Here is a 57,671-nt window from a genome sequence, read left to right as displayed (position 1 = left end):
CTATTAGGAAAAGAAGTAACTTTCGTTCCTGAAACTCGTGGTGCAGAATTAGAAGCAGCAATCAATGACATGAAAGATGGCGACGTGGTTGTTTTTGAAAACACTCGTTTTGAAGACATTGATGGCAAAAAAGAAAGCAAAAATGATGCAGACCTAGGTAAATATTGGGCTTCATTAGGTGATGTATTTGTCAATGATGCTTTCGGTACAGCTCACCGTGCGCATGCTTCAAACGTCGGAATTGCTTCAACTGGTATCCCAACAGTTGCTGGATTCTTGATGGAAAAAGAAATCAAATTTATCGGTGAAGCCGTTGAAGAACCAAAACGCCCTATGATCGCAATCTTAGGTGGCGCAAAAGTTTCTGATAAAATCGGTGTAATCGAAAACTTGATTCCTAAAGCAGACAAAATCTTGATCGGTGGCGGAATGACTTACACATTCTACGAAGCTAAAGGAATCAAAATCGGTAACTCTTTAGTAGAAGCTGATAAAGTTGAATTAGCAAAAGAATTGATCGAAAAAGCTGGCGACAAATTAGTCTTGCCAATCGATAACGTTTGTGCTCCAGAGTTCTCAAACGATGTTGAAACACAAGTAATCGAAGGCGATATCCCTGAAGGATTGATGGCTTTAGACATCGGCCCTGCATCAGTGAAATTATTTGCTGATACATTACAAGGTGCAAAAACAGTTGTTTGGAACGGACCAATGGGTGTGTTCGAAATGAGTAACTTTGCTAAAGGTACAATCGGTGTTTGTGAAGCAATCGCTAACCTTGAAGATGCAACAACAATCATCGGTGGTGGTGACTCAGCAGCTGCTGCAGAACAATTAGGTTTTGCTGACAAATTCACACATATCTCAACAGGTGGCGGCGCAAGCTTAGAATTACTAGAAGGTAAAGAACTACCTGGTTTAGCTGCAATCAACGATAAATAAGCATCGTTCGTTGTATCTGATTTAGATGAAGACAGCTGCTTTTTGCAACGGTGAATTGATTCAAACTCAAATAAACTTAACCAAAAAGCAGCTTTTTCTTTTTATACGTGGAGGAGAGTTCCACGACTCATAATTTTAAAGGAGTGCATACTGTCATGCGTAAACCAATTATCGCTGGTAACTGGAAAATGAACAAAACTGCATCTGAAGCAAAAGAATTTGCTGAAGCAGTAAAAAACAACATCCCTTCAAATGAAAAAGTTGATTCTGTTATCGGATCACCTGCTTTGTTCTTACAAGAACTAATGGCTTCAGCTGAAGGAACAGAATTAAAAATCTCAGCACAAAACTGCTACTGGGAAAACTCAGGTGCATTCACAGGTGAAACTTCACCAGCTGCTTTAGCAGACTTAGGTGTGGACTATGTGATCATCGGACATTCAGAACGTCGTGAATACTTCCATGAAACAGATGAAGACATCAACAAAAAAGCGAAAGCTATCTTTGCAAACGGCATGATCCCAATTCTTTGCTGTGGTGAATCTTTAGAAACTTACGAAGCTGGAAAAACAGCTGAATGGATCGAAGGACAAATCACTGCTGGTCTTGAAGGATTAACAGATGGTCAAGTAAGCAACATGGTTATTGCTTATGAACCAATCTGGGCAATCGGTACTGGTAAATCAGCTGATGCACAAATTGCTGACGAAATCTGTGGCGTTGTACGTCAAACAGTTGAAAAATTATACGGCAAAGAAGTATCTGATGCAGTACGTATCCAATACGGTGGTTCTGTAAAACCAGAAAACATTGCTGAATATATGGCGAAAGAAAATGTTGACGGAGCATTAGTTGGTGGCGCAAGCTTACAAGCTGATTCATTCTTGGCATTATTAGACGCTGTAAAATAATTAGTGAAAATTTGCGAAAAATGCAAGAAATGTTTGCACTAACGCCTAAAATTAACTAAAATCGTATATGAGGGAAATCCCTTAGGAAAAAACAAACTCAAAGGAGAGACAAAACATGTCAATTATTACTGATGTTTACGCTCGCGAGATCTTAGACTCACGCGGTAACCCAACAATCGAAGTAGAAGTATACACAGAAAGCGGAGCTTTTGGCCGTGGAATGGTTCCTTCAGGTGCTTCAACTGGTGAATACGAAGCCGTTGAATTACGTGATGGAGACAAAGCTCGTTATGGCGGTAAAGGTGTAACTAAAGCTGTTGACAACGTAAACAACATCATTGCTGAAGCAATCATTGGCTACGATGTACGTGACCAAATGGCAATCGATAAAGCTATGATCGCTTTAGACGGAACTCCTAACAAAGGTAAATTAGGTGCGAACGCAATTTTAGGTGTATCTATCGCTGTTGCTCGTGCAGCTGCTGACTACCTAGAAGTACCTTTATACCACTACCTAGGCGGATTCAATACAAAAGTTTTACCAACTCCAATGATGAACATCATCAACGGTGGATCACATGCGGATAACTCAATCGACTTCCAAGAATTCATGATCATGCCTGTTGGCGCTCCAACATTCAAAGAAGCTCTACGTATGGGTGCTGAAGTATTCCACGCATTAGCAGCAATCTTGAAATCTCGTGGATTAGCTACTTCTGTTGGTGACGAAGGTGGATTCGCTCCTAACCTTGGTTCAAACGAAGAAGGTTTTGAAGTAATCATCGAAGCAATCGAAAAAGCTGGCTATGTACCTGGTAAAGACGTTGTTCTTGCTATGGATGCTGCTTCTTCAGAATTCTACGACAAAGAAAAAGGTGTTTACGTATTAGCTGATTCAGGCGAAGGCGAAAAAACGACTGACGAAATGATCAAATTCTACGAAGAATTAGTTTCTAAATATCCAATCATCTCAATCGAAGACGGATTAGACGAAAACGACTGGGACGGATTCAAGAAATTAACTGACGTATTAGGCGACAAAGTTCAATTAGTTGGTGACGACTTGTTCGTAACAAACACTCAAAAATTATCTGAAGGTATTGAAAAAGGAATCGCTAACTCAATCCTAATCAAAGTTAACCAAATCGGTACTTTGACAGAAACTTTTGAAGCAATCGAAATGGCTAAAGAAGCTGGCTACACAGCAGTTGTTTCTCACCGTTCAGGTGAAACAGAAGATTCAACAATCTCTGATATTGCTGTTGCAACAAACGCTGGTCAAATCAAAACTGGTTCTCTATCACGTACTGACCGTATTGCTAAATACAACCAATTACTACGTATCGAAGACCAATTAGGCGAAGTTGCTGAATACAAAGGTTTGAAATCTTTCTACAACTTAAAAAACAAATAATTTTAGGACGATCAAATAAGTACGACGATAGCAGAGCGTCGATTATATAGCTGTGCTGGTCTACTTCATTCTAAAGTTATTAAAAAGTACCTTTCTCTTATCTTGAAGATAGGAGAAAGGTCTTTTTTTGCAGAAAAAATTTAGAGATTATCCTAACAAAAACTGAATTACATAATCGTTTTTTGTCACGTTTACAAACGATTTAATTATTGCTAAGATATTATGATAAAAGGAAAAAAAGAATAATGGGGAAAGTGTATGAAAGCAAAAATTTTAAAGGGGTTCAAATGGTTCGGTATTTTGCTTCTCAGTACCATTTTATTGGTCGTGATTGCTTTTCAAGTTTCACCGAGACCAAGTGCTTATGTGATCCGACATCTGTTTAGCGATGCTGTAACGATCACAGATAAAGAGACGTATGAACAAGCAAAAGATTCCACCAGTTCGCTCACTGATCGTTCTTATCAATCACAATTCAAAAAAAACAACTACGATATCTATTATCCTAAAGGCAGTGAGGGACCTTTACCCACGTTGATCTGGGTTCACGGTGGAGGCTATGTGAGCGGGGATAAAGCAGGTGTAAAAGAATTTGCAACAAGATTAGCTTCAGATACGCACATCGCAGTTGTTGCTATGAACTATGAACCGGCACCTAGCTCTCAGTATCCCAATCAAGTAGTCCAAGTCAATGAATTAGTCCAACAATTAAAAAAAGAGAACAATCAGAAGTTGGATCTTTCAAAGCTGATTTTTGGTGGCGATAGTGCAGGCGCTCAGATTGCCTTACAGTATGTCACTATCCAAACAAATCAACAGTATGCAAAAGAAATGAAGATGAAACAAATGATTGATCCAACAGCGATCAAAGGAGCCATTTCTTACTGTGGGCCAGTTGACTTGCAACAAACAGCAAAACAGCAATCGAGTGATCGATTGATGCATTTCTTCGTTAAAACGGTAGCTTGGTCTTTGATTGGAACGAAAGATTGGCAAACAGACGAACGCTTATATCAAGCTAGTTTAGTTGATCAAGTGTCAAAAGACTTCCCGCCTACGTATATCACAGATGGAAATGCGTATTCTTTCCAAGATCAAGGGATTGCTTTCGCAAATAAATTAAAAGAGTTAGACGTTCCTGTAGACGAACTATTTTATAAAGACCAGAAAAAAGAAATCAGTCATGAATATCAATTTAATTATACATTGCCAGAATCAAAAACTTGTTATGAGCAGACGGAGCGGTTCATTGAAAACTGTTTTCGATCTACAACAGCTCAATAACGAATTGCCGAAGCATCCCGAAATAGCTCCTTCTATTTTGGGGTGCTTCGGTGTCTTTAGACATAGGAGTGTCAATGGCTGCTGCTAACTAATCGACTGAGAATGGATGAATGATTGAAAATGATACACTGTTTCAGTAAAATAGAAAGAAACAGCAGGAGTGTGGGACAGGATGGGAAATGAAGAAAAAATAGCTATTTTACAAGAAATGATCCGAATCAAGTCAGTGAATGGGAACGAAGGGGAAGTAGCCGCCTACTTAAATCAATTATTGAATCAACATGGAATCCAAGGAGAAATCATTTCTCACACTGAGGGGCGTGATAACTTGGTAGCGACGTATCACAATGGTCAAGGAAGAGTATTAGGTTTGTCTGGTCACATGGATGTTGTGTCTGCAGGAGACGAATCGAATTGGACCTACCCGCCTTTTGCAGCAGAAATAAAAGGTAATCGCTTGTATGGACGTGGTACTACCGATATGAAAAGTGGGCTAGCCGCTATGGTGATTGCGATGATTGAATTGAAAGAGTCTGGGAAACCGTTTAACGGGACAATCAAATTATTAGCGACAGTAGGGGAAGAAGTCGGAGAATTAGGTAGTGAACAACTGACAAAAGCAGGTTATGTCGACGATTTAGACGGATTGATCATTGGTGAACCAACCAATTACAATTTGATGTATACTCACATGGGTTCAATAAACTACACCGTTGTTTCTCATGGTAAAGAAGCCCACAGCTCAATGCCTCAAGAAGGCTACAATGCGATCAACCATTTAAATGAATTTATTACGCGTGCAAATGAGCAAATGGATGCTTTAGCGAATGATTTCCAAAATTCAGCATTAGGAAAAACGATCCATAACGTTACAGTGATCAACGGAGGAAATCAAGTCAACAGTATTCCAAGTCAGGCGCAATTACAAGGAAATATCCGCTCAATCCCTGAATTTCCAAACGATCAAATCATTGATTTATTACAAAAGATCGTGGATGAATTGAATGAAGGAACAAACTATCACTTAGAATTGACGATCGACTACAATAAGATTCCTGTGAAAGCAAATCCTGATTCTTCGTTGATCTACCATATTCAAAAACAGTTCGAGCAACCATTGCCCCTAGTAGGTGCAGCAGCAACGACAGATGCAGCTGAATTTACTAAATCCGCTCACTCCTTCGATTTTGTGGTATTCGGTCCCGGAGTCGTAAACTTGCCTCATCAAATAGACGAATATGTAGAAATCGATAATTACTTGGATATGATTGACACATATCAAGCAATCATCTTGTCTTATTTAGCATAACAGCCTATTTTGGTTCAAAGTACAAAAAAGTACAAAGTAGATCCTTCAATTAAATCAAAAAAAAGCAAAACAAATTTTCATGTTTTGCGTTTTTTTGATTTACTAATTGAAGTAACCGACTTCTATTCGCACGTATATTTACTCCAGCTCATCACAACTACGTAGCTCAAATCGCTCTGTTCACAATCCTTTTCGGCAATGCCAAGACGACAAGGGTGACGACGACTACTGAGAGCAGGCGGTCGAGGTAATCGGTTCCCGCTTGAACGAGAATCACGCTCATTGTTTGATTGAACCCAATTCCATGGAGGAACTGAACAATCATGCTTGAACCAGAAGAAGTGACTCCCCCAAAGAGTTTTACAGTGATTAGGGAAGAAAGGATGGTTCCAGGCAGTGATAAGACAAGTGCCCAGAAAACTAAGGTCCAGCGGTTCTTACTGCGAGTGAATCGTTGATGGAAAATCACTCCAGCAAGTAAACCTGTTACCATTTGAACAGGTGAATAATACAACGAGAAGATATCGGTGGTAACACCACTTAATACCCCGCTGGCCAAGCCAGTGAGTAACCCAAATACCGGACCTAACAAAGTCCCAGCGAATATGGTACCGATCGAATCAAGATAGATCGGTAATCGTAGCCATAATGCAATGGTTCCGCCGATATAATTGATTCCGATACATAAAGCGACGATCGTAATCGTCTGTGTGGTGATTCTTTTTTTGCGCATGTTTTTCATCCCATCTTTAATCTTTCCAGATCTTTTTTAATCGTTTCTTCTTGTGCATTTAAAAGAACGGTCAAAAACTTCCGAAAAAATAGATGAGTATCAACTTCTGTCATAATGGTGCTGTTTGGTGCTTTTTGCCAAAAATCAAAGCGATCGACTAGTGTTTGCCCACGGCTGATTCCTTGCGTTTCAACAGCGGTATAACTAGTAAATCCCTGACAAATGCTTTCGTCGATAAAGTAGGCAACGGCCAGAGGATCATTGATGACGCACCCTAGGATTCTTTCTTGTTGCCAGTGAAAATCAAAATAAAAACGAGTGATCACTTTTAGAAATTCTCCTTCCTCAGGATTGAGCTGACAACAATATTCTAATAAGGTAGGTGTCAAAACGATTTCTCTCGTAACATCTAACCCGACCATTTCAATCGTGTTCCCTAAATTTTCAAACACAAAGGCAGCTGCATCAGGATCGCACCAATAATTGTACTCAGCAACTGGTGAACAGTTTCCGTGGCTTTTGTAGGTGCCACCCATTGAAATAAATCGCTCGAAATGTTTCCCTAAATGTGGATTTTTCATCAAAGCACGAGCAATATTGGTCAAAGGGCCAAGTGCAATGATCGAGGTGTTTGTTTCTTTAGAAAAGTATTCCGCCAAAAAATCGACTGCTGATTTTTCTTCTATTTGTTTTTCTTGTACTTGAGCAAAGTTTGTCTCGCCTAATCCGTCCATCCCATGAGTGTCTTGTGCGCTAATAAACGGCTGTTTCAACGGTTGTGTTTGCCCTTGATAGACGGGGATGTCTAAGCGTCCGCAACGTTTCAAACATTTGAAAACATTTTGGCTACCGATCGTCACAGGTACATTACCGCAGACCGTCGTGATCGCAACCACCTCGATTTCGGGGGACTTGATGGCTAACATCAATGCTAAAGTGTCATCGATTCCAGGATCGCAGTCAATAATTACTTTTCGCATTATTTCCAATCTCCTTTCTGTAGAGATACTTAGTTTTTTATTCTGGGAAGTTTCCGAACCAGTCCAAGGATACTCCTTGATTAAAATGCACGGAATCAGTATACTGGCTTTTAAATAAAATGTAAATGTTATCTTATTTTTTATTCCTATTTTATTGGTTTTAAATTTCAATGAAGCCTAGGGTGAAAACTTGAGCAGTTTTTTTAGAAAATGGTACAATGGAATAGAAGGCTATACGGATTGATAATAGAAAAAATATTTATGGAAAGCGGGGAAGATAAGTGATTGTCATGTATCTTATTCTTATAGTTCTCATTTTAGGCGCAGTCATTTATCGTGGACTTTCTTCTTACTATGCGCAAAAATTAATTCAATCGGGTTTACAAAGAGGATATGATTGGTATGAAAAAACTGGTCATCAGTTGATGGACCCATCGGCTTTTACGATTGTAGAAAAGCAACGGCAACTTGCGGAAACAGAAGCTGAAGGCTTTTGGAGTAAAGGCAAAGAAATCGAAGTCAAAAGTCATGATGGGTTAAAACTGTTAGGACGAATCTTTCAAAGTTCCTCTCCCAACAAAAAATGGGTTGTTTGTGTCCATGACTATCGAAGTGATGGGAAAACAGATATGTCTTATATTGGAAAGAAATATGCAGAAGCAGGGTTTAACGTCTTGATTCCTGATTTGCGTGCTCACGGCAAGAGTGAAGGAGAAATCATCGGAATGGGTTGGTTGGATCGTTTAGACTTGATTATCTGGATCAACTATATTTTACAGATGCAGCCAGATGCTAACATTATTTTACATGGGAGTTCAATGGGTGCCTCTGCTATCATGATGGCTAGTGGGGAAAAACTACCTCCTGCAGTTCGAGGGTTTATCCTGGATAGCGGGTTTGTTTCCGTCTATGCGGAGTTTCGCTACATGTTGAGCAAACTAACCTTTCTTCCTAAAAAAATGATCATGCGCCATGCAAATCGCTATGCAAAGAAATATGCTGGTTATTCTTTGAAACAGGCGTCAGCAACCCGTCAGTTGGGCAGTAATCACCTGCCAGTATTGATCATTCATGGGGAAGAGGATCAGTTCGTTCCAGTCAGTGCCGCTTATACGATCCAAAATGCGACAGCTGGTGAAAATGATCTTTTTCTGATCCCAGAAGCTCAACATTTAGAAGCAGCCGTGAAAGATCCCACCAAATATTGGACGGTTGTTTTCTCATTTATCGAACAGCGAATCGATTGGAGAGAATCAGGTTATTCCGAGTATAAATAATTGTTTGCTGAGAACTAGACTGTTAGAATCAAGGAGAACAAATTATTTGGTCAATACGGGGAGTGGCGAAAATGGAAATCAAAGAAGAAAAAAATCGTTTCGTATTATTGAATGATGAAGCAAAAGAAATCGGGGAAATGACTTGGTCTGATGCAGGACCAGACATCATGATCATTGATCATACATTTGTAGAACCAGAGTATCGTGGACAAAAATTAGCAGAAAAATTAGTGCTTAATGGCGTAGAACTAGCTCGAAGAGAAGGTAAAAAAATTATTCCATTGTGTCCATATGCGAAGAAAGAATTTGAAAGAAAACCTGAATATCAAGATGTGCTTCGTAAATAATCGACTCGTTTTCGTACGATCGTCAATGAATGAAATGACAAAAAGTGGATCTATCCGCTAAATGAACTTTTTTTAAATTAGAGAAACCGAAATTGTAGCAACCGGCTATTAGCGGTGTTATTCTTTCGGTTTTTTCGTCTTTTCAGTCTTTGCCCATGAATAAGTACTAATACTAAATGTTATCTAAAATTGGAGCCCCATTCGCAAGAGAAGGTTGTCAGAGTTTTTTTTATATGATAAAGTAAAATAGATGATATTTTACGGAAAGGAGGCTGCTTAATGTATAATGTAATTTTAGGAATCGTGATCGTGTTATCGATTGTAATGGTCATTGCAATCATGATGCAACCAAGTAAACAAAACAGTGCAGCAAGTGCATTTACTGGCGGAGCGGATCAATTATTCGGTAAACAAAAAGCACGTGGTTTTGAAGCAGTCATGCAACGTTCGACAGCGGTAATGGGTGCCATTTGGATGATTTTATTATTTGTACTAGCCTTTTTATCTTCTAAATAAAAAGTTGATTTAACGATTAGTCGAAATAATTATGAATCGTTTTTTCGTTCAAAAAATTTCGGCTTATTTTTTTTAAGTAGTTGATTTGAATGAGCGAAAAAAGAATTCCTTTCATGCAGAGCAGTGATTGACGTCGCGGCTCTTTTTTATTTGCCAAAAGAGCGGTTTTGTCCTAAGGGATCGCCAATCTATGTTAAAATGAGAAGAACGAGGTGAACCTAATGAAAAGTCTACCAAAACCCCTTTATGCAAAACATAGCAAGAGAGCTGTGCTACTCTTACATGCCTATTCTGGAAGTCCGAATGATGTGCGCATGCTGGCTCGATATTTGGAAAAGTCAGAATATACTGTCTATGCTCCATTATTTACTGGACATGGAACGCTAGCTCCACAAGACATTTTAGCGCAAAAAACGGAAACATGGTGGGAAGATACGAAACAAGCCATCCACTTTTTAAAAGCAGAAGGTTTTTCCCAAGTTGCCGTTTTTGGATTATCAATGGGAGGAATCTTCGCTGTTCGAGCATTAGCAGAACAGTCAGAGATCATTGGTGGCGGATGTTTCTGCTCACCGATTTCACCAGTTGAAAATCATGTACCAGAAAATTTTGAGCGATATGAACGTTATGTGCTAAAACTTGCAGGGGAATCTGAACAGGAAATCGAAGAAACTGTCGCTGCGCTTCGACCAAATGTTTATCAGCAATTAGCAGAGATACAAAACCAAGCAGCAATTACAGAAGGAAAACTTAGTGACATCCAAGCACCTGTTTTTTTAGCCCAAGCCGGTCAAGATGAAATGATTGATCCAGCTGGAGTCTACGAAACAGCAAAAAAATTAGCCGATAAAAGAGTGACCCTTCAATGGTATCCCAACAGCAAACATGTGATCACCGTTGGAGAGTCTAGAAAATTACTGGAAAAAGATGTGTTGGAGTTTCTAGAGAATTTACCTTGGAATGAGGAATGAAAATGACAAAAGAAACATTGAAAGAAAAAATTATTTTTTTTATTGAGAGCGAGCGCAAAAAAAGCTTTTCAATGGAAGAAATTGCCCAAGGATTGGGCTTGCAAAAAAGTGAAGATTTCAAACTACTCGTTCAGACAATCGCTCAAATGGAACGAGAACAAAGTGTGGTCTTTACCAAAAAAGGAAAAGTGAAGCTGCCATTAAAACCAGTATTGATCGAAGGAACGTTTCGGGCCAATGAAAGAGGCTTCGGCTTTGTGACGATTGATCCAGAAGAAGATGATATCTATATTCCTAAAGAAGCAACTGGATATGCCATGGATGGCGATACGGTAGCGATCGATATCATAAAAACGGCCGATACTGCGATGGATCGTGGAGCAGAAGGTAAAGTAGTTGAGATCCGCAAACGAGCAACTACGCAGTTAGCTGGAGAATTCGTGGCTTACACAGACGACGAGATAAATGAAACGGATCTTTATGGGGTGGTTATCCCAAAAGACAAAAAATTGAATCAGTTTAAAGTTTATGCAGCAGCTGAAGGGATTCGACCAGTTGATGGGAGTATCGTAATGGTTGAGCTGACCCATTATCCTGAGAAAAACTATGCGACCAGTTTGGAAGGCATTGTCAAACAAGTCATCGGCCATAAAAATGATCCTGGAATGGATATCCTATCGATTGTTGTCTCAAACGGGATTCCGACAAAATTTCCAGATGATGTCTTGGCAGAAGCTGATCAAGTGCCAGATACGATTAATGAAAAAGACCTAGTTGGCCGGAGAGACTTACGGGAACAATTGATCGTGACGATTGACGGAGAAGATGCCAAAGATTTGGATGATGCCGTTACTGTGAAAAAATTAGCCAACGGTAATTATTTCTTAGGTGTACACATTGCAGATGTTTCCAATTATGTGACCGAAGGAAGCCAGTTAGATCGTGAAGCTTACGAACGAGGAACGAGTGTGTATTTAACCGACCGTGTCATTCCAATGATCCCACAAAGATTATCAAACGGGATTTGTTCATTGAATCCTCACGTACCAAGACTAACAATGAGTTGTGAGATGGAGATTGATCCAAATGGTCAGGTGGTATCTCATGATATTTTCCCAAGTGTCATCCAAACGACGGAACGAATGACCTATACAGCGGTCAATCAGATTTTAGAAGAACAAGATGAGCAGGTAATGGAACGTTATCAGCAATTAGTGCCGATGTTTCAAGAGATGCAAGAGCTACATCAAATTTTAGAAGAAATGCGGATTCGTCGAGGAGCGATTTCTTTTGAAGACCGTGAAGCAAAAATACTCGTAGAACCAGATGGACAACCAACTGATATCTTATTGCGAAGCCGTGGCGTAGGCGAACGGTTGATCGAATCTTTCATGTTGGCGGCAAATGAAACGGTGGCGGAACATTTTAATAAACGCAACTTTCCATTCATTTATCGGATTCACGAGCAACCTAAAGAAGAAAAGATGCAACGTTTCTTTGATTTTGCTTCTGCACTAGGAATTGTCGTTCGTGGAACAAAAGGAACGATCACACCTAAAGATCTTCAAAAAGTCATTGAAAACGTTGAAGACAAGCCGGAATCAGCTGTTATCAATACGATGCTGTTGAGAAGTATGCAACAAGCACGTTATTCAGAAGATAATTTTGGGCACTATGGATTAGCTGCGGAATACTATACGCATTTCACTTCACCTATCAGACGTTATCCAGATTTGATCGTTCATCGCTTAATTCGCTCGTATGGACAAGACCCAAGTGAAGCAAATCAAACTTATTGGGAAAATGAGCTACCCGAAATTGCGGAGCATAGTTCGAAGATGGAACGTCGTGCGGTCGAGGCAGAGCGTGAAGTAGATGCAATGAAGAAAGCTGAATACATGATGGATAAAGTAGGAGAGGAATTTGAAGGGATCATCAGTTCAGTTGTTAAATTTGGGTTGTTTATCGAATTACCCAATACGATTGAAGGGTTGATCCATATCAATGAGTTGAAACAAGACTATTTCCACTTTATTGAGAATCATTTAGCATTAGTAGGCGAACGAACAGGGTTAACTTTTAAAATCGGTCAAAAAGTGCGGGTAAAAGTCATCAAAGCAGACCCGGAAGAACGTGCAATCGACTTTGAATTGATTGATGCAGAAGAAATCGTTCCATTAGAACGTCCAAAAACGTCAAACAAAAATCGTCCTTCTAATCGTCATCAAAAACGTTCATCAAAATCTCATACTGAACGGAATGGAAAGAAAAATTCCTATTCAAATGAGCGGAAAAAAGGAAAAGGACCATCTAATAAAAAAGGGAAAAAACCTTTTTATAAGGGAATTAAGAAGAAAAAGAAAAAATAACCAATAACCACTATGAATACCAGTTTGGAGGAATGTCATATGCCAAAAGGCGACGGAAAGTTAATCGCCCAAAATAAAAAGGCTCGCCATGATTATTCGATTATCGATACGATGGAAGCAGGAATGGTGCTGCAAGGAACAGAAATCAAATCGATCCGAAACAGCCGAATCAATTTGAAAGATGGATTTGTCCGTATTCGAAACGGTGAAGCATTTTTGCATAATGTTCATATCAGTCCCTATGAACAAGGCAATATTTTTAACCATGATCCGTTACGAACAAGAAAGTTACTATTACACAAAAAACAGATTTCACGGCTAGAGAATGAAACAAAAAATACCGGGGTCACGATCGTACCCTTAAAAGTATATATTCGTGATGGGTATGCCAAAGTTTTGATTGGTCTTGCGAAAGGGAAGAAATCTTATGACAAGCGAGAAGATCTAAAACGAAAAGATGTGGATCGTCAAATTGATCGAACATTAAAAAATTTCTCTAGATAATTTCATTATCCTTTTTCGCATATTCGGTGCTTTTAGGTTTACTTAATGATAAAATTTGTTAGCATTTAATCTGATAAAGCATGGTATCACAGGTTTTTTCTTGTAAAACGCCACGATGATTTTTAGGAAAAAGCAAACTTTTTTGACTGAAATAAAAAATTGCCTGATTTTCATGAAAATGTTTTGAATTTTCTGTTTCATGGTGGTATGATACCGTTTGGTTAGAAAACGATTTAGAAAAACCAGATGTACACATGAATTTGATTTTATGTGAAATTCAGGGAAAAGAGGTGAAATGGATTGGATGAACGCTCGCTAACGTTCCATATTGGACCGGTTTGGTTTGATGGTACTGTTTGTATGATGGTGTTATTGACCTGTTTGATTGTCTTCTTCTTAGTTTACTTCTTTACAAGAAATCTTAAGATGAAACCAACGGGGAAACAAAATGCGCTGGAATGGGTCATTGACTTTACCCGAGGGATCGTAACAGATAATCTGCCTAGAAAAGAATTGAATAATTTTCATTTGTTGGCTTTTACATTGTTCTTGTTTGTCTTCGTGGCAAATAATATAGGTTTAATAACGAAAATCGTCTTACCTAGCGAAACAACACTTTGGAAAAGTCCGACAGCAGACCCGTTTGTTACTTTAACTTTGGCATTTATAATGATCACACTTACTCATTTATTCGGGGTGAAAAAGCTTGGATTTAAAGGGTATTTTGTAAATTCGTTCTTGAAACCATATAGTTTCATGTTTCCAATGAAGCTGATCGAAGAATTTACGAACCTATTAACACTTGCTTTGCGTCTTTACGGGAATATCTACGCGGGGGAAGTTTTACTTACCTTGATTGCCAATATGATGAATAATTTAGGTTGGTTCTCATTACCGTTAGCAATTCCTTTAGAGATGGTCTGGATCGCATTCTCATTGTTTATCGGAAGCATCCAAGCATTTGTCTTTGTCACTTTATCGATGGTATATATGAGCCATAAGATTGAAGTAGAAGAGTAACATCGTTTTTAACAAACTACTATTTATCTATATTTAGGAGGAAATAAATTATGAATTATATCGCAGCAGCAATCGCAATCATGGGAGCAGCTATCGGAGCTGGTTATGGTAATGGTCAAGTAATCTCTAAAACAATCGAATCAATGGCACGCCAACCTGAAATGTCTGGTCAATTACGTACAACAATGTTCATCGGGGTAGCCTTAGTTGAAGCTGTTCCTATTCTAGGTGTGGTTATTGCCTTGATTCTAGTCTTTGCTGTTTAATCAATTAACTGTTTGAGGATAGGACTACTGTCACTAATCCTCTTTTAATTGTCAAAAACTGAAAAAAAACAACCTGATTATTTTCAAAATAATTGAGTTGTTTCATCATAATACTAGAACAAAAGGCGTTGAGGAGGCTGTTTCAATCATTGAAGTCAGGATTCCTTCATCATCCATGAGATACACCTTAAAGAAAGGAAGGCTAGCCTATGCTGAATCAATTGGCAATTGCAGAAGTTGGTAATCCGATGTTAGGTAATATCATCGTTGTCAGCGGCTCATTTTTGATACTAATGTTTCTATTGAAACATTTTGCTTGGGGACCAATCAGCGATATTTTGAAAAAACGTGAAGATAAGATCGCCAATGATTTAGATTCTGCCGAAAAATCTCGCATCAATTCAGCAAAAATGGAACAAGAACGCGAACAACAATTGTTAGCGTCTCGCTCTGATGCAGCTGATATCATTAAAAATGCGAAAGAAAGTGGAGAATTAAGCCGTCAAAATATTTTGAAGGAAACGCAAGAAGAAGTTGCACGTCTAAAAAGCAAAGCGCAAACTGATATCATGTTAGAACGTGATACAGCTTTAAACTCTGTAAAAGATGATGTAGCAGATCTTTCTCTTCAAATCGCGGCTAAAATCTTGAACAAAGAATTGTCTCCAGAAATGCATGAATCTTTAATCAATCAATATATCGAAGGTCTAGGTTCTTCAAATGAAACTAGATAAATATACTGTCGGCAGACGCTACGGTAAAGCACTATTTGAACTGGCGATCGATTCAAATAGCGCAGAAGAAATTTACCAAGAATTACTAAGCTTACGCCAAATCTATAGTGAAGTACCTGGATTAGGCAACGTACTTAGTGACGTCCGCTTAGAACCTCACGAAAAACGAATCATTATGGATAAACTTGTCAGTGGGTTTGACGGTATCGTGAAAAACTTTTTAGAAGTGGTCTATAGTTATAATCGGATGTCTGAATTATCGTTTATGATCGATGAATACGAACACCGTTACAACGATTACAAAGGACTACTTTTAGGTAGTGTAAAAACAGCAGTACCACTTTCTGATGAACAATTACAAAAACTAGAAATGAATGTTGCAAAAACAATGGACTATCAAACAGTTGAATTGAAGCAAATCGTTGATTCTTCTATTATTGGTGGGGCAATTGTTGAAGCCAACCATCGAGTGATCGACGGAAGCATTCGCACGCAATTAGAAAAAATGCGTAATCAATTAAATAGATAGTACAAAGAGGTAGGTGAATCGAATGGCTATCAAAGCAGAAGAAATTAGTGCCTTGATCAAAGAACAAATTGAAAATTATCAAAACGTGCTTTCAGTCGAAGAAATCGGTACCGTGACTTATGTCGGTGACGGGATTGCTCGTGCACACGGTTTAGAAAATGCGATGAGTGGTGAGTTGCTTGAATTTTCAAACGGCTCATACGGAATGGCGCAAAACTTAGAATCAAATGATGTAGGTATCATTATCCTTGGTGATTTCGAATCCATTCGTGAAGGAGACAAAGTAAAACGAACAGGTAAAATCATGGAAGTTCCAGTTGGGGACGCCTTGATCGGACGTGTCGTTAATCCGCTAGGTCAACCAATCGATGGGTTAGGAGAAATCGTTACAGATAAAGCTCGACCAGTCGAAGCAATGGCACCAGGCGTTATGCAACGTAAATCTGTCAATGAACCAATGCAAACAGGTCTAAAAGCCATCGATGCTTTAGTTCCAATCGGACGTGGCCAACGTGAATTAGTTATTGGTGACCGTAAAACGGGTAAAACATCTATCGCAATCGATACGATCCTTAACCAAAAAGGTCAAGATATGATCTGTATCTATGTGGCGATCGGTCAAAAGGATTCTACTGTGCGTACACAAGTAGAAACTTTGAAAAAATATGGAGCAATGGATTACACGATCGTAGTCAATGCGGGTGCATCACAACCTGCGCCATTACTTTATATTGCGCCTTATGCAGGAACTGCAATGGGTGAAGAATTCATGTACAACGGCAAACATGTATTGATTATCTTTGATGACTTATCAAAACAAGCTGTTGCTTATCGTGAACTTTCATTGCTATTACGCCGTCCTCCAGGTCGTGAAGCTTATCCAGGGGATGTTTTCTACTTGCACTCACGTTTATTAGAACGTGCGGCAAAACTAAGTGATGATTTAGGTGGCGGTTCAATGACTGCTTTACCATTTGTTGAAACACAAGCTGGAGATATCTCTGCTTATATTCCAACAAACGTTATTTCAATCACTGACGGACAAATCTTCTTAGAAAGTGACTTGTTCTACGCTGGAACTCGTCCAGCCGTTGATGCTGGGTTATCCGTTTCCCGTGTAGGTGGTTCTGCTCAAATCAAAGCAATGAAAAAAGTGGCAGGAACATTACGTCTTGACTTAGCAAGTTACCGTGAATTAGAAGCATTTACCCAATTTGGTTCTGATTTAGATGCTGCGACTCAAGCGAAATTGAATCGTGGACGTCGTACAGTTGAGATCTTGAAACAAAAACTTCATGCACCACTAGCTGTTGAAAAACAAGTAGTTATCTTATATGCTTTGACACATGGATTCTTAGATAGTATTCCAGTTGACAGCATCTTAGATTTTGAACATGAATTATTTGAATATCTAGATACGAATCATGCAGATATCTTTGAAACGATCCGTACAACGAAAGATCTTCCAGAAGAAGAACGATTGAATCAAGCGATCCAAGAATACAAAGATATTTTCTTAGCGACAAAAGGAAACACTTCTTCAACAGAAGACAAATTGAAATCCATTCAAAATGCATAGTGAGGTGAGATGAATGGGCGCTTCATTAAATGAAATCAAGACTCGGATTGCTTCAACGAAGAAAACGAGTCAAATCACTCGAGCAATGCAAATGGTGTCCGCTTCTAAACTGACAAAATCTGAAGCTTCTTCTCAGAAGTTTCAGATTTATGCAAATAAAGTCAGAGAAATCGTCACTCATTTGACAGCTACTCAACTAAATGATATTGCTTCTGATAATCCTCGTGGAGATATCAATTACAATAGTATGTTAATCAGCCGTCCGGTAAAGAAAACGGGGTACATCGTGATTACCGCTGATGGTGGTTTAGTTGGTGGCTATAACAGTTCGATTTTAAAGCAAACAATGTCTATTTTAGAAGAAGACCATAAATCTCCTGACGATTATGTGATGATCGCAATCGGAGGTACAGGTGCAGATTTCTTCAAAGCTAGAGGAATTAATTTGGCTTACGAATTACGTAATTTATCGGATCAACCAAGTTTTGATGAAGTGCGTAAAATCGTAGGTATGGCAACAACGATGTATCAAAATGAAGTATTTGATGAATTGTACGTATGCTACAATCATCATATCAATTCACTAACTAGCCAATTTCGTGTAGAAAAAATGCTGCCAATTTCAGATTTAGATCCAGAAGAAGCAACTACTTTTGACCAAGAATACATTTTTGAACCTTCAAAAGAAGAAATCTTGGCGCAGTTATTGCCTCAATATGCGGAAAGCTTAATCTATGGTGCAATCGTTGATGCGAAGACAGCAGAACACGCTGCCGGCATGACTGCCATGAAGACAGCAACGGATAATGCTGCAACGATCATTGATGATTTGACGGTATCTTATAACCGTGCAAGACAAGGGGCTATTACCCAAGAAATTACCGAAATTGTTGCCGGAGCTTCGGCGCTAGAATAGTATTGAGATTGGAGGAAAAAAGATGAGTTCAGGCAAGATTGTTCAAGTAATCGGTCCCGTTGTCGACGTGGAATTTTCTTTAGACCAATCCTTACCAGATATCAACAACGCATTAGTTGTTTATAAAAATGATGAGAAAAAATCAAAAGTTGTTCTTGAAACAGCATTAGAATTAGGGGACGGAGTGATCCGTACCATTGCCATGGAATCAACAGATGGTTTACAACGTGGTATGGAAGTTATCGATACTGGTAAAGCCATTTCTGTTCCAGTAGGGAAAGATACACTAGGACGTGTATTCAACGTTTTAGGAGATACGATCGATTTAGGATCATCTTTCCCAGAAGATGCAGAACGTAGTGAGATTCATAAAAAAGCACCAAGCTTTGATGAATTAAGTACTAGTACGGAGATCCTTGAAACTGGGATCAAAGTTATCGATTTGTTAGCACCTTACTTAAAAGGTGGGAAAGTTGGATTATTCGGTGGTGCCGGTGTAGGTAAAACGGTATTAATCCAAGAATTGATCCATAATATTGCCCAAGAACATGGTGGTATTTCTGTATTTACCGGTGTTGGGGAACGTACTCGTGAAGGAAATGACCTTTACTATGAAATGAAAGATTCAGGCGTTATCGAAAAAACAGCGATGGTGTTCGGACAAATGAACGAACCACCAGGTGCTCGGATGCGGGTAGCTTTGACTGGTTTGACGATCGCTGAATACTTCCGTGATGTAGAAGGTCAAGACGTGCTATTGTTTATTGATAATATTTTCCGTTTCACTCAAGCTGGTTCAGAAGTATCTGCCCTTTTAGGTCGTATGCCTTCTGCCGTTGGTTACCAACCAACGTTAGCAACTGAAATGGGTCAATTACAAGAACGTATCACATCAACGAAAAAAGGTTCGATCACTTCGATCCAAGCAATCTATGTACCAGCCGATGACTATACTGACCCAGCGCCAGCAACAGCATTTGCCCACTTAGATGCTACAACAAACTTAGAGCGTAAATTGACAGAACAAGGGATCTATCCAGCCGTGGACCCATTGGCTTCATCTTCAAGTGCTTTGGCACCTGAAATCGTTGGTGAAGAACATTATAAAGTAGCGACTGAAGTCCAACATGTCTTACAACGTTACCGTGAATTACAAGATATCATTGCGATCTTAGGGATGGATGAATTATCTGATCAAGAAAAAGTTTTAGTTTCACGTGCACGTAGAGTTCAATTCTTCTTGTCACAAAACTTTAACGTAGCGGAACAATTTACAGGTCTTCCTGGTTCTTATGTACCAGTTGAAGAAACAGTCAAAGGTTTCCGTGAAATCTTAGAAGGTAAATACGATGATCTTCCTGAAGAAGCATTCCGAAGTGTTGGTAGAATAGAAGACGTCGTAGAAAAAGCGAAAAAACTAGGCTACTAGAAAGGGGTGCCCCATGGATCAATATTTAACTGTGAATGTGGTGACTCCTGACGGTTTGGTCTATGATCACCATGCAGCGATCGTAGTAGCACGTACTACAGCGGGGGAAATTGGTATTTTACCTAAACATGCGCCGATCATCGTTCCATTAACAATTGATGAAGTCCGTGTGAAGAGAACAGACTCTGATACCCACGTCGATTGGATTGCTGTCAATGGCGGAATCATGGAAGTTCGTGACAATGTTGTTTCAATCGTTGCCGATAGTGCAGAACGTGAAAGAGATATTGACGTTTCTCGGGCAGAAAGAGCCAAACAACGTGCTGAGCGACAAATCGCAGAAGCAAAAGAAAAAGAAGATACGAATGAATTGAAACGTGCGACAGTTGCTTTGCATCGTGCGATCAACCGAATCAAGGTTTCAAAACATTCTTAAAAGCAACGAATGAGGACCTAACAAGTAGGCCTTAAAAAATCCAAGATTCTTAAGGAGATTCCTTAGAATTTTGGATTTTTTTATTGGTAGTTATATTCTAAACATAAAAAGTAAAGAACAATTACTTCTTTATTACATAAAAATATGGAACTTTCATCATTATGATACTATGGTAAACTAATTGCAGTAAAAAAGGAGGTATCATAATGCCCAAAAAAATTCAACGTTTTTCCTCAGTAGACACAAAAGAAGAAACACATACGCAACAAAAATCGCTATCTTACTCAGAAATAGTAGGCAATCTTACGGATGATCAAACAGTTTCGTTACATAAACAATTACAAGAATTTAGGGACTATCTTTTAAAGAAGAGCCTTGAATCAGAAAAACAAGAAAAAGAGGAGTTTCCATCTAACAGACATCATTTTGGTCCACCTCTATCGGAAAATAATACAGGTAATCTTGCTGAGCAACAACACTCGCGATCGGAAACAATTCAAAGAAAGAGAACGTTGCAAAACATTATTAACGAAAATGAACTGAAAATGATTCAAAACCAAGATAGTCATGCAGTGTTAGAACAGAATAACAAAGTACAAGTTCTCCCGTATAAGAAACAAAAAGTTGCTCCAGAGAACGAACTGGAAAATCATTTGGAGTACTCATTAGATGTCGAACGGTTACTAGAAATAGAAGAAATGTTGGGGATCAGAAACACTTCCCAATCAACAACGCTGTCTACCAAAGCCCAAGAGTCTTTATATGAAACTAAGGAATTTGTACAAGATACAAACGTGCCAATAGAAAGTAATAGCGAGTTCAGCTGTTCAACACAACAACCATTGGAGAATGGGCAGACAAGCACTCAAAGTAAGAAGGAACAAGCGCTTGTTGAATCAGTGAAGTGTTTGTTGGAGCAAAGACATAAACTATTTTTTTTGCGATTAGCTAAAAAACATGAGATGAGTTGTCAAACTGTAAAAAACATTTTAATTGAGAATAATATAGATGTAACTGCTGAGAATAATAAAATAAAAGTAGAGTCTGAAGAAAAAGCACGGCAATTATTAACGGAAGTATTTCACGGAAGGAAAAATTTATCATTTGAAAATATTAAACAAATGGTACGATTGAACAACAATGATATTACAATTTTAGCTAAGAATCACTTAAAAGTTCTCCTAGAACAAGCACACGCATCTCATCTGAATGGTTCTCAGAAGGAAACTTCAATAGATAGGATTCTTTTGACATATTCTGGATGGACTATGCCAATGCAATATAAATTGTCAAGGCTGGATACTGAATTAAAAGAACAGATAGATAAATACGGCGTAATAAACATAAATGAAATATCAAAGAAAATACCATGTAGCCAAATTGATGTCATCAAGCGAATAGGGCAGTTAAATTATCAGCAATATCTCCCACCAATTTATATGTTTCACCCGCAACTAAATGAGAAAATCCAAAAGCCATTTTATGATGCAATAATACAAGATAAATCGATTCCTACTGATCAAACAAATCAATTTTTTAATCCTAGTACTGATCAAAACATGGCTTATTCGAAAGAACGAATAAAATTAAATCTCGCTAGAAAAGCTGAGTTTGAAACAGCAGAACAAAAAAACAAGACAATTATGGATCAGAGAACTCAGTTAAAAAAACAACCGATTAGAAACAATCAATCTCCCGCTATGGAAGAACGTTGAGTGTTTTAATTTTCGTAGTATGACTATTTTTTTGTTAAATCGGACTAGGACAAAAGAAAAAAGTTCAAAGGAGGACGATTATTGCTGCTATTATTTACCTTGAAAACTAAAAATAAATAAACTTATGGGAAGGAAAATGAACGATGAAACAGGAAATAATTCTATTTTATGGCTTATCACTAAAAGTGGAAAACTTACAGAAACAGATTGAAAAAATTAGAAAAAAAGGATTCTATTCAAGTGATACTGAAGGACAAGGCCACTGTGATATCAGAGAGTACAATAATCATTTTTCATCGATTACATATGATCACCCAAAAAATCCGATGAATCTTGAATACTTAAAAGATTTTTCAATAAATTGGAAAAAATATATTTCACCATTTAAAGATTGGTGGCCTTTATGGTCTTACTATTTTCAACGCACACAAGATACTGAAAAAAATAAAGTAATCAATTTTAATCCTGGGCTACATAAAGCTACGAAAAAAAATATAGAACACCTATGTGAGAAAAATCGCAAATATACAGGACAGCTGATTGTTAGAGGTTGTAAAATTGGATTAGACAGTGCAAGAGATAATGAAAATGTAACCATTTATTATTGTATTGATGATTTAGATATGAAACGTATTATAGAAAAAAAAAGATAAAAAAGCTTTCACTCCTAAAGAAATTCGCTATCTCTTTCGCAATTGGAAAGATTTTGAAGGAAAGGTACATTTTTTTGAAGATGGATATGAAGTGCCTGCACCTTGGAAAACATCTCCAAATGAATGGGAAAGTTATAAACCAAAAAGTTGGCAAGCGTTGAATGAACAACCACCCTTTCAAAAGAATCAAGTGAAACCAGAAACAATCAACCAACGAATATGTAGACAAAAGTATCTAAATGAAATAAAAAATAAATTATTTGAGCTAAAAGTAGCAGAACAACCATCCTTTAAAGAAAATCAAGTGAAACCAGAAACAATCAACCAACGAATATGTAGATAAAAGAATTTAAATGAAACAATAACAAATAACTTAGCTGACCTTAAAGTACAAGCAAAGAAGATGGCAAAAAAAAGAAATAGATTTGATTGTACGATCATCAAGAAATTAAACAAAGGATTTTTTGTTCCTACACTATAAGAGAGGGCATATATTTATATTAAATAATCGTTTAATTAACAATGGTAAATACTATCATAATGATATGAGTACATAAGCAAAAAAGGAACAACTTTCATCAAAAAAGCATGTGAAATAGTAGTTAAAATAGTTTATAAAAATAAGGTATTGAAACAGAGTCATCATTTGAATGTAAAGTTCTTGAAAATTCTCGTCTCGTTTAGCCAACAAATTCCATCTTTTTACAACCAATAATTTCTCTATTTTTCCAATTTATGGTATCATCATTTTGTTAGTTATTAAAAAAAGTATAATTTTGAAGGGACGTCACTATGCAAGTATACGGAATTGATGCAATTATTCGAATCGTGAGTCATTTAGCTTTTATTTATCTGGCTTTCTGGTCGTTGCGGTCACTGCGAATTGAGATGTTTTTTAAAAAAATGCATGATACGCAAATTCGAATGGCGATTGTATTCTTCTCTATTTTTTTAGGATATACTGCCAGTAATTTCTTCTTAGAAATTATTGCATTGTGTCGAAATCTTTTCGTTAGCCTGCAGTAAAAAAAGGTACTATAAAAAAAGGTACTATTTTAATAAAAGAAATGATATAATAGAAAAGATTTTGAGTCTTTATAGCTCATTGGAATTTTTTGGGGGGAACAACATGGAAGAGATCATCGTCAAAGGTGGCAAACAATTGAATGGAACAGTAAAAATCGAAGGAGCTAAAAATGCTGTTCTACCTATTTTAGCTGCTAGTTTGTTGGCTGAAGAAGGAACAACCGTTTTAGACAACGTTCCAATTCTTTCTGACGTCTTCACTATGAATCAAGTGATTCGTCATTTAAACGTAGATGTAGTGTTTGATGAAGACAATAATCAAGTAACGCTTGATGCGTCAAGACAATTAGAAATCGAAGCGCCATATGAATATGTGAGTCAAATGCGTGCTTCTATCGTTGTAATGGGACCATTACTTGCTAGAAATGGTCATGCAAAAGTTGCCATGCCAGGGGGATGTGCGATTGGGAAACGTCCAATTGATTTACATCTTAAAGGATTCCAAGCATTGGGTGCGAAAATCATTCAAAAAAATGGCTACATCGAAGCTATTGCGGATGAATTGATCGGTAACACGATCTATTTAGATTTTCCAAGTGTTGGAGCCACTCAAAATATCATGATGGCAGCAGTAAAAGCCAAAGGAACAACGATCATCGAAAACGTCGCTCGAGAACCTGAAATTGTAGATCTTGCAAATATTTTAAATAAAATGGGCGCAAATATCTATGGTGCTGGTACGGAAACGATGCGTATCGAAGGAGTCGATCATCTGCATGCAGTGAAACACGCAATTGTTCAAGACCGGATTGAAGCAGGTACCTTTATGGTAGCAGCAGCGATGACTGAAGGAAATGTCTTGATCGCAGATGCAATCTCAGAACATAATCGTCCGTTGATTTCTAAATTAATTGAAATGGGTGCAACGATCACTGAAGAAGAAGGCGGCATTCGAGTTGTTGGTCCAAAACATATTTTACCAACTGACGTCAAAACAATGCCTCATCCTGGTTTTCCGACAGACATGCAAGCCCAAATGACTGCTATTCAGTTAGTCGCTGAGGGAACGAGCATGGTGACTGAAACAGTTTTTGAGAATCGTTTCCAACATTTGGAAGAAATGCGCCGTATGAACGCCCATGTGAAGATTGATGGAAATGTAGCGATTATGGACGGGAATCATGAATTACAAGGTGCTGAAGTTTATGCAACAGATTTACGAGCTGCTGCAGCATTAGTACTTGCTGGTTTAAAAGCAAATGGCATAACACGCGTTCGCAATCTTAAATACTTAGATCGTGGTTATTATCAATTCCATATTAAATTGCAAAACTTAGGTGCAGATGTGGAACGTGTGGCAATCGATCAAACGCCCGCTGATAAAACAGCTCAAGTCACTGTTTAAGGACGTGATAAAATGAGTAGCCAACGGTATATTTTAATCACATTGGTGAAGATTTTAGTTGTCATACTATTACTGATTCTTTTATTTATAGCTGGAACAATGATTGGATACGGGGTTATCGGTGGTGGAAATCCGTTTAAGGTTTTTCAACCAAGTTTGTGGCTGCACATCCAAGATTTTTTCAGATAAAGAGTTGTGTGAAAATGATAGTGTAAGCAAACAAAGGATTTCTTAAAACGAATTTTCGCTTTTGAGAAGTCCTTTTTTATTGTGAGTCATTCCACTGTTTGGCAGATTATTGCTCCTTTGAACAGTCGTTTGTCATGAATAGGAGAATGAGGATCAAAGCTTTAATAATGAGGTGATGAGATGAAAAAAATCTTAGTGGCTATTGTCCGTTTTTATCAACGGTTTATTTCTCCTGCTTTCCCACCTAGCTGTCGGTACTATCCTACTTGTTCAAACTATATGATACGTGCGATTCAAGTACACGGTGCATTTAAAGGAACGCTGATGGGGACAGCACGCATTTTGCGTTGCCATCCATTCGTAAAGGGCGGAATCGATTACGTGCCTTTAAATTGTCAATTGACACGTAATAAGAAAGATAAAGAGATGCCTAATTATGATGAAAAGTAAACAGTCAGGTAAGACCGAGCATTCTGGAGAAAAAAGTATCGTCACACTAGATCAATCAACTTTACCTTGGTCATTATTGTTGGATGCAGATCCTGAAGAGGAAAACGTCCAACGATACATTGATCAAGGGGCTGGTTTTATATGGAAAGCAGAAAACGACATTCAGGGAGTGATCGTTTTTATCACAAATAAATTAGTGTTTGAAATAATGAATTTAGCTGTAGCTCCAAAAGTTCAAGGTCAAGGAATCGGCTACGCGTTGCTTACCCATACACTAAAAGAAATGAAAAAGTTAAAAACCACTCAACAACAAGTCATTATTCGGACGGGGAGTACGTCATCAGCAGCTTTACAACTGTATAAAAAAATAGGCTTCCTGGAAATTTCTAGAGAAAAAGATTATTTTGTCAAAAATTATAAACAGCCAATCTATGAAAATGGCCAACGTTTACGAGATCAAGTAACTCTAGCAAAGAAAATTTGAACTCACCCATAAAAAGGCTTTCAAAATACTGTGGCTTGACTTAAAATAAAAACAGTATGAGAAAAGGAGACAAATAAATGATGGGTATTTTAGTTTTTGATTTTGGTGGTTCCGCAGTAAAATATGGCTATTGGAATGGACAAGCGCTTGAAGACACCAGCCAATTTCCGACTCCTAAGACATGGGAAGAAATGAAAGCGCATTTAAAACGGGTATTCCAAACGTTTGTAAAACAGAAGGCGATTGAAGGCGTAGCAATCAGCGCACCTGGAGTAGTGAATCAGGAGAAACAGCTGATTGAAGGGATTAGTGCCATTCCTTATATCCACGGATTCAATATTTTTCATGAACTGGAAGAACTCTTCTATTTACCAGTGACGATCGAAAATGATGCTAATTGTGCTGGAATGGCTGAGTATTATGAAGGCGCAGCGAAAGAATATCAACATGTAGCATTTGTTGTACTTGGGACTGGAGTAGGTGGGGCAATCTTTACCCAAGGACAACTAAATAAAGGCGCTCATTTGTACGGGGGAGAATTTGGCTTGATGTTCTTAGAAGGCAATCAAACATTTAGTAAGCTTGGTACAGCAGTTCAAATGGCTTGGCGTTACTGTGACCGTTTGGGAGTTTCACGTACGACTTATAGCGGAAAAGAAGTCTTTGAACGAGCAGAACAAGGGGATGAACTAGCAAAAGAAGAGGTAGATAATTTTTATAATTATTTAACAAAAGGTTTGTTTAGTATCCAATTTTCGATTGATCCTGAAGTCATCGTGATTGGTGGGGGGATCTCTGCAAAAGCAGGGTTATTAACAGAAATCAATCAACGAATGAAACAATTAACTACTGATTTAGAACTAAATGACTTTGATCCTAAAATTTTATTATGTGATTATCGAAATGATGCAAACTTGATTGGAGCAGCTGCCAATTTCACCGCTCAACGTGAAGGTTTAGTTCAATGATGCATAGCGTTGAACAAAACTTTTAGACATATGGTAGGCATTCCATGATTGAATATGATAAACTATCATGGAGGTGGAAAAAGATGTCAAAAAAAAATAAAGATATTGAAGTACGTATCGAAGAAGTCAAAAAACAAATCAAAGGAACAACTTATGATGTGACTCAGTTATTTATTGGTAAAAAAATGATTGGGGAAATTTTGGCTTATGGACCAAAAGAATTTGAAATTTTTTTTGGTGAAGAAGATTTTGGGAAAGAAAAGAGTCTTGAAAACGCGATAGAAACAGTTATTCGTCACTGGAATCTACACGAATAAAAAAATATCAAAAAAATTTTCAATAAGGGGTTGCAAAAATCTGGAAAATTAGGTATTATAACTAAGTCAGGTTGATACAAACCTTTCGGAGGAGTAGCGAAGTGGCTAAACGCGACGGACTGTAAATCCGTTCCTTAGGGTTCAGTGGTTCGAATCCACTCTCCTCCATTTCATTGGGGTATAGCCAAGCGGTAAGGCAAGGGACTTTGACTCCCTCATGCGTTGGTTCGAATCCAGCTACCCCAGTAGTACGGAGTGATCTATTAAGATCACTCTTTTTTTGTGTGAAAACAGCTTGTTTCTTGAAGATTATCATGAAATAGGCTAGAGTGAATAGTAGATAGATCAAAAAAAGGGGGCAGTAAAATGAAGTGGAAAGAAAAAGTAGATGAGACCGCAGAGAAAATCTATGATTTGATTAAGTCGGAAAAGTATCAGGTAGAAGTCCGGTTACCGAAAAAATCAGAAAAAGCGATACAAGTGAAATCAAAGCGTCCAACCAATCACACAAAAAAATGGCTTTCAAAAAACCGTTAAGAATAACACAATCTCTAAAAAACAGTGATTTTGCTGTCTTTTGGAGGTTTTGTTATTTTACAAAATGATTTTCAATCCTTCCACTTGGATTAAAGAGGAAGGAAACACAATTACTTACATAAACTTTCGGATAAAATAAACGGGTTGGCAAATGATTGATCGACAATTAGTCGAGCAAAAGAAACTTTTTCCTTTTCAGTTGTGAACCAGGTATATACCAGTTATAATAAAGGAAATGAAAGGGCGGATATACGTTATGTCGAATCAACTACCAGTCTATATACAAATCTATGATCAGATCAAAAGTGAAATCGAACAAGGTATTTGGAAAATCGGTGATCGCCTTCCTTCTGAAAGAGAATTGGCAGTGAAATTCAATGTTAGTCGAATGACTTTACGTCAAGCCATTCAAAACCTGGCTGATGAAGGGATTTTGGAAAGAAAAATTGGCTCAGGTACATATGTAGCAAGAGAAAAAGTCCAAGAAAAGATGTCGGGTGCGACCAGTTTTACTGAAATTATGGAATCACAGAATCGAGTACCCTCTAGTCGGACAATCTCTTATTTTTTAACTTCCCCAAGTTCTAGTGAAATGGAGAAGCTGCAACTAGAAAAAGACGAAACGATTCTTCGTATGGAACGAATTCGTTATGCTGATGATATACCAATCTGTTTTGAAGTAGCCAGTATCCCGCAAAAGATTATTGCAGACTATAGTAAATCTGAAATTACCAATTCTCTTTATCGGGTACTCGAAGAGAAAAGTGGGCATAAGATCGGGGCAGCTAATCAAACAATCACAGCCATTCTTGCTTCAGAAAAAATTACAGAATATTTAGAAGTAAAAAAAGGAGATGCTGTGTTACGTTTACGCCAAACTTCTTATTTTGATGACGGTACCCCATTTGAATATGTTCGTACGCAATATGTAGGAAATCGTTTTGAATTTTATTTAGAGAAATAAAAGAGAGACACGAAACAGTCCAAATAAAGAAGAACCTGAGACAAGTTTTGTCCTAGGCTCTTCTTTTTTGATTTCGAGATCAGCGGATAGAGTGATTACTGGTCAGCTTCTACCAGTTGTTCATGATAGGAAATTGGACCATCTGTAAATTCCACCTGTCCATTCAATAATTCAACGACTGCTGTTTTAAATGCAGTAACTTCTGTTTCTACAATCAAACAGTGAACCGTGACTTTGTCTGTGTAGATCGTTTCTTTTATAGGAATATGTTTCAACTCAAGCATATTTTCTAATTTACCTAATTGCGGATAGGTGATATGGACAGCTATTTCTTGCTGTTGTGTTCCTTCAACGATCCCGATTTCAATTAGTGCGTGAGAAACAGCCTGTGTATAGGCACGAATCAAACCACCGGTACCCAATTTTGTCCCACCAAAATAGCGTGTGACGACAGCGACCACATTGATCAATTCATTTTTTTTTAGTACTTCCAGCATTGGGACACCTGCCGTACCACTAGGCTCACCGTCATCACTACTGCGTTGAATTTCATTTTTTTCACCGAGAACGAAAGCACTACAGTTATGGTTTGCTTTCCAATGCTCTTTTTTCATTGCCTGAATAAACGCTTTAGCTTCTGCTTCCGTTTCAATTCGTTTCATAGAGCAAATAAAACGAGATTTTTTGACTTCGATTTCTGCTTGACCGTCTGCTTGGATGGTTCTATAACTATTCAGCGTGATGCTTCCTCCTTACAAGTAGTTGATAATAGTCAAAGTATAATGAATTATTCCTTTAGTTTCAACACTTATAATACTTGAGTAATGAAGAGAGTCTATGGGATAATAGAAGAAAGAAAGGTGAGATGGGGATGAAAGAACGCATAAAAAAATATGACGCCATCACCCAATATTTAAAAAATAACGGGGGATCACAGGTTACTTTAACATTTACACAGATCGACGAACTTCTTTTTCCAAGTTATGGGCTCCCTAAATCAGCTAGACAAAGCACTGATTGGTGGGCAAATGATTATAAGCACCCAGAAAAAGGAGCATATGGCTGGATCAATGCTGGCTACGAGGTTGTGGTGATCAATTTAAAAAAAGAATATGTTGTGTTCAATCAATTAGTTAAATCGAGTTGGCTATTCGACTGATAAGAAAACGTTGACATTATCTTGCTTTTTTGTATAATAATCACACAAGCAAAAAAAGAAATCGTTTGCAAAAGTTAAAAGAATGGAGAGAGTAAAATGACTAAAAAAACAATCATGCTCGTATGTTCTGCTGGGATGAGTACCAGTTTACTTGTAACAAAAATGCAAAAAGCTGCTGAAGAACAAGGAATTGATACGGATATTTTTGCCGTATCAGCTTCTGATGCCGATAATCAGCTAGCTTCTAAAGAAGTTGATGTTTTGCTGTTGGGACCACAAGTCCGCTTCATGAAAGCTGATTTTGAAAAACGTCTAGAGCCAAAAGGAATCCCATTAGATATTATCAATATGGCAGATTATGGGTTGATGAATGGCGAAAAAGTATTACAACAAGCCATCCATTTAATTGAAAACAAATAAAGGACAGAGCATACTAAGATGTTCATATCGGAAATAAGCCGAAAAATCCAGCGAATAGGGCGCCTATTCAAGGATTTTTCGGCTTATTTTCAATACCAACAGTTTCAGCCAATATATTTTCCACATCTTTTGGAAGAATAGGCTGATGAAGCGTATCTTCTTTTAGGGGGTAACAACAGTTAACGAATATATAAATATATAGTCTATATTATCAATATTTAGCATACTCCTATTGAGGTGAAAACTATGACCATGTATTCAATAGGAGAATTTGGAAAACAGATAGGCGTAACACCACAAATCTTAAGAAATTGGGATAAAAAAGGTAAATTAAAACCTGCCCATGTTTCACAAGGTGGTACTCGTTATTATTTTGAAGAACAACGAAATCAATTCTTAGGAATCGTTGGAAGAAAGAAACCTAAGCGAATAACTCTTGGCTATCGTAGAGTAAGTTCAAACAAACAAAAAAATGATTTAGAACGTCAAATTGAGAATGTAAAAACCTACATGATTGCACGAGGATACCAATTTGATATGATTCGAGATATTGGAAGTGGCATCAACTACAATAAAAAAGGATTAAATCAGTTGATAGATAGAATTACCAACGGAGAAATCGAAAAGGTAGTCATTCTATATAAAGACCGATTCATTCGTTTTGGTTATGAGCTTATTGAAAACCTTTGTAATAAATATGGCACGGAAATCGAAATAATAGACAATACGGAAAAGACTGAAGAGCAAGAACTCGTAGAGGACCTAATCCAGATTGTCACCTTATTTAGTTGTCGATTACAAGGAAAACGAGCAAATAAAGCGAAGAAAATGATTAAGGAGTTGATGGAAGATGATACGAGCCAAGAAAGTAAGGCTATGCCCGACTAAAGAGCAAGAAAAACAATTGTGGCAATCAAGCGGAACAGCTCGATGGATTTTTAACTGGACGTTAAAAATGCAAGAAATGAACCATCGATTCGGAGGTAAATTTATCTCCAATAATGACTTACGCAAGCATATCACTAAAATGAAAAAACGACCTAAGTACGTTTGGTTGAACAATGTTTCCAATAATATTGCCAAGCAGGCAGTAAAAGACGCTTGTGATGCTTATAAAAAGTGGTTTAATAGCATGACAGGGAAAAGTTGTTTAAAGGCTGAAAAACCCCGCTTTAAATCAAGAAAGAAATCTAAACCTGCTTTTTATAATGACACTATAAAACTGAAAGTCAAACCAAAATCAGTTTTACTTGAAAAAATCGGTTGGGTAAAAACCAGTGAACAACTACCAATGAATAGGAAGTATTCTAATCCAAGAGTCTCGTTTGATGGCAAGTATTGGTATATTTCAGTTGGAATTGATGAAGAGCAACCAGTACAGCACTTAACAGGTGAGATCCTGGGGATTGACCTTGGTATAAAAGACTTAGCGATTGTTTCTAATGGAAGAGTCTACAAAAATATTAATAAAACAGGAAAAGTAAGAAAGATTGAGAAACGTTTACATCGGTTACAGCGTAAAGTCTCTCGAAAATACGAATGGAATAAGGAGGGAAACCGATTTGTCAAAACGTGTAACATCTATAAATTAGAAAAAGAAATTCGGCATACACATCGAAAATTAGCAAATATTCGTCAGAACCACATTCATCAGACAACAACGGAGATAGTGAAAACCAAACCATCGAAAATCGTGGTAGAAACGTTGAATGTAAAGGGAATGATGAAAAATAAACACTTAGCAAAATTAGTCGCACAACAAAAATTCTATGAGTTCAAACGCCAACTACAGTATAAATGTGAAGATTACGGCATTGAATTAGTAGAAGCAGATAAATTTTATCCAAGCTCCAAACTATGCCATGAATGTGGTCATAAGAAAGTAGACTTGAAATTGTCTGACCGCACCTATCATTGTGAAGAATGCGGATATACAGCAGATAGAGATTATAATGCAAGTTTAAATTTAGCTAGTTATATTGCTTAATCTACGAGCTTCTACTGATACAGAAACGTAGATATGTAGGATTCGTTGTATCCGAATTAACGCCTGCGGAGTGTTAGAGCAAACGAGAGTAGCGAGGAAGTGGCAAAATCGGACACGTAGAAACAGGAAATAAACATAAATCTGACAACTTTTATAGTTGGTTAGAAATATTTATAGATTTTTGGCAACGGATCAGATGGAAAAAAGTAGTTTATGCAGTTTATATGGTAGACGATTACTTACGAGAGACTTGAGAGAATGGACAGAGAGTTTTGAACAGATTCGCTATCAGAAACTAGCCGCCATTCATTTACAAGGGAATTGGCTAAAATGTAATCGGTGCAACAAGCGAACAAAAATAGGTAAAATAGAGAAAAATCAACCGATCTTCTTTTGTCCTGTTTGTCTTTTTTTAGGTCGTTGTGACAACACACAAGAATTATTTTTATTTGAACAACCTGAGTTGCCGAAAAGAAATGTCTGTTTTACTTGGACAGGAAAGTTAACGCCAACTCAACAAGCGATTTCTACGAACTTGGTCACTGATGTCTCGGGAAAACAGCACATGATTTGGGCTGTGACAGGAGCGGGAAAGACTGAGATGCTTTATGAAAAGGTCATAAAAACGTTAGAAAAAGGCGGACGAGTCGCATTAGTTTCACCTAGGGTTGATGTGTGCAACGAACTTTACCTACGTTTTTGTGGCGTTTTTCCAGAAGAAGACATTGTCCTGCTTCATGGAAAAAAGAAAGAAGCCTATCGCTTTAGTCCATTCGTGATTGCGACTACGCATCAGCTGTATCGTTTTTATCAGGCGTTTGATCTGTTAGTCGTCGATGAGGTGGATGCGTTCCCTTTTGCAGGAGATCCTGGGTTAGCTTATGCTGTTGAAACTGCAATTAAACCAAAAGGAACCTTTATCTATTTAAGTGCGACACCTAATGAGCAGCTACTGAAAAAAATCCGTTCAACCTTTTTGATCCATCAATTGCCCCTTCGCTTCCATCAACGGTTATTGCCTGAACCACATTTGTTTTTTTGGAATGACTGGCCGAATAAATGTTTGAAAGAAAAAAAACTTCGACCACTTTTGAAGTGTCTAAACATGCTGCTCCAACAAAATCATGTCTTATTATTTTGTCCGTCGATTGCCTTGATGAATCGATTAGCCTCACTGTTAAAGCGTTGTTTACCCATGTACCGTATTACCGATGCATCCGCAAAAGATCCAAACCGTTCAGAAAAAGTTCAGCAAATGAGAAAGCAACAATATGATGTGTTACTTACTACAATGATTTTGGAACGTGGGGTAACATTTGCAAATGTGTCAGTGATCGTCTTAGGCGCTGATCACCGTGTTTTTACTAAATCTTCCCTTGTACAAATCGCTGGTCGAGCCGATCGAAAGGGAGATTTTACCAATAGCCAAGTCTATTTTTTCTATGAAGAACTGACAAAAGCTATCAAATTAGCCTGTCGTGAGATCAAAGAAATGAATCGTCAGGGAAAAAAGCAGCTTGCTATGAAAAATAGTGAGCCTAGAGGAGAAAAAACACATGAATCGTTGTAGTTATTGTCAAAAACAAGTCATCCGAAATTTGAAAATCAGCGAGATTCTTGGGTTGGGAAAGATTCTTCCTCAAATTTGTGAGGACTGTTCAAATTTGTTTCGTCCGATAAATAAACAGCAAAGCTGTCGAACTTGCCAGAAAGAACTGCCTGGTGATATTACGTATTGTGAAGATTGTATTGCCTGGAAAAACGACTATCCCAATTATGATTTCAGTCATCATGCTTGTTTTTACTATGATTCAGCCTTCAAAGAATGGTTAAAGCGCTATAAATTTATGGGAGATGTCCGACTGGCAGGTACATTTGCTAAACAGTTGCAAATAATACAACAAGAATTTAGCGATTATCAAATCTGTCCAATCCCACTAGCAACTGCTCGTTTAAAAGAACGTGGGTTTAATCAGGTCATTGAAATGTTGAGAGTAGCTAAAATACCTTATAGTCAACTGCTGACTCGCTCTGATCATTCACTTCCACAATCCCAAAAAACACGTCAGGAACGTTTAAAAACTACCCAACCTTTCAAATTAGCTGTTGTTCCAACGATCATCAAAGGGAAAAAAGTATTGTTGGTAGACGATGTCTATACGACGGGGCAAACCCTTTTCCATGCTGCTTCTTGTTTATTGCCACATGCTCCTGAAAAAATCCGCACCTTTTCGCTAGCTCGATAAATAAATGAAAAACGAATGTCCTTGATAGCGATTTAGTTTGCAAATGGATTAGAGTTCGATATAATGGTAGTAAGAAGAGGGAAAGAGTGGTCCTTTTCCTTCTTGATTGTGGTAGACGAAAGGGGTAATTTTTATGTTTAGATACAATGTACGCGGTGAAAATATCGAAGTAACTGAAGCGATTCGTGACTACGTTGAGAAAAAAGTAGGAAAACTTGAACGCTATTTCAGTGATGCACCCGATGCTACAGCACATGTAAATTTAAAAGTTTATACTGAAAAAACAGCGAAAGTGGAAGTAACTATTCCATTACCTTATCTTGTATTGCGTGCCGAAGAAACATCACCTGATCTTTATGCAAGTATTGATTTGGTAGTTGACAAATTGGAACGACAAATCCGCAAATTCAAAACAAAAATTAACCGTAAATCTCGCGAAACCGGTATGAACACAGCTGATGCAGCGGTATTATTCAATAACGAAGCTGACGATGCCGATCATGAAAATGATTCTGAATTAGACATTGTCCGTACGAAACGTTTATCACTGAAACCAATGGACAGTGAAGAGGCTGTTCTACAAATGAACATGCTTGGTCATAATTTCTTTATTTTTGAAGATGCAGAAACCAATGGTACAAGTATCGTTTACCGTCGTAAAGATGGCAAATACGGTTTGATTGAAACCGACTGATAAATAACAATTAGAAAAAGCAGTAAAAAGCTTGTGGCAAACCCTTCACGGTTTGCCACAGCTTCTTTTTTGTCTACGTCAGAAATTGTGAATTAATTGTGAATATATTACATTAATTGTGTTAAGATATTTCAATTATCTAGAACTAATGATAAAATAGAAACTAGAATCTACATAATCTGGATAATATATGTAAAAAGGAGATTATACAACGCATGGCCAATTTTATTCGTTCGATTATCGAAAATGATAAAAAAGAACTAAAACGTTTAGATCGTATTGCTAAAAAAGTAGAAGATCATGCTGACGAAATGGCAGCATTAACAGATGAACAATTACAAGCAAAAACAGCTGAGTTTAAAGCTCGCTATCAAAAAGGGGAAACTTTAGATCAATTATTACCGGAAGCCTTTGCGGTAGTTCGTGAAGCTGCCAAACGAGTGTTGGGACTTTATCCTTACCATGTACAATTGATGGGGGGGATCGTTCTTCACGATGGAAATATCCCAGAGATGCGTACTGGTGAAGGGAAAACTTTAACAGCGACAATGCCGGTTTATTTGAATGCATTGACGGGAGAAGGCGTTCACGTCGTTACTGTCAATGAATACCTGGCTACTCGTGACTCCTCTGAAATGGGCGAATTATACAACTTTTTAGGTTTAACAGTTGGCTTGAATATCAATTCAAAATCAGCGGACGAAAAACGAGATGCTTACAATTGTGATATTACCTATAGTACCAATAATGAATTAGGTTTCGACTATCTAAGAGACAACATGGTCGTTTATCGTCATCAAATGGTTCAAAGACCATTGAATTATGCGATTGTCGATGAAGTCGATTCGATCTTGATCGATGAAGCAAGAACACCGTTGATTATTTCAGGTCAAGCTGAAAAATCAACAGCTTTATATACAAGAACAGATAATTTTGTGAAACGTTTGAAAGAAGAAGAAGATTATAAAATCGATGTGCAATCGAAAACAATCAGCTTGACTGAAGCGGGGATCGAGAAAGCCGAAGAAACATTTGGCTTAGAAAATCTATATGATATTGAAAATACTGCCTTAACCCACCATCTGGATCAAGCATTGCGTGCCAACTATATCATGATCTTGGATATTGATTATGTGGTCCAAGATGGAAAAGTCTTGATCGTTGACCAATTTACTGGTCGTATCATGGATGGACGCCGCTACTCTGATGGATTACATCAGGCGATTGAAGCAAAAGAAGGCGTAGAGATCGAAGACGAAACGAAAACGATGGCGACAATCACGTTCCAGAACTATTTCCGAATGTATAAGAAACTGTCAGGTATGACTGGTACAGCAAAAACAGAAGAAGAAGAGTTTCGGGAAATCTATAATATTCAAGTTTGTCAAATCCCAACAAATCGTCCAGTCATTCGTGACGACCGACCAGATTTGTTATATCCAACATTGACTAGCAAGTTCCAAGCGGTGGTGCAAGACATCAAAGAACGTTACCGCAAAGGACAACCTGTTCTTGTCGGAACGGTAGCAGTAGAAACTTCAGAATTATTGTCTGATATGTTGAATCGTGAACGTATCCCACATGAAGTATTGAATGCAAAAAACCACTTCAAAGAAGCGGAAATCATCATGAATGCTGGTCAAAAAGGTGCGGTGACGATTGCAACGAATATGGCTGGACGTGGTACAGATATCAAGTTGGGACTTGGTGTCAGAGAACTAGGCGGACTAGCTGTTATCGGGACAGAACGTCATGAATCACGTCGTATCGATAACCAATTACGTGGTAGGGCTGGACGTCAAGGAGACCCAGGGATGTCTCAATTCTATCTTTCATTGGAAGATGATCTAATGAAACGATTTGGTTCTGAACGGATCAAAGCATTCTTAGATCGCATGAAAATCGGTGAAGAGGATGCAGTGATCCAAAGTAAGATGCTGACAAAACAAGTGGAATCAGCACAAAAACGTGTCGAAGGAAATAACTACGATACTCGTAAAAATGTCTTACAATACGATGATGTAATGCGAGAACAACGCGAAGTTATCTACAAACAACGTCAAGAAGTCATCATGGAAGAAACAAGTTTGTCTAAACCAATGATGAATATGATCAAACGTACGATTAGTCGGGTAGTAGATGCACACACACAACTAGAAAAAGACAACTGGAACCTTGAAGGAATCGTTGATTTTGCAGGTAGTACATTAGTCCATGAAGATAGCATCTCAATCGATGATCTTAAAGGGAAAGAACCGCAACAGATCAAAGAATATTTAAATGAGTTAGCACAAGAAGTATTTAATACGAAAGCTAACCAGCTCAACGGACCTGAACAATTACTAGAATTTGAAAAAGTAGTCATTCTACGAGTAGTGGATTCGAAATGGACCGATCATATCGATGCTATGGATCAATTACGCCAATCAATCGGTCTTAGAGCATATGGACAAAACAATCCATTGGTTGAGTATCAAACAGAAGGATACAAGATGTTTGAAGAGATGGTTGGAGCGATCGAATATGAAGTGACTCGTCTCTTTATGAAAGCTGAGATTCGTCAAAATGTTCAACGGGAGCAAGTGTCAACCGGCGAAGCAGTTCAACCAACTACCGGTGATGCAAAAGAAAATAGCAACACAAGTGCCAAAAAACAACCGGTTCACGTGAACAAAGTAGGCAGAAATGATCCTTGTCCATGTGGTAGCGGGAAAAAATATAAAAACTGTCATGGAAAAGATGAGAACTAATTTTTGACAGCTGGCAGATAAGATTGGTGAGATCGGTTCTTTTTGATTAAGAATCGACTCACCTTCTTTCTGTTATGAAGCGTTTCTGTTAAACTAAAGTGGTTGAATAAAACATAAAATAATGTAGATAGAAAGAGGGAAGTTTATGGAGATTTCAGAAATCCGTAACTTATTAGCTGAGATGGAAGAAAAGGTCACAAGTTTCAGGAGGTCTCTTTGACTTAGATCGGTTGGAAGAAGACATCGCTGAAGCTGAAGCCAAAATGGCAGAGCCTGGTTTTTGGGATGATAGCGAAACAGCACAAAAAGTGATCAATGAAAACAACACAAATAAAGAAACGTATGATCAATTCAATGCGTTAGCTGAAGAATTAGAAGAGTTAGCCCTAATGGTAGAAATGTTGCAAGAAGAACCAGATGCTCAAATGCAACAAGAAGCAGAAGATAGAATCCAACTATTAGACGAAAAAATGAAGACGTATGAATTAGCCATGCTTTTAGATGGTCCATATGATCGCAACCATGCAATCGTCGAACTTCATCCTGGAGCAGGGGGTACAGAATCCCAAGACTGGGGAAGTATGTTGTTACGCATGTATACACGTTGGGCAGAACAACATGGCTACCAAGTGGAAACATTGGATTACCAAGCAGGGGATGAAGCAGGAATAAAAAGTGTGACTTTACTGATCAAAGGGCATAATGCATATGGCTATTTAAAATCGGAAAAAGGTGTCCACCGTCTTGTTCGGATCTCCCCATTTGATTCAGCCAAACGGCGCCACACTTCGTTTTGTTCGGTCGATGTGATGCCAGAACTAGATGAAACGATTGATGTTGCCATCAACCCAGATGACTTGAAGATCGATACGTACCGAGCAAGCGGTGCTGGAGGACAACATATCAATAAAACAGAGTCTGCCGTTCGGATCACTCATCTTCCAACAGGAACGGTCGTAGCTAGTCAAGCGCAGCGTTCACAATTAAAAAACCGAGAACAAGCAATGAGCATGTTGAAAGCGAAATTGTATCAACTTGAGGTTGAAAAGAAAGAACAAGAAGCTGCAGCATTGCGTGGGGAGCAAAAAGAAATTGGTTGGGGTTCACAAATTCGTTCCTATGTCTTCCATCCATATTCAATGGTAAAAGATCACCGGACAAACGTAGAAACTGGTAATGTTCAAGCTGTAATGGATGGCGATTTAGACTTATTTATTGACGGATATTTAAAAATGCACCTCTAAATAGTTGACTTTAATTGAAATAAAATTGTAAGCTTTTGAAAGCAAGATGAAACATTACCATGCTATAATGGTGAGAGACTGAGAAAAGATATGGAGAGAACGCCATGATTGAAATGAAGGATGTCATGAAAAAGTACTCAAATGGTACGACTGCAATCCGAAATTTATCGGTTGTTATCGATCAAGGAGAGTTCGTTTATGTAGTTGGTCCATCAGGGGCTGGGAAATCTACATTCATCAAATTGATGTATCGAGAAGAAAAAGCGTCAAAAGGAACCTTAAATGTTGCTGGTCATGATTTAATGGCAATCAAAAACAAAGATGTTCCTTACTTACGCAGAGAAATCGGGGTAGTTTTCCAAGACTACAAACTGTTGCCGAGAAAAACAGTTTACGAAAATGTCGCTTATGCGATGCAAGTAATCGGTAGAAAACCACGAGATATCAAAAAACGTGTGATGGAAGTGTTAGATCTTGTTGGATTGAAACATAAAGTGCGTGTTTTTCCAAGTGAGCTATCTGGTGGGGAACAGCAACGGGTATCGATTGCCCGTGCAATCGTAAATACGCCGAAAGTATTGATTGCTGACGAACCTACAGGAAATCTAGATCCGGAGAATTCTTGGGAGATCATGAAGTTATTGGACCGAATCAATGCTCAAGGGACAACGGTCGTTATGGCAACCCATAACAGTACGATCGTGAATACAATTCGTCATCGAGTGATCGCCATCGAAAATGGACGAATCATACGTGACCAAGCGGAAGGGGAATATGGATACGATGATTAGAACCTTTTTCCGACATTTATTAGAGAGTATCAAGAGTTTAAAGCGTAACGGCTGGATGACTGTCGCTTCAGTGAGTGCCGTGACGATCACATTAACATTAGTTGGGGTGTTCATGGCTGTGATCATGAATGCAACGAAACTAGCCGAAGATATCGAAGGTAACGTAGATGTTTCTGTTTTCGTTGATATTGGCACGAATGAAAAAGATATGAAGACTCTTGAAAAACAATTAAAAGAGATTGATCACGTCAAAAGTGTCAAATTCTCAAGTAAAGACCAAGAGTTGAAAAAGATCCAGGATGCTATGGGGAATTCATGGAGTTTATTTGAAGGAGATAATAACCCGTTATATGATGTTTATGTCGTTCAAACGTCAGAACCTTCTTATACGAAACAAGTATCTCAAGAAGCCGGAAAATTAGCGAATGTTTCTCGCGCGGATTACGGTGGAACGTCTTCAGATAAAATTCTTAAGCTTGCAGGAACCGTTCGAACATGGGGCTTAGCTGCAGCAGCATTATTATTGTTTATTGCAATGTTTTTGATTTCAAATACAATCAGAATCACGATCTTATCTCGCCAAAAAGAAATTCAAATCATGCGATTAGTTGGTGCCAAAAACGGCTACATTCGTTGGCCATTCTTTTTAGAAGGTGGCTGGATTGGTTTGATCGGTGCAATTATTCCGGTATTGCTGATTACATTTGGGTACCAAGAAGTATTCCGAATGCTTAACCCTTCATTATTGCGCTCCCACTATTCCTTGATCCAACCACAGGATATCGTGTGGAAAATCAACGCTTTGATGGCTGGGATCGGAATCATTATCGGTTCATTAGGATCAATTATTTCGATGAGAAGATTCTTGAAGTTTTAATTCATTTCCATCGTTTCACCATATGAAAGGATGGAACGAGTTGTTTCAAGAAGATCCAACAACTTTAAAGTTTAAATGGATGATTCAATGAATCAGCAGACAGAAATTCATTTTTCTGTCTGCTTTTTTAGTTGAGATTGGGACAAAACTCGTCTCAGTCTCTTCTAGTATCTCTAAAAACGAATAAACGGCGTTCAAGAAGCAACTCCTCAACAATAAGCGATGATTTTCTAAAATATGAGGAGCTATTTTAAAAAATCCTCTCTTATTCGCTCGGAGCTAAACGCTTCTTTCACGACCTCTTGCTAAACGGTGTTCAAATATCAGCTCCTTGAAATAAGCCTGAATTTTTCAAAACATGAGAAGCTGTTTCAAAAAATTCTTTCTTATTGTCATCAGAGCTACCCGATGTTTTCACGACCTCTGATTCACGGTGAGACAAAAGCAGCATCTTCGGAAAATTTGCCGAAATTTACCAAAAATTTGAGAAGCACCAAGCAGATAACAATCAACATCAAAAACTAGTTTTTGTGTTTCTTGTAAATTTTCGGAAATTCCTTCTTATTTCTTGATGCTAAACACTTTTGTCTCAATCTCTTTGTAAAGCGCTATCATTTTTTGTCTCATAATATAAAATAAAAAAATAATATCAAGTAATGATCAATAGGGGGTCATATTGGTTCAGCAGTAGGTATTTTAATTCATTGAGATCATTATCTGTCTGATACTTTCACTTTACTTTAAAAAACAACTCGGCTATTCTTAAGTAGGTGTAAAAGTGAAGAGGTGAGCCATGAGAGTAGTTGTTGATAATTTTTTTACGATCATCTTAATTGCGAATATCTTATTATCAATTGTCATTGTTTTTCGTGAACGAAAAGAAACCGCTCAGACATGGGCATGGTTGTTAGTATTAATGTTTATTCCGATTGTCGGTTTTCTTTTATATATCTTTTTTGGCAGAGGTATTTCACAAGACAAGATCTTTGATTTGAAGATCCAAGGGAAAATCGGGAAAAACTTGGAAATTGAAGAAGACAAACAAGCCTTGATGCGAGGACTTTATCCGCATCCACCAACAGGACAAGTTGATGTCAAGCAACTAATCTATATGCTGACAGTGTTTGAAAGTACATTGTACACAACTGGAAATGAAGTGACTTTATTTACGGATGGACGAGAAAAATTTGATGCATTGATTGAAGACATCAAGCAGGCAAAAGATCATATCCATCTACAATATTATATTTATCGGGGCGATGCTCTGGGTAAGGAAGTGCGTGACGCGCTGACTGAAGCAGCTCAAAGAGGGGTTAAAGTCCGTGTATTATTAGATGCTTGGGGGTCTACCCAAGTAAATGCAAAATTTTTCCACGAATTACAGGTAGCTGGTGGTGAAGTCGCTTTTTTCTTTCCACTATTTGTCCCTTATATCAATCCACGAATCAATTATCGAAACCATCGGAAAATCGTTGTCATTGATGGGAAAATTGGTTATACTGGTGGATTTAATGTAGGAAACGAATATTTAGGAGAAGTTTCAAAGTTTGGTTATTGGCGAGACAATCATTTGCGAATCTATGGGGAAGCAGTTTATACGCTACAAAATCGTTTTTTGATGGATTGGAACTCGCAGCACGTGAAAGAAGTCAGCTATGCACCAAAATTTTTCCCAAAAATTGATTCTGTAGGTACTTTAGCACTTCAAATCGTCACAAGTGGCCCAGATTCTGAGCATGAACAAATCAAATTGACTTATTTAAAAATGATTTCATTAGCAAAAAAAGAAATATTGATTCAAACGCCTTACTATATCCCAGATGAATCCATTCATGAAGCATTGAAATTAGCCTTGCTTTCTGGTGTCAAAGTTCAGATTCAGATTCCCAATAAACCTGATCATCCGTTAGTCTATTGGGCGACTTATTCTTTTGCAGCAGAACTAATCGAATATGGTGCAGTGATCGAAACCTATGAAAATGGGTTTATCCATGCTAAGACCATGATCATTGACAGTGGAATAGTTTCAATTGGTTCAGCAAATATTGATGTCCGTTCATTCAAATTAGACTTTGAAGTGAATGCGTTGATCTATGATGAAGGAATGGCGACTCACGTAAGAAAAGCTTTCTTTGCTGATTCAAGAAAGTCACAACTGTTAACCAAAGAACGCTATGAAAATCGAGGATTTATCATCAAATTAAAAGAAGGTTTGGCACGATTGATCTCGCCATTATTATAATTGCTACTTCCAGCTAATCAAAAAGGACATGAGGGAGGCGTCTAAGACGTCAGCTCATGTCCTTTTTCTGTCGGGGCCATTTCTGTAAACTGTCAGAAATGGAGAAAGCGTCTCACAGGAACAAAACTAACTTTGGGGTACTTCTTGTTTTTGGGGAAAGCAAGAAATAAGTTAGATAATGTTTGATAAAGAGACACATTTCAAAGCCAGTATAGCATAGAATAACCTAATGAGATAGTGTTTTTTTATTAATAATCATTATTTTTGTTATTTTATAATTTTAATTCGTTTTCAAGTATTTTGTTAAATGTTAAAATGAACTTACTTTAGGACTGAAGGAGATTTCTAAATGAAAAAATTAAAATTACTTTTACCAATAATAGGATTAACTATTCTTTTATCAGGTTGTTCAAAATGGATCGATCGAGGAGAATCCATTACAGCTGTCGGGTCTTCCGCATTGCAACCATTAGTTGAAACAGTCGCTGAATCTTTTCAGGCTGCAAACCCTGGGAAATTCATCAATGTCCAAGGAGGAGGAAGTGGAACTGGATTATCTCAAGTCCAATCTGGAGCAGTAGATATCGGGAATTCTGATTTATTTGCGGAGGAAAAATCTGGAATCGATGCATCTGCTTTAGTTGATCATCGGGTGGCTGTAGTTGGGATCACACCGATCGTTAACAAGGAAGTGGGCGTTAAAGACATCTCAATGGAAAACTTACGGAAGTTATTTACGGGTGAAATCACCAACTGGAAAGAACTTGGCGGGAAAGACCAACCAGTGGTTATTTTAAATCGTGCATCAGGAAGTGGGACACGTAGTACTTTTGAAAAATGGGTCCTTGATGGAGAAACGGCGATTCGTGCGCAAGAACAAGATTCAAGCGGAATGGTGCGACAAATCGTTGCAGATACTCCAGGAGCAATTAGTTATGTCGCTTTCTCATATGTAACCAACGATGTGGCTACTTTGAGTATTGATGGTGTAGAGCCAACCGATGATAACGTTACGACCAATAAATGGATCATTTGGGCTTATGAACATATGTATACAAAAAATCAACCAAAACAGTTAACGAAAGAGTTTTTAAACTACATGCTATCAGAAGAAGTTCAAAATAATATCGTAGGTGAATTAGGTTATATTCCGGTTTCACGTATGCAAGTAGAACGTGATTGGGAAGGAAATATTGTAAAATAATCATCTTTACACAATCTTTACAAACTTCGCATAAATTTTACATGTTATTAAACTCAAATTGATGTTCGCTTTGTACACTGTATAAGTATGTTAAACCTTACTGGGGGGGAATCATCTGTGGAAGATGTGAAAAAAGTATTATTAACAAAATCAAAACGTTCAAAAATGGAGCAGCGTGGTAAATTCATCAGCTTCTTATGTATCGCCTTGATCGTTCTAGTAGTAGTAGCCATTTTTTATTTTGTTGCAAGTAAAGGATTAGCGACCTTTTTCGTTGATAAGATCAACGTATTTGATTTCTTGTTTGGAACAAATTGGAATCCTGGACAAATTGGTGCGGATGGTAAACCGATGGTCGGGGCATTACCAATGATCGCTGGTTCGTTTATCGTTACTTTTTTATCTGCGATCATCGCGACACCTTTTGCCATCGGTGCAGCGGTCTTCATGACAGAGATATCTCCAAAAAATGGCACAAAAATCTTGCAACCAGTCATTGAACTATTAGTTGGTATTCCATCTGTTGTTTATGGTTTTATTGGATTATCAGTCATCGTACCATTTATCCGAAACATTTTTGGCGGAACTGGTTTTGGTATTTTAGCTGGGACATTTGTTTTGTTTGTCATGATCTTACCAACTGTGACGACTATGACAGTCGATGCCTTAAAAGCTGTGCCGCGTCATTATCGTGAAGCATCATTAGCTTTAGGAGCTACACGTTGGCAAACGATCTATAAAGTCGTTTTACGAGCTGCTGTACCGGGAATCTTGACAGCCGTTGTATTTGGTATGGCACGTGCATTTGGTGAAGCATTAGCGATCCAAATGGTCATCGGGAATGCTGCCTTGATGCCAACAGGATTAACAACTCCTGCTTCAACATTGACATCGATTTTAACAATGGGGATCGGAAATACGATCATGGGAACAATTGAAAACAACGTGTTATGGTCATTAGCTTTGATCTTGCTATTGATGTCATTAATCTTTAATATTGTGATCCGAATGATTGGTAAGAAAGGGGCATTGAAATAATGAACGCAAAACGCTCTGATAAAATCGCAACAGGAGTCCTTTATGCAATATCGGGAATTATTGTATTGATCTTAGCTGCGTTACTTTTATATATTTTAGTTCGAGGAATTCCTCATATCTCTTGGTCATTTTTAACTGAACCATCAAAAGCCTATCAAGTAGGTGGCGGAATCGGTATCCAATTATTTAACTCGATTTATTTATTATTGATCACGATGATCATTAGTTTTCCGCTTTCTTTAGGAGCCGGTATTTACCTTTCTGAATATGCTGGTAAAAACTGGTTGACTGATGTTATCCGTACTTCAATTGAAATATTAAGCTCATTACCATCTGTAGTTGTTGGTTTGTTTGGCTTTTTAGTTTTTGTTATCCAATTCCAGTATGGCTTCTCCATTATCTCTGGGGCACTAGCTTTAACAGTTTTTAACTTACCTCTATTGACGAGAACGGTAGAAGAATCTTTACAAGCGGTGCATTACACACAGCGTGAGGCAGGGCTTGCATTAGGTTTGTCACGTTGGGAAACAGTGATTCGTGTAGTTGTACCTGAGGCAACTCCAGGGATTTTAACAGGAGTCATTTTAAGCTCAGGGAGAATTTTTGGGGAAGCAGCAGCTTTGATCTATACAGCTGGGCAAAGCGCACCTGCACTTGATTTCTCAAACTGGAATCCATTGAGTGTCTCTAGTCCAATCAGTATTTTCCGTCAAGCTGAAACACTAGCTGTTCATATTTGGAAAATCAATACGGAAGGAACGATGCCAGATGGCGTATCAGTATCTGCTGGAGCATCTGCGGTCTTAATTATCGCAGTATTACTATTCAATTTTGGTGCTCGTGCGATTGGTAAACGTTTGTACCGGAAAATGACTTCAGCTTAAGGAGAAGAAGTAAGATGAAAGAATATAATTGGAATGAAAGAAATATCATCACAATGGGTCAAGAAAAAGAAATTGCCCTTTATACAGATGATCTTCATGTTTGGTACGGTGACAACGAAGCGATCAAAGGTGTTGATCTGGAATTTGAAAAGAATAAGATCACAGCTTTAATCGGTCCTTCTGGCTGTGGTAAGTCTACTTATTTACGTTCGTTGAATCGGATGAATGATGGGATCGCAAATACTAAGGTAACTGGTAAAATCATGTACAAAGATGTCGATATCAATGCGCCACAAATTGATGTCTATGAGATGCGTAAGCGAATCGGAATGGTTTTCCAACGACCAAATCCATTTAGTAAATCAATCTATGAAAATATCACGTTTGCATTGAAGCAACATGGCGAAAAGAACAAGAAGAAATTAGATGAGATCGTTGAGACCAGCTTGAAACAAGCAGCATTATGGGATCAAGTAAAAGATAGCCTGGATAAAAGTGCTTTAGCCTTGTCAGGTGGTCAACAACAACGTTTATGTATTGCACGTGCGATTGCGATGAAACCGGATATCTTGTTATTAGATGAGCCAGCCAGCGCACTTGATCCGATTTCTACTGGGACAGTAGAAGAAACATTGGTGAATCTAAAAGATGATTACACGATCATCATTGTGACCCATAACATGCAACAAGCAGCTCGTATCAGTGACTATACTGCCTTTTTCTACTTAGGAAAAGCGATCGAATACGATAAAACGAATAAGATATTTACTAGACCAAAAATTAAAGCGACCGAAGATTATGTATCGGGTCATTTTGGGTAAGACGGAGGATTCGTTATGACAAAAGAAATTATCTCATCAAAAGATCTTCACTTATATTATGGAAAAAAAGAAGCGTTAAAAGGAATCGATCTAAGCTTCAATCAAGGCGAAATCACAGCGATGATTGGTCCTTCTGGCTGTGGTAAATCAACTTATCTACGCTCATTGAATCGAATGAATGATTTGATACCGAGTGTGACGATCACTGGAAGTGTCCTGTATAAAGGAAAAGATATCTATGGCCCTAAAACGGACATTGTTGAATTGCGTAAAGAAATTGGAATGGTCTTCCAACAACCAAATCCTTTTCCCTTTTCGATTTACGAAAATGTGATCTATGGGTTAAAACTAAAAGGCGAAAAAGATAAAAAAGTCCTTGATCAAGTAGTCGAAGAAAGTTTAAAGGCTGCATCTGTGTGGGATGATGTCAAAGACAAACTGCATAAAAGTGCCTTATCCTTATCAGGTGGTCAACAACAACGGGTATGCATTGCAAGAGTGTTAGCCGTCAATCCAGAAATTATTTTGTTAGATGAGCCAACTAGTGCGCTTGATCCTGTTTCTACTGGGAAAATTGAAAGCATGCTCTTGGAATTAAAGGAAAGATATACTATGATTATAGTTACGCATAATATGTCACAAGCTTCACGGATTTCTGATAAAACAGCCTTTTTCTTAGATGGGAATTTAATTGAGTTCAATGATACGAAAAAAATCTTTATGACTCCAGAAAAACAAGAAACGGAAGACTATATCTCAGGGCGATTTGGATAAGGAGGAAACGAAATGTTACGTACACAGTTTGAAGAAGAACTACTTAACCTTCATAATCAATTTTATGAGATGGGGATGATGGTAAGTAGTGCAGTGCATAAATCAGTTCGTTCTTATATCAAACATGATAAAGCACTTGCTCAAGAAGTGATCGAAAATGATATTAAAATCAACGACATGGAAACACGTTTAGAGAAAAAAAGTTTTGAAATGATTGCTTTGCAACAACCAGTGACTACAGACTTACGGATGATTATTACCGTGATGAAAGCTAGTTCTGATTTGGAACGAATGGCAGATCATGCGGTTTCAGTTGCCAAATCAACGATCCGTGTGAAAGGTCAAACCAGAATCCCAGAGATCGAAAAAGAAATCTCTGATATGTCTGATTATGTCAAAAAAATGGTGGACAATGTGTTGGTTGCTTACGTCAAAACGGATGAAAAAGATGCTCGAACGATCGCAAATATGGATCAACGGGTCAATGATTATTTCAATCGTATCTACAATGCAACGATCAAAAATATGCAGTCTGATCCAGAAACAGTCATCAGTGGGACAGATTATCTAAATGTTGCCAGCTACTTAGAACGGATTGGCGATTATGTAACGAATATTTGTGAATGGATCGTGTATCTAGCTACAGGAAAAATCACCGAATTAAACTCAAATCATAACGAAATTTTCTAACTCTTGAAGATTGGAAAGTAACGATCAACGTGTGAGTTATGAGTAATAAGCCGAAAAATTCCTAAATAGGAAATATCCTAGGAATTCTTCGGTTTTTTTGTAACTTGAAGACTTAGAGTGAATATTGCTGACTTCTCTGAGAGAAAAAGGTCAAGACTAATTGTCATTTGTATAATCGAAATTCAGCGACTAGTCTTTGTTTTTTCAACTCGTTCAATTATAATAAGAGCATAGAGATGAAAAGGAGTGAAAGAAGATAAAATTTGTTGAGCAAGATTTTGCTTATTATGAGCGCACAATCAAAAGAATGTATCAAAGTTATTATTGGAAGCGAATTCTAATCTTAGCATTCGTACTCGTGATTGTTCTGGCTTATACAGGCATCTTTCAGGAACATTTACTTTATAATGTTTTACTGATGATAATCATTGCTGGGGGAGGTATTTATCTTTATCTGCAAAAACAAAAATTTCCAGAGGTCTATCAAAAATATCTAGAGATAAATCAACCAGAAGCAAAAATCGTTAAGATCCAAGAAGCAGAGTATAGCTATAATGATCTTGAAGACAAGAGTGTCAGGATTAACAAAACTGGTATGCGTAATTTGCCGTCAAGGAATAAACAGTATACATTGATGGTTGGATTCTCCAAGTCCTTTTTTCCGCGTGAACCACTTCAAATTGTTTATTATGATATGCTTGAACTAACCTATGAAGAAAAGTTTCGTTTGAAGCGAAACGGCTATCATTCAATGCCACGTTTTTTGCGTCGGTTTACATTTAGTAATTTAAAAGAAAGCATTGGTAATATGGGACGTTTTATTGTCGGAAATATATTTTTACTAGTTATCCTGTTTCGTGTTATACGCTATTTATGGTCATTTATCCAATTGCTTTTTTAATATCCATAATATTCATACATAATTCATAAAAAATTAGAAAACAATATTTCTTGCCATAAAAAGGGAAAGAAATATTGTTTTTAAAGCATTATTGGCTGGTTCAATGGGAAGTAAATCGTTCAGTAACTCAAGTTGGAGAAAAAGTTACAACTTAAGTCCTATGACTTTTTCTTCCATTCCGTGCATAATATGAATGTAAGGAAAAGCTTGCAAACTATATTTGCTTAAGGAGGCAATTTCCATGAAAGAAAGAGAACGTATTTTAGACTTAGTTAAAAAAGGGATCCTTTCCACTGAAGAGGGCTTAGATTTATTAGAAAGCATGGCAACTGAGAAAGATGAAAAGCAAATCGCAAAAGAAGCAGATAAAGTAACTGCTAGTCATAAAGAAAAAGATCAAGCAACTCAATTGATCGATGAATTGGAAAATGGCACATCAGAAGAAATCCATTTTAATGCCGATCCAAAACAAAACGAAAAAGAAGATCAAGAAAATTTGGAACGTATCTTAGATGAGTTAGCAACACAAGCAAATCAAACGTCAGCTCATTTAGACGAAGTGAATGAAAAGTTAGCACAAAATAAAGCGGCACGCAATGACAAACAGGAAACATTGATGCAGCTGAATACCAAAGAAGAATTGGATGAACTAACAGAAGATGAGCTTCTCCAAAGAAAGACTCTTGAATCTGAGATCAAGGAATTAGAAGCTGCGAGTGAACAATTAACAGAAGAACAATTGAAACTAGAAGCAGAATTAAAAGATATTCGCAAAAACCAATGGACAGAAAAGAAAGAAACAATTGCTGATAAATTTGAGTTGCCAGATGACTGGAAAGAACAAGCCAACGATACATTGAACCAAGTTGGAGAAAAAATGTCTGAAGCTGGTTCTCAGCTAGGCAAGTTTTTGCGGAAGACATTCCAAACGGTATCGGAAACAGTTAATGAAAACATGGAATGGAAAGATGTCAATCTCCGTGTACCAGGTATCGCAACGACAAAATTTGAACACGAATTTTATTATGAAGCACCTGCAGCAAGTATTCTTGATATCAAAGCTGCAAACGGAAATGTCACATTGAAAACTTGGGAAAGTGAAGATGTGAAAGTTGAAGCTAAAATCAAATTATACGGTAAAATGAATGCAGAACCATTCGAGGCATTCTTAGAACGTAGTCAAATTGAAGTCAATGATGAGCATGTCTCATTCCAAATCCCAAATAAACGTGTACGTGCGGATCTAGTCTTTTATTTACCAAAACGAGTATATGACCATACAGCAATCAAATTGTTAAATGGGAATATTACGATTAACGACTTAGAAGGTAAAGATGTGTACACCAAATCGACAAATGGAAATATCGTCATTCAAAAATTACAAGCAACCATGCTTGAAATTGAAGGCGTTAATGGGAATATCGATGTTCAATCAGGTGCAATCTTAGATTCGATCATCGAAACAGTGAATGGTACGGTCACTGTAGGAACAACCCCTGAAAATCTTTCCGTTTCTCTCGTTAATGGGGATGTACGGTTGACAATGAAAGAAGAACATTTGAAAAAAATTGAAGCAAGTTCAGTCAATGGCAATGTCAAAGTAGCTTTACCAACAGGAATTGGCATGGAAGGTAATGCGAAAACAAGTTTAGGCAGCATCAACAGCCGCCTGACTGATTATGAAGTAATCCGTGAAAAAAAAGAACGGACCAATCAATTACTACAGTTCCGTCGTCTCTCTGAAAATGAGGTAGCTAGAATCCAATTATCGACTACGACTGGTAGTATTTATTTAAAAGATACGGATCAATAAAGTAATCAACCGGTGAGTTAGCTTATTCTAACAATCGAAAGCAGGATTGATAAGTGGGATGTACGTTCACTATTAGACGATGATACTTGGTCATTCGTTCCTTTAACGAGGAAAAGCAAAAATCTTTGGAGAAAAAGTGTAGTGAGAATGAACAGTTTATCTATTGTCACACTCTTTTTCTTCCATTAAAATGAATAGAACAGAGGTGAAAGTAAAATGAAAAGAAAATTGACAAAATCAAATAAAAATATTGTTTTGACTGGTACATTAGCTGGGATCGCAGAATATCTTGGAATTGATCCAACGGTAGTTCGTGTGATCTATGTATTCCTAAGCTTAGTGGCATTTGGAAGTCCAGTTATCTTATATATTTTATTGGCTTTGCTCATCCCTTCTGGACGAAACAAACAGACTCGTTATGGGCATGAAAACCAATATTATCAAAATAATAATTATCATCATGAACAAACAAAAAAACGTAAAGAGGCGGAAAAGGTCAATGATGACGAATGGAGTGACTTCTAATGTCTTATCTTCAGCGCCTCATCGTGAATACGTTGACGTTCATCTCTCTGGCAGTGATTTTTCCGACGATGATTTATGTAGATAGTATTTGGACAGCTATTTTAGCAAGTTTCGTATTGTCCATCTTGAATATGTTCATTAAACCTATTCTAACAATTTTATCACTACCATTCACTTTAGTGACACTGGGCTTGTTCACATTTGTCATCAATGCGGCAATCTTGAAGATGACTTCCTTTTTTGTTGGAGCATCTAATTTTAATTTTGCTTCCTTTGGTTCAGCTTTTTTGATTGCTGTGATCATGTCAGTGGTGAATATGATTGTCAGTGAACACAATAGTAGAAGGTAAACGTGAACAATCGATAATGACTAAAAGGGTACATCCATGGGAAATGTCTTAAATTCCCTGGTTGTACCTTTTTGCTTTGTTTTATAAAAAAAGTGAATTTAAAATAAAAACGTTTTTTTTATGTGGTAGTACTTTTTGTCAGACAATGATAAAATGGGAAGGAACACTCTAATAGAAATGAGGTAGCACGAATGGCAGAAGTTGTAAAAGTAAGCCAATTAGTAGAAAAATTATCATTAGAAATAGTGACTGGTGATGAAAAGAGTTTGGAGCGTGTTATCGTAACTGGTGACATCTCAAGACCTGGTTTAGAATTGACCGGTTATTTTAATTATTATTCACATGATCGTTTACAATTATTTGGGAGCAAAGAGATTAGCTTTGCTGAACGGATGATGCCGGAAGAAAGACTGATGATTATGAGAAGATTGTGCAGTGAGGATATGCCAGCATTCATTATTTCTCGGGGGCTTCCAGCTTCTGAAGAAATGATTCAAGCAGCCAACGAATACGGTATGGCTGTCTTACGTTCACCAATCTCCACATCCCGTTTGCTTGGAGAATTATCTAGTTATTTAGATGGTCGTTTAGCTCCTAGAACGAGCGTTCATGGTGTGCTAGTCGATGTTTATGGGTTAGGTGTACTCATTCAAGGGGATAGCGGAATTGGTAAGAGTGAAACCGCATTAGAATTAATCAAACGTGGTCATCGCCTGATTGCCGATGACCGAGTAGATGTTTATCAACAAGATGAACTGACAGTCATTGGTGAACCACCAAAAATCTTAGAACACTTGATAGAAATCAGAGGGATCGGAATCATTGATGTCATGAACTTGTTTGGAGCAAGTGCTGTCCGTGGTTCAATGCAAGTGCAGTTAGCCGTTTATTTAGAAGCCTGGGCGAAGGACAAAAAATATGATCGACTAGGTTCTGAAGATACTTCTGTGGAAATTGCAGAAGTGGGGATTCCACAAATAAAAATACCTGTTAAAACTGGACGAAACGTGGCCATCATCATCGAAGTGGCAGCAATGAATTTCCGAGCAAAAACGATGGGATTTGATGCAACAAAAACGTTTGAAGAAAGATTAAGTCGTCTGATCGAAGAAAATTCAGGGGCACAATAGCAAGGAGTGGAAACATGATAGCGCAAATCGATCGGGTAGCGTTCAATCTTTTAGGAATACCAATCTATTGGTATGCTTTGATCATTGTATCGGGAATAATTATTGCCATGTGGCTAAGTAGCCGTGAAGCCGTACGAGTTGGCTTAAAATCTGAGGATGTCACTGATTTTATGTTGTGGGGATTGCCACTTTCAATTATTGGCGCACGGTTGTACTATATTTTATTTGATTTACCACAATATATAGCTGATCCTATTCAAATATTCAATATCCGTTCTGGCGGGTTAGCTATTTATGGTGGATTAATCGCAGGTGCCATTACTTTATACTTCTTTACCAAATACCACTTTATTTCCATGTGGACATTTTTAGATATAGCAGCACCAAGTGTCCTACTCGCTCAAGCAATTGGGCGCTGGGGAAATTTTATGAATCATGAAGCTTATGGCCCTGTCACGACGAGAATCTTTTTAGAAAATCTTCATATCCCAAGATTCATAATTGATAATATGTACATTGAAGGTTTTTATCGTCAACCTACCTTTTTATATGAATCCGTTTGGAGTTTGATTGGCTTTATCCTACTCCTATTTTTAAGAAACAAAAAGCATTTACTGAAAAAAGGAGAAGTTTTACTTGTTTATGTGATGTGGTACAGCTTCGGGCGCTTTTTTATCGAAGGATTACGGACAGATAGTTTATACTTCTTAGGTGTTATTCGTATCTCCCAATTGTTGTCAGCCTTTTTATTCGTTGGGACAATTATTCTGTTTATCTGGCGTAGAAAAAAAGGAAATCTACCAGATTACGATCGCACTTTTGGTAAAAATCAAATGATTATCTAATTTACAGAGCTAAAAAAATGAAAAAAATAGCAGGAGTGGTAAAATGAAATATAGGGTGGCAGTCTTAGGAGCTGGCTCATGGGGGACAGCTCTTGCGCAAGTTCTTGCTGAAAATGGACATGATGTTCGCCTATGGGGACATCGTCAATCGCAAATAGACGAGATCAACCAACAACACACCAATCAAAAATATTTACCCGACTATCATTTGTCAACGTCAATCCGTGGTTTTAGTGAGTTGGAACAGGCAGTTCAAGATATTGATGCCTTGTTATTCGTAATTCCGACACGAGCCATTCGCTCTGTAGCACAAGAGGTGGTCACTAAATTGAATACCAAGCCTGTAATCATCCATGCAAGCAAGGGGCTAGAACAGGAAACACACAAACGGATCTCAGAAATTCTTTTAGAAGAGATCCCGAGTGACAAACGTCAATCCATTGCTGTTTTATCTGGTCCGAGTCACGCAGAAGAAGTAGCAAATCATGACATTACTACGATCACAGCTGCTAGCACAGATCAAAAAACAGCTTCCTTTGTCCAAAAGTTATTCATGAATCATTATTTTAGGATTTATACCAACCCTGATGTGATTGGGGTTGAAATGGGGGCTGCATTGAAAAATATTATTGCTCTTGGTGCAGGAGCAATCCACGGATTAGGTTTCGGGGATAATGCAAAAGCTGCTATTATGACTAGAGGTTTAGCTGAAATCAGTCGTTTAGGTGTTGCCATGGGTGCCAACCCCTTGACTTTTATTGGTCTTAGTGGTGTGGGCGATTTGATCGTTACTTGTACTAGTATCCATTCGCGAAATTGGCGAGCGGGCAATTTGTTAGGTAAAGGGCATGAACTGTCAGAAGTATTGGAAAATATGGGGATGGTTGTGGAAGGTGTCCATACGACAAAAGCCGCAAAAGAACTTGCTCAGCAAGTAGGTGTAGACATGCCAATCACTCAAACAATTTATGAAGTACTTTATGAAAATAAAAATGTACAAATTGCGGCAAGAGAAATCATGTTGCGAGATGGAAAAAAAGAAAATGAATTTTCACGATTAATTTTTTAGAGGAGAGATGACAAATGAAAGTAAAAAAGGCAGTTATTCCAGCAGCAGGTTTAGGAACAAGATTTTTACCTGCAACAAAAGCGATGGCAAAAGAAATGCTTCCAATCGTTGACAAACCAACGATTCAATTTATCGTAGAAGAAGCACTTAAATCAGGGATCGAAGACATTTTGATCGTCACTGGGAAAGCAAAACGACCAATCGAAGACCATTTTGATTCAAATATCGAGTTAGAAACGAATTTGAGTGAAAAAGGGAAAACAGAATTATTGAAGTTGGTTGAAGAAACAACTGATGTAAATCTACACTTCATTCGTCAATCTCATCCAAAAGGGTTAGGACATGCTGTATTACAAGCCCGTGCTTTTATTGGTAATGAACCTTTTATTGTGATGTTAGGTGATGATATCATGGAAGATGAAGTACCTTTGACACAACAATTGATTGATGACTATGAGCGGACACATGCATCAACGATCGCAGTGATGGAAGTGCCACAAAAAGATACGTCTAAATACGGAATTATTAATCCTGGTGAAGAATTAGAAGAAGGATTGTTCAATGTTAAAAACTTCGTTGAAAAACCAGACCCAAGTAAAGCACCAAGTAATTTAGCTATTATTGGACGCTATTTATTAACTCCTGAAATCTTTGATGTTTTGGCAGAACAACAACCAGGTGCTGGGAATGAGATCCAACTGACAGATGCGATTGATACATTGAATAAAACACAACGAGTATTTGCTCGTAACTTTACAGGCAAACGCTATGATGTTGGTGACAAGTTTGGTTTCATGAAAACCAGTATTGAATACGGCTTGACTCATCCAGAAGTCGGCGAACCATTAAAAGAATATATTAAAGAGCTAGGGAAACAATTAGAAGCAGATCAAACGATGGTACCAAAAAAAGACAACAAAAAAATTGAATCAAAAGATGAGCTGAAAAAATAAATTTTTTAGCAATGAAAGCTTCAACTGCTCTTATCCAAAAAAAGTAGTTGAAGCTTTGCTATTTTTTATTTGTTTAAAAAATGCGAAAATGCTATGCTTATAGAAAGAGTATCAGAAGGGAGTTCGAGTATGACAGGCGGAGAAATTGCTGGGCTGATTGCGGCCATCGCATTTGCAGTCCTCGTTGTTTTTATCATAAGAGTATTGTTACAATTATCAAAAACACTAGAAAAAGTGGATCAAACAGTGGCAGAAGCAAATACGACGATTGAAGTCGTCACCAAAGATGTCGATCTTTTGTCAAGGCAGGTGGAAGGTTTACTAGTCAAAAGTAATGAATTGCTTTTAGACATCAATGGGAAAGTAGAAACGATTGATCCATTATTTACAGCTATCGCGGATTTAAGTGAAAGCGTGTCAGAATTGAATACATCAAGTAAAAATATCGTAACCAAAGTTGGTGGGATTGGGCGTACAACAGCTAAAGCTACCGTGGCTGGAAAAGTTGGTGGCACAGCTTTAAAGTTTTTCAAAAATAAAAAACATACAGAAAAGACTGGAGGAATTTAATTATGGCAAAAAAAGGTGGATTTTTACTAGGAGCAGTTATTGGTGGGACAGCAGCGGCAGTCGCAGCATTATTATTAGCACCAAAGTCAGGAAAAGAACTACGCGATGAACTTGCTGCACAAGCAGATGATTTACTTGATATGGCTTCAGACTACACGGATATGGCAAAAGAAAAATCAGCGACATTAACAGACATCGCAAAAGAAAAAGCGCAAGATCTATCCCAACAAGCTGGTGACTTAGCTGGTAGCGTGAAAAATAAAGTCAATCATTCTGCAAATGATGTCGAAGATGAGTCTGAAGACATTTTATTAACATTAAAAGAACAATCAGAAGATCTTTCTCATCGCTTCAAGAAATCAGCAGATGAGCTTAAAAAGCCAGTCGGACAAATGAATGAAACAGTTAAAGATGCATCTGAAGATATGATGATCAATGCGAAAGATGCTGCAGGTGAAGCTGGACAAACAGTCAAAGAAGGCATTGCTGAAGCAAAACCAGTCGCAAAAGATGCGCAAGC

62 protein-coding genes, 2 tRNA genes and 1 riboswitch (2 of these 65 cut by a window edge) are annotated in these 57,671 nt (G+C 37.7%); of the genes, 61 read left to right on the top strand and 3 right to left on the bottom strand.

What is annotated here, in order from left to right:
* From IGL30_RS09295 to IGL30_RS09275, 5 genes are all read left to right on the top strand, one after another.
* Nucleotides 1-942, top strand: partial view of a phosphoglycerate kinase gene (locus IGL30_RS09295; RefSeq protein ID WP_088745286.1) — the 3' portion only. It extends 249 nt beyond the left edge of the window; only the last 942 of its 1,191 coding nucleotides appear in the window; the start codon falls outside the window, past its left edge; its stop codon occupies nt 940-942.
* Nucleotides 943-1,097: 155 nt separating this feature from the next.
* Complete coding sequence (gene tpiA / locus IGL30_RS09290) at nt 1,098-1,853, top strand: triose-phosphate isomerase (RefSeq protein ID WP_010718612.1); 756 nt, start codon at nt 1,098-1,100, stop codon at nt 1,851-1,853.
* A gap of 115 nt (nt 1,854-1,968) precedes the next feature.
* Entirely contained in the window at nt 1,969-3,267 is a 1,299-nt protein-coding gene (gene eno, locus IGL30_RS09285; protein ID WP_010718611.1) for a phosphopyruvate hydratase, read from the top strand.
* Between the two features lie 258 nt (nt 3,268-3,525).
* Entirely contained in the window at nt 3,526-4,551 is a 1,026-nt protein-coding gene (locus tag IGL30_RS09280) for an alpha/beta hydrolase (RefSeq protein WP_088745285.1), read from the top strand.
* Between the two features lie 172 nt (nt 4,552-4,723).
* Nucleotides 4,724-5,860: an ArgE/DapE family deacylase gene (locus IGL30_RS09275; RefSeq protein WP_010718609.1), complete on the top strand. Its 1,137-nt coding sequence runs from the start codon at nt 4,724-4,726 to the stop codon at nt 5,858-5,860.
* A gap of 166 nt (nt 5,861-6,026) precedes the next feature.
* Here IGL30_RS09275 and IGL30_RS09270 read toward each other — a convergent pair whose 3' ends face one another.
* Both IGL30_RS09270 and IGL30_RS09265 read right to left on the bottom strand, forming a co-directional pair.
* Nucleotides 6,027-6,593, bottom strand: a complete 567-nt coding sequence (locus tag IGL30_RS09270; protein ID WP_025480133.1) for an ECF transporter S component — start codon at nt 6,591-6,593, stop codon at nt 6,027-6,029.
* Between the two features lie 5 nt (nt 6,594-6,598).
* Nucleotides 6,599-7,573, bottom strand: coding sequence for a nucleoside hydrolase (locus tag IGL30_RS09265; protein WP_088745284.1), 975 nt, complete (start codon nt 7,571-7,573; stop codon nt 6,599-6,601).
* A 23-nt stretch (nt 7,574-7,596) separates the two neighbouring features.
* A riboswitch (PreQ1 riboswitch) is annotated at nt 7,597-7,641 on the bottom strand.
* A 222-nt stretch (nt 7,642-7,863) separates the two neighbouring features.
* Between IGL30_RS09265 and IGL30_RS09260 the strand changes: the two genes are divergently transcribed.
* The 28 genes from IGL30_RS09260 to IGL30_RS09125 all read left to right on the top strand — a co-directional run bounded on the left by IGL30_RS09260 (nt 7,864) and on the right by IGL30_RS09125 (nt 29,174).
* Nucleotides 7,864-8,850: an alpha/beta hydrolase gene (locus IGL30_RS09260; RefSeq protein WP_275692982.1), complete on the top strand. Its 987-nt coding sequence runs from the start codon at nt 7,864-7,866 to the stop codon at nt 8,848-8,850.
* A gap of 71 nt (nt 8,851-8,921) precedes the next feature.
* Nucleotides 8,922-9,197 carry a GNAT family N-acetyltransferase gene (locus IGL30_RS09255; RefSeq protein ID WP_010718605.1) on the top strand — a complete coding sequence of 92 codons (276 nt, stop codon included), beginning with the start codon at nt 8,922-8,924 and terminating at the stop codon, nt 9,195-9,197.
* Nucleotides 9,198-9,476: 279 nt separating this feature from the next.
* Nucleotides 9,477-9,713 (top strand): preprotein translocase subunit SecG, encoded by a 237-nt coding sequence (gene secG, locus IGL30_RS09250; protein ID WP_010718604.1) that lies wholly within the window; start codon nt 9,477-9,479, stop codon nt 9,711-9,713.
* 221 nt (nt 9,714-9,934) lie between these two features.
* A complete protein-coding gene (locus IGL30_RS09245; protein ID WP_034867368.1) occupies nt 9,935-10,684 on the top strand; it encodes an alpha/beta hydrolase in 750 nt (249 codons plus the stop codon).
* Between the two features lie 2 nt (nt 10,685-10,686).
* Complete coding sequence (gene rnr, locus IGL30_RS09240; protein ID WP_105198796.1) at nt 10,687-13,053, top strand: ribonuclease R; 2,367 nt, start codon at nt 10,687-10,689, stop codon at nt 13,051-13,053.
* Nucleotides 13,054-13,092: 39 nt separating this feature from the next.
* Nucleotides 13,093-13,557, top strand: coding sequence for an SsrA-binding protein SmpB (gene smpB, locus IGL30_RS09235; RefSeq protein WP_088745282.1), 465 nt, complete (start codon nt 13,093-13,095; stop codon nt 13,555-13,557).
* 300 nt (nt 13,558-13,857) lie between these two features.
* Entirely contained in the window at nt 13,858-14,577 is a 720-nt protein-coding gene (gene atpB / locus IGL30_RS09230; RefSeq protein ID WP_010718600.1) for a F0F1 ATP synthase subunit A, read from the top strand.
* A gap of 50 nt (nt 14,578-14,627) precedes the next feature.
* Nucleotides 14,628-14,843, top strand: a complete 216-nt coding sequence (atpE, locus tag IGL30_RS09225) for an ATP synthase F0 subunit C (RefSeq protein WP_010718599.1) — start codon at nt 14,628-14,630, stop codon at nt 14,841-14,843.
* 209 nt (nt 14,844-15,052) lie between these two features.
* Nucleotides 15,053-15,577 (top strand): F0F1 ATP synthase subunit B, encoded by a 525-nt coding sequence (gene atpF / locus IGL30_RS09220; RefSeq protein WP_010718598.1) that lies wholly within the window; start codon nt 15,053-15,055, stop codon nt 15,575-15,577.
* Nucleotides 15,564-16,106 carry an ATP synthase F1 subunit delta gene (gene atpH, locus IGL30_RS09215; protein WP_034699144.1) on the top strand — a complete coding sequence of 181 codons (543 nt, stop codon included), beginning with the start codon at nt 15,564-15,566 and terminating at the stop codon, nt 16,104-16,106. Before atpF ends, atpH begins: the two co-directional genes overlap by 14 nt.
* 22 nt (nt 16,107-16,128) lie before the next feature.
* Nucleotides 16,129-17,685: a F0F1 ATP synthase subunit alpha gene (gene atpA, locus IGL30_RS09210; RefSeq protein WP_010718596.1), complete on the top strand. Its 1,557-nt coding sequence runs from the start codon at nt 16,129-16,131 to the stop codon at nt 17,683-17,685.
* A gap of 13 nt (nt 17,686-17,698) precedes the next feature.
* Nucleotides 17,699-18,601 carry a F0F1 ATP synthase subunit gamma gene (locus IGL30_RS09205; RefSeq protein WP_010737986.1) on the top strand — a complete coding sequence of 301 codons (903 nt, stop codon included), beginning with the start codon at nt 17,699-17,701 and terminating at the stop codon, nt 18,599-18,601.
* 22 nt (nt 18,602-18,623) lie between these two features.
* Entirely contained in the window at nt 18,624-20,030 is a 1,407-nt protein-coding gene (gene atpD / locus IGL30_RS09200) for a F0F1 ATP synthase subunit beta (protein ID WP_010718594.1), read from the top strand.
* A 13-nt stretch (nt 20,031-20,043) separates the two neighbouring features.
* Nucleotides 20,044-20,466 carry a F0F1 ATP synthase subunit epsilon gene (locus tag IGL30_RS09195; protein WP_010737985.1) on the top strand — a complete coding sequence of 141 codons (423 nt, stop codon included), beginning with the start codon at nt 20,044-20,046 and terminating at the stop codon, nt 20,464-20,466.
* 206 nt (nt 20,467-20,672) lie between these two features.
* Entirely contained in the window at nt 20,673-22,181 is a 1,509-nt protein-coding gene (locus IGL30_RS09190) for a hypothetical protein (RefSeq protein WP_249509815.1), read from the top strand.
* Nucleotides 22,182-22,324: 143 nt separating this feature from the next.
* The gene (locus tag IGL30_RS09185) at nt 22,325-22,834 is read left to right on the top strand and encodes a hypothetical protein (RefSeq protein WP_430618189.1); all 510 of its coding nucleotides are present in this window, start codon (nt 22,325-22,327) and stop codon (nt 22,832-22,834) included.
* A 91-nt stretch (nt 22,835-22,925) separates the two neighbouring features.
* Nucleotides 22,926-23,177, top strand: a complete 252-nt coding sequence (locus IGL30_RS09180) for a hypothetical protein (protein WP_134859756.1) — start codon at nt 22,926-22,928, stop codon at nt 23,175-23,177.
* A 449-nt stretch (nt 23,178-23,626) separates the two neighbouring features.
* Complete coding sequence (locus IGL30_RS09175) at nt 23,627-23,860, top strand: DUF1146 family protein (protein ID WP_010718588.1); 234 nt, start codon at nt 23,627-23,629, stop codon at nt 23,858-23,860.
* Nucleotides 23,861-23,963: 103 nt separating this feature from the next.
* Entirely contained in the window at nt 23,964-25,265 is a 1,302-nt protein-coding gene (gene murA, locus IGL30_RS09170; protein ID WP_010718587.1) for a UDP-N-acetylglucosamine 1-carboxyvinyltransferase, read from the top strand.
* A gap of 12 nt (nt 25,266-25,277) precedes the next feature.
* Nucleotides 25,278-25,454, top strand: coding sequence for a DNA-directed RNA polymerase subunit beta (locus tag IGL30_RS09165; RefSeq protein ID WP_010718586.1), 177 nt, complete (start codon nt 25,278-25,280; stop codon nt 25,452-25,454).
* A 180-nt stretch (nt 25,455-25,634) separates the two neighbouring features.
* Nucleotides 25,635-25,904 (top strand): membrane protein insertion efficiency factor YidD, encoded by a 270-nt coding sequence (gene yidD, locus IGL30_RS09160; RefSeq protein ID WP_010718585.1) that lies wholly within the window; start codon nt 25,635-25,637, stop codon nt 25,902-25,904.
* The gene (locus tag IGL30_RS09155) at nt 25,891-26,388 is read left to right on the top strand and encodes a GNAT family N-acetyltransferase (protein ID WP_088745281.1); all 498 of its coding nucleotides are present in this window, start codon (nt 25,891-25,893) and stop codon (nt 26,386-26,388) included. Before yidD ends, IGL30_RS09155 begins: the two co-directional genes overlap by 14 nt.
* 80 nt (nt 26,389-26,468) lie before the next feature.
* Entirely contained in the window at nt 26,469-27,356 is an 888-nt protein-coding gene (locus IGL30_RS09150; protein ID WP_088745293.1) for an ROK family protein, read from the top strand.
* Between the two features lie 83 nt (nt 27,357-27,439).
* The gene (locus IGL30_RS09145) at nt 27,440-27,673 is read left to right on the top strand and encodes a DUF2969 domain-containing protein (protein WP_010718582.1); all 234 of its coding nucleotides are present in this window, start codon (nt 27,440-27,442) and stop codon (nt 27,671-27,673) included.
* A gap of 87 nt (nt 27,674-27,760) precedes the next feature.
* Nucleotides 27,761-27,841: transfer RNA gene (locus tag IGL30_RS09140), tRNA-Tyr, on the top strand.
* 6 nt (nt 27,842-27,847) lie between these two features.
* A tRNA-Gln gene (locus IGL30_RS09135) sits at nt 27,848-27,919 on the top strand.
* A 120-nt stretch (nt 27,920-28,039) separates the two neighbouring features.
* The gene (locus tag IGL30_RS09130) at nt 28,040-28,210 is read left to right on the top strand and encodes a hypothetical protein (protein ID WP_010718581.1); all 171 of its coding nucleotides are present in this window, start codon (nt 28,040-28,042) and stop codon (nt 28,208-28,210) included.
* A gap of 256 nt (nt 28,211-28,466) precedes the next feature.
* Nucleotides 28,467-29,174: a GntR family transcriptional regulator gene (locus IGL30_RS09125; protein ID WP_088745280.1), complete on the top strand. Its 708-nt coding sequence runs from the start codon at nt 28,467-28,469 to the stop codon at nt 29,172-29,174.
* Nucleotides 29,175-29,269: 95 nt separating this feature from the next.
* Here IGL30_RS09125 and IGL30_RS09120 read toward each other — a convergent pair whose 3' ends face one another.
* Complete coding sequence (locus tag IGL30_RS09120; RefSeq protein WP_063627399.1) at nt 29,270-29,917, bottom strand: YigZ family protein; 648 nt, start codon at nt 29,915-29,917, stop codon at nt 29,270-29,272.
* Between the two features lie 128 nt (nt 29,918-30,045).
* On the opposite strand from IGL30_RS09120, the gene IGL30_RS09115 reads away from it, so the two are divergent.
* From IGL30_RS09115 to IGL30_RS08980, 28 genes are all read left to right on the top strand, one after another.
* Nucleotides 30,046-30,333: a DUF7662 domain-containing protein gene (locus IGL30_RS09115; protein ID WP_010718578.1), complete on the top strand. Its 288-nt coding sequence runs from the start codon at nt 30,046-30,048 to the stop codon at nt 30,331-30,333.
* A gap of 96 nt (nt 30,334-30,429) precedes the next feature.
* Nucleotides 30,430-30,753: a PTS sugar transporter subunit IIB gene (locus IGL30_RS09110; RefSeq protein ID WP_010718577.1), complete on the top strand. Its 324-nt coding sequence runs from the start codon at nt 30,430-30,432 to the stop codon at nt 30,751-30,753.
* Nucleotides 30,754-30,999: 246 nt separating this feature from the next.
* Nucleotides 31,000-31,641: an IS607 family transposase gene (locus IGL30_RS09105; protein WP_010718576.1), complete on the top strand. Its 642-nt coding sequence runs from the start codon at nt 31,000-31,002 to the stop codon at nt 31,639-31,641.
* Nucleotides 31,604-32,740 carry an RNA-guided endonuclease InsQ/TnpB family protein gene (locus IGL30_RS09100; RefSeq protein ID WP_430618187.1) on the top strand — a complete coding sequence of 379 codons (1,137 nt, stop codon included), beginning with the start codon at nt 31,604-31,606 and terminating at the stop codon, nt 32,738-32,740. Before IGL30_RS09105 ends, IGL30_RS09100 begins: the two co-directional genes overlap by 38 nt.
* A 196-nt stretch (nt 32,741-32,936) precedes the next feature.
* A complete protein-coding gene (locus IGL30_RS09095; protein ID WP_123874632.1) occupies nt 32,937-34,310 on the top strand; it encodes a DEAD/DEAH box helicase in 1,374 nt (457 codons plus the stop codon).
* Nucleotides 34,297-34,986, top strand: coding sequence for a ComF family protein (locus IGL30_RS09090; RefSeq protein ID WP_063627397.1), 690 nt, complete (start codon nt 34,297-34,299; stop codon nt 34,984-34,986). The genes IGL30_RS09095 and IGL30_RS09090 overlap by 14 nt, the downstream gene beginning before the upstream one ends.
* Nucleotides 34,987-35,119: 133 nt before the next feature.
* Complete coding sequence (hpf, locus tag IGL30_RS09085) at nt 35,120-35,680, top strand: ribosome hibernation-promoting factor, HPF/YfiA family (RefSeq protein WP_010718572.1); 561 nt, start codon at nt 35,120-35,122, stop codon at nt 35,678-35,680.
* A gap of 215 nt (nt 35,681-35,895) precedes the next feature.
* Nucleotides 35,896-38,430, top strand: coding sequence for a preprotein translocase subunit SecA (gene secA, locus IGL30_RS09080; protein WP_010718571.1), 2,535 nt, complete (start codon nt 35,896-35,898; stop codon nt 38,428-38,430).
* A 145-nt stretch (nt 38,431-38,575) separates the two neighbouring features.
* Nucleotides 38,576-39,674, top strand: a protein-coding gene (gene prfB, locus IGL30_RS09075; RefSeq protein ID WP_185068126.1) for a peptide chain release factor 2 whose coding sequence is annotated in 2 segments (ribosomal slippage) — nt 38,576-38,647 and nt 38,649-39,674 — 1,098 coding nt in all. Because the reading frame shifts where the segments join, the coding sequence is not laid out codon by codon here.
* 104 nt (nt 39,675-39,778) lie between these two features.
* Nucleotides 39,779-40,465: a cell division ATP-binding protein FtsE gene (gene ftsE, locus IGL30_RS09070; RefSeq protein ID WP_010718569.1), complete on the top strand. Its 687-nt coding sequence runs from the start codon at nt 39,779-39,781 to the stop codon at nt 40,463-40,465.
* Nucleotides 40,458-41,342 carry a permease-like cell division protein FtsX gene (gene ftsX / locus IGL30_RS09065; RefSeq protein ID WP_278250225.1) on the top strand — a complete coding sequence of 295 codons (885 nt, stop codon included), beginning with the start codon at nt 40,458-40,460 and terminating at the stop codon, nt 41,340-41,342. The genes ftsE and ftsX overlap by 8 nt, the downstream gene beginning before the upstream one ends.
* A gap of 793 nt (nt 41,343-42,135) precedes the next feature.
* The gene (cls, locus tag IGL30_RS09060) at nt 42,136-43,584 is read left to right on the top strand and encodes a cardiolipin synthase (protein WP_010718567.1); all 1,449 of its coding nucleotides are present in this window, start codon (nt 42,136-42,138) and stop codon (nt 43,582-43,584) included.
* 349 nt (nt 43,585-43,933) lie between these two features.
* Nucleotides 43,934-44,788: a phosphate ABC transporter substrate-binding protein PstS gene (locus tag IGL30_RS09055; protein ID WP_010718566.1), complete on the top strand. Its 855-nt coding sequence runs from the start codon at nt 43,934-43,936 to the stop codon at nt 44,786-44,788.
* 117 nt (nt 44,789-44,905) lie between these two features.
* A complete protein-coding gene (pstC, locus tag IGL30_RS09050; protein WP_010718565.1) occupies nt 44,906-45,826 on the top strand; it encodes a phosphate ABC transporter permease subunit PstC in 921 nt (306 codons plus the stop codon).
* Nucleotides 45,826-46,710 (top strand): phosphate ABC transporter permease PstA, encoded by an 885-nt coding sequence (gene pstA, locus IGL30_RS09045; protein WP_010718564.1) that lies wholly within the window; start codon nt 45,826-45,828, stop codon nt 46,708-46,710. Before pstC ends, pstA begins: the two co-directional genes overlap by 1 nt.
* Nucleotides 46,711-46,724: 14 nt before the next feature.
* Nucleotides 46,725-47,531 carry a phosphate ABC transporter ATP-binding protein PstB gene (pstB, locus tag IGL30_RS09040; RefSeq protein WP_010718563.1) on the top strand — a complete coding sequence of 269 codons (807 nt, stop codon included), beginning with the start codon at nt 46,725-46,727 and terminating at the stop codon, nt 47,529-47,531.
* A 15-nt stretch (nt 47,532-47,546) separates the two neighbouring features.
* Nucleotides 47,547-48,305 carry a phosphate ABC transporter ATP-binding protein PstB gene (gene pstB, locus IGL30_RS09035; protein WP_010718562.1) on the top strand — a complete coding sequence of 253 codons (759 nt, stop codon included), beginning with the start codon at nt 47,547-47,549 and terminating at the stop codon, nt 48,303-48,305.
* A gap of 12 nt (nt 48,306-48,317) precedes the next feature.
* On the top strand, nt 48,318-48,995 hold the full coding sequence (gene phoU, locus IGL30_RS09030; RefSeq protein WP_010718561.1) for a phosphate signaling complex protein PhoU: 678 nt from the start codon (nt 48,318-48,320) through the stop codon (nt 48,993-48,995).
* Between the two features lie 307 nt (nt 48,996-49,302).
* Entirely contained in the window at nt 49,303-49,896 is a 594-nt protein-coding gene (locus IGL30_RS09025; protein ID WP_123874634.1) for a hypothetical protein, read from the top strand.
* A 241-nt stretch (nt 49,897-50,137) separates the two neighbouring features.
* The gene (gene liaX / locus IGL30_RS09020; RefSeq protein ID WP_010737970.1) at nt 50,138-51,709 is read left to right on the top strand and encodes a daptomycin-sensing surface protein LiaX; all 1,572 of its coding nucleotides are present in this window, start codon (nt 50,138-50,140) and stop codon (nt 51,707-51,709) included.
* A gap of 216 nt (nt 51,710-51,925) precedes the next feature.
* The gene (locus tag IGL30_RS09015) at nt 51,926-52,234 is read left to right on the top strand and encodes a PspC domain-containing protein (RefSeq protein WP_010718558.1); all 309 of its coding nucleotides are present in this window, start codon (nt 51,926-51,928) and stop codon (nt 52,232-52,234) included.
* Nucleotides 52,234-52,584, top strand: coding sequence for a phage holin family protein (locus IGL30_RS09010; RefSeq protein WP_010737969.1), 351 nt, complete (start codon nt 52,234-52,236; stop codon nt 52,582-52,584). Before IGL30_RS09015 ends, IGL30_RS09010 begins: the two co-directional genes overlap by 1 nt.
* 191 nt (nt 52,585-52,775) lie before the next feature.
* Nucleotides 52,776-53,714, top strand: a complete 939-nt coding sequence (gene hprK, locus IGL30_RS09005) for an HPr(Ser) kinase/phosphatase (protein ID WP_010718556.1) — start codon at nt 52,776-52,778, stop codon at nt 53,712-53,714.
* Between the two features lie 14 nt (nt 53,715-53,728).
* Complete coding sequence (gene lgt, locus IGL30_RS09000) at nt 53,729-54,559, top strand: prolipoprotein diacylglyceryl transferase (protein ID WP_010718555.1); 831 nt, start codon at nt 53,729-53,731, stop codon at nt 54,557-54,559.
* 43 nt (nt 54,560-54,602) lie between these two features.
* The gene (locus IGL30_RS08995) at nt 54,603-55,628 is read left to right on the top strand and encodes an NAD(P)H-dependent glycerol-3-phosphate dehydrogenase (protein WP_081128057.1); all 1,026 of its coding nucleotides are present in this window, start codon (nt 54,603-54,605) and stop codon (nt 55,626-55,628) included.
* 14 nt (nt 55,629-55,642) lie between these two features.
* A complete protein-coding gene (gene galU, locus IGL30_RS08990) occupies nt 55,643-56,581 on the top strand; it encodes a UTP--glucose-1-phosphate uridylyltransferase GalU (protein WP_123874635.1) in 939 nt (312 codons plus the stop codon).
* 129 nt (nt 56,582-56,710) lie between these two features.
* Nucleotides 56,711-57,151 carry a DUF948 domain-containing protein gene (locus IGL30_RS08985; protein ID WP_010718552.1) on the top strand — a complete coding sequence of 147 codons (441 nt, stop codon included), beginning with the start codon at nt 56,711-56,713 and terminating at the stop codon, nt 57,149-57,151.
* 2 nt (nt 57,152-57,153) lie between these two features.
* Nucleotides 57,154-57,671: the 5' portion of a YtxH domain-containing protein gene (locus IGL30_RS08980; protein WP_034699167.1), read on the top strand. Its footprint extends 79 nt past the window's final position; only the first 518 of its 597 coding nucleotides appear in the window; its start codon is at nt 57,154-57,156; the stop codon falls past the right edge of the window.

This window comes from Enterococcus sp. DIV1089c (genome assembly GCF_050530965.1).
Lineage (GTDB): Bacteria > Bacillota > Bacilli > Lactobacillales > Enterococcaceae > Enterococcus_B > Enterococcus_B hirae.
The sequence above is the reverse complement of the archived record's forward strand: the minus strand, read 5'-3'. Positions and strand labels throughout refer to the sequence as shown.

What these genes read in the sequence shown, in the direction of transcription:
- tpiA (WP_010718612.1), top strand. Translation starts at nt 1,098, where the DNA reads ATGCGTAAACCAATTATCGCTGGTAACTGGAAAATGAACAAAACTGCA.
- eno (WP_010718611.1), top strand. Translation starts at nt 1,969, where the DNA reads ATGTCAATTATTACTGATGTTTACGCTCGCGAGATCTTAGACTCACGC.
- IGL30_RS09280 (WP_088745285.1), top strand. Translation starts at nt 3,526, where the DNA reads ATGAAAGCAAAAATTTTAAAGGGGTTCAAATGGTTCGGTATTTTGCTT.
- IGL30_RS09275 (WP_010718609.1), top strand. Translation starts at nt 4,724, where the DNA reads ATGGGAAATGAAGAAAAAATAGCTATTTTACAAGAAATGATCCGAATC.
- IGL30_RS09270 (WP_025480133.1), bottom strand. Translation starts at nt 6,593, where the DNA reads ATGCGCAAAAAAAGAATCACCACACAGACGATTACGATCGTCGCTTTA.
- IGL30_RS09265 (WP_088745284.1), bottom strand. Translation starts at nt 7,573, where the DNA reads ATGCGAAAAGTAATTATTGACTGCGATCCTGGAATCGATGACACTTTA.
- IGL30_RS09260 (WP_275692982.1), top strand. Translation starts at nt 7,864, where the DNA reads ATGTATCTTATTCTTATAGTTCTCATTTTAGGCGCAGTCATTTATCGT.
- IGL30_RS09255 (WP_010718605.1), top strand. Translation starts at nt 8,922, where the DNA reads ATGGAAATCAAAGAAGAAAAAAATCGTTTCGTATTATTGAATGATGAA.
- secG (WP_010718604.1), top strand. Translation starts at nt 9,477, where the DNA reads ATGTATAATGTAATTTTAGGAATCGTGATCGTGTTATCGATTGTAATG.
- IGL30_RS09245 (WP_034867368.1), top strand. Translation starts at nt 9,935, where the DNA reads ATGAAAAGTCTACCAAAACCCCTTTATGCAAAACATAGCAAGAGAGCT.
- rnr (WP_105198796.1), top strand. Translation starts at nt 10,687, where the DNA reads ATGACAAAAGAAACATTGAAAGAAAAAATTATTTTTTTTATTGAGAGC.
- smpB (WP_088745282.1), top strand. Translation starts at nt 13,093, where the DNA reads ATGCCAAAAGGCGACGGAAAGTTAATCGCCCAAAATAAAAAGGCTCGC.
- atpE (WP_010718599.1), top strand. Translation starts at nt 14,628, where the DNA reads ATGAATTATATCGCAGCAGCAATCGCAATCATGGGAGCAGCTATCGGA.
- atpF (WP_010718598.1), top strand. Translation starts at nt 15,053, where the DNA reads ATGCTGAATCAATTGGCAATTGCAGAAGTTGGTAATCCGATGTTAGGT.
- atpH (WP_034699144.1), top strand. Translation starts at nt 15,564, where the DNA reads ATGAAACTAGATAAATATACTGTCGGCAGACGCTACGGTAAAGCACTA.
- atpA (WP_010718596.1), top strand. Translation starts at nt 16,129, where the DNA reads ATGGCTATCAAAGCAGAAGAAATTAGTGCCTTGATCAAAGAACAAATT.
- IGL30_RS09205 (WP_010737986.1), top strand. Translation starts at nt 17,699, where the DNA reads ATGGGCGCTTCATTAAATGAAATCAAGACTCGGATTGCTTCAACGAAG.
- atpD (WP_010718594.1), top strand. Translation starts at nt 18,624, where the DNA reads ATGAGTTCAGGCAAGATTGTTCAAGTAATCGGTCCCGTTGTCGACGTG.
- IGL30_RS09195 (WP_010737985.1), top strand. Translation starts at nt 20,044, where the DNA reads ATGGATCAATATTTAACTGTGAATGTGGTGACTCCTGACGGTTTGGTC.
- IGL30_RS09190 (WP_249509815.1), top strand. Translation starts at nt 20,673, where the DNA reads ATGCCCAAAAAAATTCAACGTTTTTCCTCAGTAGACACAAAAGAAGAA.
- IGL30_RS09185 (WP_430618189.1), top strand. Translation starts at nt 22,325, where the DNA reads ATGAAACAGGAAATAATTCTATTTTATGGCTTATCACTAAAAGTGGAA.
- IGL30_RS09175 (WP_010718588.1), top strand. Translation starts at nt 23,627, where the DNA reads ATGCAAGTATACGGAATTGATGCAATTATTCGAATCGTGAGTCATTTA.
- murA (WP_010718587.1), top strand. Translation starts at nt 23,964, where the DNA reads ATGGAAGAGATCATCGTCAAAGGTGGCAAACAATTGAATGGAACAGTA.
- IGL30_RS09165 (WP_010718586.1), top strand. Translation starts at nt 25,278, where the DNA reads ATGAGTAGCCAACGGTATATTTTAATCACATTGGTGAAGATTTTAGTT.
- yidD (WP_010718585.1), top strand. Translation starts at nt 25,635, where the DNA reads ATGAAAAAAATCTTAGTGGCTATTGTCCGTTTTTATCAACGGTTTATT.
- IGL30_RS09155 (WP_088745281.1), top strand. Translation starts at nt 25,891, where the DNA reads ATGATGAAAAGTAAACAGTCAGGTAAGACCGAGCATTCTGGAGAAAAA.
- IGL30_RS09150 (WP_088745293.1), top strand. Translation starts at nt 26,469, where the DNA reads ATGGGTATTTTAGTTTTTGATTTTGGTGGTTCCGCAGTAAAATATGGC.
- IGL30_RS09145 (WP_010718582.1), top strand. Translation starts at nt 27,440, where the DNA reads ATGTCAAAAAAAAATAAAGATATTGAAGTACGTATCGAAGAAGTCAAA.
- IGL30_RS09130 (WP_010718581.1), top strand. Translation starts at nt 28,040, where the DNA reads ATGAAGTGGAAAGAAAAAGTAGATGAGACCGCAGAGAAAATCTATGAT.
- IGL30_RS09125 (WP_088745280.1), top strand. Translation starts at nt 28,467, where the DNA reads ATGTCGAATCAACTACCAGTCTATATACAAATCTATGATCAGATCAAA.
- IGL30_RS09115 (WP_010718578.1), top strand. Translation starts at nt 30,046, where the DNA reads ATGAAAGAACGCATAAAAAAATATGACGCCATCACCCAATATTTAAAA.
- IGL30_RS09110 (WP_010718577.1), top strand. Translation starts at nt 30,430, where the DNA reads ATGACTAAAAAAACAATCATGCTCGTATGTTCTGCTGGGATGAGTACC.
- IGL30_RS09105 (WP_010718576.1), top strand. Translation starts at nt 31,000, where the DNA reads ATGACCATGTATTCAATAGGAGAATTTGGAAAACAGATAGGCGTAACA.
- IGL30_RS09100 (WP_430618187.1), top strand. Translation starts at nt 31,604, where the DNA reads ATGATACGAGCCAAGAAAGTAAGGCTATGCCCGACTAAAGAGCAAGAA.
- IGL30_RS09095 (WP_123874632.1), top strand. Translation starts at nt 32,937, where the DNA reads ATGGAAAAAAGTAGTTTATGCAGTTTATATGGTAGACGATTACTTACG.
- IGL30_RS09090 (WP_063627397.1), top strand. Translation starts at nt 34,297, where the DNA reads ATGAATCGTTGTAGTTATTGTCAAAAACAAGTCATCCGAAATTTGAAA.
- hpf (WP_010718572.1), top strand. Translation starts at nt 35,120, where the DNA reads ATGTTTAGATACAATGTACGCGGTGAAAATATCGAAGTAACTGAAGCG.
- secA (WP_010718571.1), top strand. Translation starts at nt 35,896, where the DNA reads ATGGCCAATTTTATTCGTTCGATTATCGAAAATGATAAAAAAGAACTA.
- ftsE (WP_010718569.1), top strand. Translation starts at nt 39,779, where the DNA reads ATGATTGAAATGAAGGATGTCATGAAAAAGTACTCAAATGGTACGACT.
- ftsX (WP_278250225.1), top strand. Translation starts at nt 40,458, where the DNA reads ATGATTAGAACCTTTTTCCGACATTTATTAGAGAGTATCAAGAGTTTA.
- cls (WP_010718567.1), top strand. Translation starts at nt 42,136, where the DNA reads ATGAGAGTAGTTGTTGATAATTTTTTTACGATCATCTTAATTGCGAAT.
- IGL30_RS09055 (WP_010718566.1), top strand. Translation starts at nt 43,934, where the DNA reads ATGAAAAAATTAAAATTACTTTTACCAATAATAGGATTAACTATTCTT.
- pstA (WP_010718564.1), top strand. Translation starts at nt 45,826, where the DNA reads ATGAACGCAAAACGCTCTGATAAAATCGCAACAGGAGTCCTTTATGCA.
- pstB (WP_010718563.1), top strand. Translation starts at nt 46,725, where the DNA reads ATGAAAGAATATAATTGGAATGAAAGAAATATCATCACAATGGGTCAA.
- pstB (WP_010718562.1), top strand. Translation starts at nt 47,547, where the DNA reads ATGACAAAAGAAATTATCTCATCAAAAGATCTTCACTTATATTATGGA.
- phoU (WP_010718561.1), top strand. Translation starts at nt 48,318, where the DNA reads ATGTTACGTACACAGTTTGAAGAAGAACTACTTAACCTTCATAATCAA.
- IGL30_RS09025 (WP_123874634.1), top strand. Translation starts at nt 49,303, where the DNA reads ATGTATCAAAGTTATTATTGGAAGCGAATTCTAATCTTAGCATTCGTA.
- liaX (WP_010737970.1), top strand. Translation starts at nt 50,138, where the DNA reads ATGAAAGAAAGAGAACGTATTTTAGACTTAGTTAAAAAAGGGATCCTT.
- IGL30_RS09015 (WP_010718558.1), top strand. Translation starts at nt 51,926, where the DNA reads ATGAAAAGAAAATTGACAAAATCAAATAAAAATATTGTTTTGACTGGT.
- IGL30_RS09010 (WP_010737969.1), top strand. Translation starts at nt 52,234, where the DNA reads ATGTCTTATCTTCAGCGCCTCATCGTGAATACGTTGACGTTCATCTCT.
- hprK (WP_010718556.1), top strand. Translation starts at nt 52,776, where the DNA reads ATGGCAGAAGTTGTAAAAGTAAGCCAATTAGTAGAAAAATTATCATTA.
- lgt (WP_010718555.1), top strand. Translation starts at nt 53,729, where the DNA reads ATGATAGCGCAAATCGATCGGGTAGCGTTCAATCTTTTAGGAATACCA.
- IGL30_RS08995 (WP_081128057.1), top strand. Translation starts at nt 54,603, where the DNA reads ATGAAATATAGGGTGGCAGTCTTAGGAGCTGGCTCATGGGGGACAGCT.
- galU (WP_123874635.1), top strand. Translation starts at nt 55,643, where the DNA reads ATGAAAGTAAAAAAGGCAGTTATTCCAGCAGCAGGTTTAGGAACAAGA.
- IGL30_RS08985 (WP_010718552.1), top strand. Translation starts at nt 56,711, where the DNA reads ATGACAGGCGGAGAAATTGCTGGGCTGATTGCGGCCATCGCATTTGCA.